The organism is Actinomadura decatromicini (assembly GCF_008121305.1).
GTDB lineage: Bacteria > Actinomycetota > Actinomycetes > Streptosporangiales > Streptosporangiaceae > Spirillospora > Spirillospora syzygii.
Genome location: NZ_VSRQ01000005.1, coordinates 169,582 through 225,600 on the forward strand (window position 1 = coordinate 169,582; position 56,019 = coordinate 225,600).

At 71.6% G+C, this 56,019-nt stretch carries 55 protein-coding genes (2 of these 55 cut by a window edge); 34 read left to right on the top strand and 21 right to left on the bottom strand.

Translation table 11 applies throughout. The annotated features are described in order from the left end of the window. The 4 genes from FXF68_RS23485 to FXF68_RS23500 all read left to right on the top strand — a co-directional run. Positions 1-239, top strand: the 3' end of a protein-coding gene (locus tag FXF68_RS23485; protein WP_148762699.1) for a branched-chain amino acid ABC transporter permease. Its footprint begins 766 nt before the window's first position; only the last 239 of its 1,005 coding nucleotides appear in the window; its start codon lies off the left edge, out of view; it ends in the stop codon at positions 237-239. Beyond that, entirely contained in the window at positions 236-1,015 is a 780-nt protein-coding gene (locus tag FXF68_RS23490; protein ID WP_067892396.1) for an ABC transporter ATP-binding protein, read from the top strand. The genes FXF68_RS23485 and FXF68_RS23490 overlap by 4 nt, the downstream gene beginning before the upstream one ends. 100 nt (positions 1,016-1,115) lie before the next feature. After that, positions 1,116-1,802: an ABC transporter ATP-binding protein gene (locus FXF68_RS23495; RefSeq protein WP_222870053.1), complete on the top strand. Its 687-nt coding sequence runs from the start codon at positions 1,116-1,118 to the stop codon at positions 1,800-1,802. Between the two features lie 31 nt (positions 1,803-1,833). Then, positions 1,834-2,655 carry a FadR/GntR family transcriptional regulator gene (locus FXF68_RS23500; RefSeq protein WP_218010293.1) on the top strand — a complete coding sequence of 274 codons (822 nt, stop codon included), beginning with the start codon at positions 1,834-1,836 and terminating at the stop codon, positions 2,653-2,655. A gap of 40 nt (positions 2,656-2,695) precedes the next feature. Here FXF68_RS23500 and FXF68_RS23505 read toward each other — a convergent pair whose 3' ends face one another. The 3 genes from FXF68_RS23505 to FXF68_RS23515 form a co-directional block, all read right to left on the bottom strand. After that, a complete protein-coding gene (locus FXF68_RS23505; RefSeq protein WP_148762702.1) occupies positions 2,696-3,304 on the bottom strand; it encodes a hypothetical protein in 609 nt (202 codons plus the stop codon). A 2-nt stretch (positions 3,305-3,306) separates the two neighbouring features. After that, entirely contained in the window at positions 3,307-3,879 is a 573-nt protein-coding gene (locus FXF68_RS23510; protein WP_148762704.1) for an RNA polymerase sigma factor, read from the bottom strand. Between the two features lie 688 nt (positions 3,880-4,567). After that, positions 4,568-4,858: a hypothetical protein gene (locus FXF68_RS23515; RefSeq protein WP_148762706.1), complete on the bottom strand. Its 291-nt coding sequence runs from the start codon at positions 4,856-4,858 to the stop codon at positions 4,568-4,570. Between the two features lie 185 nt (positions 4,859-5,043). On the opposite strand from FXF68_RS23515, the gene FXF68_RS23520 reads away from it, so the two are divergent. Together FXF68_RS23520 and FXF68_RS23525 are read left to right on the top strand one after the other, a co-directional pair. Continuing rightward, positions 5,044-5,802, top strand: coding sequence for a helix-turn-helix domain-containing protein (locus tag FXF68_RS23520; RefSeq protein ID WP_187438067.1), 759 nt, complete (start codon positions 5,044-5,046; stop codon positions 5,800-5,802). Positions 5,803-5,815: 13 nt separating this feature from the next. Continuing rightward, complete coding sequence (locus FXF68_RS23525; protein WP_246178939.1) at positions 5,816-5,971, top strand: DUF397 domain-containing protein; 156 nt, start codon at positions 5,816-5,818, stop codon at positions 5,969-5,971. Here FXF68_RS23525 and FXF68_RS23530 read toward each other — a convergent pair. After that, positions 5,946-6,512 (bottom strand): GNAT family N-acetyltransferase, encoded by a 567-nt coding sequence (locus tag FXF68_RS23530; protein WP_148762710.1) that lies wholly within the window; start codon positions 6,510-6,512, stop codon positions 5,946-5,948. The genes FXF68_RS23525 and FXF68_RS23530 overlap by 26 nt on opposite strands. A 198-nt stretch (positions 6,513-6,710) precedes the next feature. Between FXF68_RS23530 and FXF68_RS23535 the strand changes: the two genes are divergently transcribed. Then, positions 6,711-6,917 (top strand): hypothetical protein, encoded by a 207-nt coding sequence (locus FXF68_RS23535; RefSeq protein WP_148762712.1) that lies wholly within the window; start codon positions 6,711-6,713, stop codon positions 6,915-6,917. Between the two features lie 180 nt (positions 6,918-7,097). Beyond that, positions 7,098-9,926 (top strand): ankyrin repeat domain-containing protein, encoded by a 2,829-nt coding sequence (locus FXF68_RS23540; protein ID WP_148762714.1) that lies wholly within the window; start codon positions 7,098-7,100, stop codon positions 9,924-9,926. Between the two features lie 310 nt (positions 9,927-10,236). Here the strand turns inward: FXF68_RS23540 and FXF68_RS23550 are convergent, their stop codons facing one another. Next, positions 10,237-10,734 carry a hypothetical protein gene (locus tag FXF68_RS23550; protein ID WP_148762716.1) on the bottom strand — a complete coding sequence of 166 codons (498 nt, stop codon included), beginning with the start codon at positions 10,732-10,734 and terminating at the stop codon, positions 10,237-10,239. Positions 10,735-11,162: 428 nt separating this feature from the next. Here FXF68_RS23550 and FXF68_RS23555 point away from each other — a divergent pair, with 428 nt between their 5' ends. From FXF68_RS23555 to FXF68_RS44795, 3 genes are read left to right on the top strand one after another with little or no spacing between them, the layout of a single operon-like run. Continuing rightward, positions 11,163-13,679 (top strand): ATP-dependent Clp protease ATP-binding subunit, encoded by a 2,517-nt coding sequence (locus tag FXF68_RS23555; protein ID WP_148762718.1) that lies wholly within the window; start codon positions 11,163-11,165, stop codon positions 13,677-13,679. Positions 13,680-13,718: 39 nt separating this feature from the next. After that, complete coding sequence (locus FXF68_RS23560) at positions 13,719-14,282, top strand: CGNR zinc finger domain-containing protein (RefSeq protein WP_148762720.1); 564 nt, start codon at positions 13,719-13,721, stop codon at positions 14,280-14,282. After that, positions 14,279-14,839 carry a protein-tyrosine phosphatase family protein gene (locus FXF68_RS44795; RefSeq protein WP_148762722.1) on the top strand — a complete coding sequence of 187 codons (561 nt, stop codon included), beginning with the start codon at positions 14,279-14,281 and terminating at the stop codon, positions 14,837-14,839. The genes FXF68_RS23560 and FXF68_RS44795 overlap by 4 nt, the downstream gene beginning before the upstream one ends. Here the strand turns inward: FXF68_RS44795 and FXF68_RS23570 are convergent. The 3 genes from FXF68_RS23570 to FXF68_RS23580 all read right to left on the bottom strand — a co-directional run bounded on the left by FXF68_RS23570 (position 14,836) and on the right by FXF68_RS23580 (position 22,005). Then, entirely contained in the window at positions 14,836-16,470 is a 1,635-nt protein-coding gene (locus tag FXF68_RS23570; protein WP_148762724.1) for a GMC family oxidoreductase, read from the bottom strand. The two genes, FXF68_RS44795 and FXF68_RS23570, sit on opposite strands and share 4 nt — an antisense overlap. Positions 16,471-16,842: 372 nt before the next feature. After that, positions 16,843-18,117: a trypsin-like serine peptidase gene (locus FXF68_RS23575; protein WP_148762726.1), complete on the bottom strand. Its 1,275-nt coding sequence runs from the start codon at positions 18,115-18,117 to the stop codon at positions 16,843-16,845. 189 nt (positions 18,118-18,306) lie between these two features. After that, positions 18,307-22,005: a M28 family peptidase gene (locus FXF68_RS23580; protein ID WP_222870054.1), complete on the bottom strand. Its 3,699-nt coding sequence runs from the start codon at positions 22,003-22,005 to the stop codon at positions 18,307-18,309. A 264-nt stretch (positions 22,006-22,269) separates the two neighbouring features. Between FXF68_RS23580 and FXF68_RS23585 the strand changes: the two genes are divergently transcribed. After that, positions 22,270-23,244 (top strand): LysR family transcriptional regulator, encoded by a 975-nt coding sequence (locus tag FXF68_RS23585; RefSeq protein ID WP_187438068.1) that lies wholly within the window; start codon positions 22,270-22,272, stop codon positions 23,242-23,244. 6 nt (positions 23,245-23,250) lie between these two features. Here the strand turns inward: FXF68_RS23585 and trxB are convergent, their stop codons facing one another. Beyond that, positions 23,251-24,171: a thioredoxin-disulfide reductase gene (gene trxB, locus FXF68_RS23590; protein WP_246178906.1), complete on the bottom strand. Its 921-nt coding sequence runs from the start codon at positions 24,169-24,171 to the stop codon at positions 23,251-23,253. Between the two features lie 269 nt (positions 24,172-24,440). Here trxB and FXF68_RS23595 point away from each other — a divergent pair, with 269 nt between their 5' ends. The 7 genes from FXF68_RS23595 (at position 24,441) to FXF68_RS23625 (ending at position 30,790) form a co-directional block, all read left to right on the top strand. After that, positions 24,441-25,178, top strand: coding sequence for a tRNA-dependent cyclodipeptide synthase (locus tag FXF68_RS23595; RefSeq protein WP_148762732.1), 738 nt, complete (start codon positions 24,441-24,443; stop codon positions 25,176-25,178). 17 nt (positions 25,179-25,195) lie between these two features. Next, positions 25,196-26,596: a purine-cytosine permease family protein gene (locus FXF68_RS23600; RefSeq protein WP_222870055.1), complete on the top strand. Its 1,401-nt coding sequence runs from the start codon at positions 25,196-25,198 to the stop codon at positions 26,594-26,596. A 1-nt stretch (position 26,597) separates the two neighbouring features. Beyond that, positions 26,598-26,966, top strand: coding sequence for a rhodanese-like domain-containing protein (locus tag FXF68_RS23605; RefSeq protein WP_148762736.1), 369 nt, complete (start codon positions 26,598-26,600; stop codon positions 26,964-26,966). A 55-nt stretch (positions 26,967-27,021) separates the two neighbouring features. Next, complete coding sequence (locus tag FXF68_RS23610) at positions 27,022-27,486, top strand: thioredoxin family protein (RefSeq protein ID WP_148762738.1); 465 nt, start codon at positions 27,022-27,024, stop codon at positions 27,484-27,486. A gap of 121 nt (positions 27,487-27,607) precedes the next feature. Further along, positions 27,608-28,807: a S8 family peptidase gene (locus FXF68_RS23615; protein WP_187438070.1), complete on the top strand. Its 1,200-nt coding sequence runs from the start codon at positions 27,608-27,610 to the stop codon at positions 28,805-28,807. Positions 28,808-28,949: 142 nt separating this feature from the next. Beyond that, a complete protein-coding gene (locus tag FXF68_RS23620) occupies positions 28,950-29,873 on the top strand; it encodes a LysR family transcriptional regulator (RefSeq protein WP_148762742.1) in 924 nt (307 codons plus the stop codon). 2 nt (positions 29,874-29,875) lie between these two features. Continuing rightward, entirely contained in the window at positions 29,876-30,790 is a 915-nt protein-coding gene (locus tag FXF68_RS23625) for a LysR family transcriptional regulator (protein WP_246178940.1), read from the top strand. 75 nt (positions 30,791-30,865) lie between these two features. Here the strand turns inward: FXF68_RS23625 and FXF68_RS23630 are convergent, their stop codons facing one another. Then, positions 30,866-31,930 (bottom strand): LacI family DNA-binding transcriptional regulator, encoded by a 1,065-nt coding sequence (locus FXF68_RS23630; RefSeq protein ID WP_148762745.1) that lies wholly within the window; start codon positions 31,928-31,930, stop codon positions 30,866-30,868. A gap of 196 nt (positions 31,931-32,126) precedes the next feature. Here FXF68_RS23630 and FXF68_RS23635 point away from each other — a divergent pair, with 196 nt between their 5' ends. The 14 genes from FXF68_RS23635 to hydA are packed head-to-tail and all read left to right on the top strand — an operon-like array spanning position 32,127 to position 48,126. Continuing rightward, positions 32,127-33,083 carry a dihydrodipicolinate synthase family protein gene (locus FXF68_RS23635; protein ID WP_222870056.1) on the top strand — a complete coding sequence of 319 codons (957 nt, stop codon included), beginning with the start codon at positions 32,127-32,129 and terminating at the stop codon, positions 33,081-33,083. Then, a complete protein-coding gene (locus tag FXF68_RS23640) occupies positions 33,080-33,367 on the top strand; it encodes a (2Fe-2S)-binding protein (protein ID WP_148762747.1) in 288 nt (95 codons plus the stop codon). Before FXF68_RS23635 ends, FXF68_RS23640 begins: the two co-directional genes overlap by 4 nt. Continuing rightward, positions 33,364-34,785, top strand: a complete 1,422-nt coding sequence (locus FXF68_RS23645) for an FAD-dependent oxidoreductase (RefSeq protein ID WP_187438071.1) — start codon at positions 33,364-33,366, stop codon at positions 34,783-34,785. Before FXF68_RS23640 ends, FXF68_RS23645 begins: the two co-directional genes overlap by 4 nt. Further along, a complete protein-coding gene (locus FXF68_RS23650) occupies positions 34,782-35,963 on the top strand; it encodes an NAD(P)/FAD-dependent oxidoreductase (RefSeq protein ID WP_222870057.1) in 1,182 nt (393 codons plus the stop codon). Before FXF68_RS23645 ends, FXF68_RS23650 begins: the two co-directional genes overlap by 4 nt. A gap of 38 nt (positions 35,964-36,001) precedes the next feature. Continuing rightward, on the top strand, positions 36,002-37,291 hold the full coding sequence (locus FXF68_RS23655) for an amidohydrolase family protein (RefSeq protein ID WP_187438072.1): 1,290 nt from the start codon (positions 36,002-36,004) through the stop codon (positions 37,289-37,291). Then, on the top strand, positions 37,288-39,342 hold the full coding sequence (locus FXF68_RS23660) for a hydantoinase/oxoprolinase family protein (protein ID WP_148762753.1): 2,055 nt from the start codon (positions 37,288-37,290) through the stop codon (positions 39,340-39,342). Before FXF68_RS23655 ends, FXF68_RS23660 begins: the two co-directional genes overlap by 4 nt. Before the next feature lie 11 nt (positions 39,343-39,353). Next, positions 39,354-41,099, top strand: coding sequence for a hydantoinase B/oxoprolinase family protein (locus FXF68_RS23665; RefSeq protein WP_148762755.1), 1,746 nt, complete (start codon positions 39,354-39,356; stop codon positions 41,097-41,099). Positions 41,100-41,139: 40 nt separating this feature from the next. Further along, positions 41,140-42,738 carry an ABC transporter substrate-binding protein gene (locus tag FXF68_RS23670; RefSeq protein WP_148762757.1) on the top strand — a complete coding sequence of 533 codons (1,599 nt, stop codon included), beginning with the start codon at positions 41,140-41,142 and terminating at the stop codon, positions 42,736-42,738. Between the two features lie 17 nt (positions 42,739-42,755). Beyond that, positions 42,756-43,835, top strand: a complete 1,080-nt coding sequence (locus tag FXF68_RS23675) for an ABC transporter permease (protein ID WP_148762758.1) — start codon at positions 42,756-42,758, stop codon at positions 43,833-43,835. Further along, the gene (locus FXF68_RS23680) at positions 43,832-44,722 is read left to right on the top strand and encodes an ABC transporter permease (RefSeq protein ID WP_148762760.1); all 891 of its coding nucleotides are present in this window, start codon (positions 43,832-43,834) and stop codon (positions 44,720-44,722) included. Before FXF68_RS23675 ends, FXF68_RS23680 begins: the two co-directional genes overlap by 4 nt. Beyond that, positions 44,719-45,558 (top strand): ABC transporter ATP-binding protein, encoded by an 840-nt coding sequence (locus FXF68_RS44015; protein ID WP_148762762.1) that lies wholly within the window; start codon positions 44,719-44,721, stop codon positions 45,556-45,558. The genes FXF68_RS23680 and FXF68_RS44015 overlap by 4 nt, the downstream gene beginning before the upstream one ends. 29 nt (positions 45,559-45,587) lie before the next feature. Continuing rightward, positions 45,588-46,358 carry an ATP-binding cassette domain-containing protein gene (locus FXF68_RS44020; protein WP_246178907.1) on the top strand — a complete coding sequence of 257 codons (771 nt, stop codon included), beginning with the start codon at positions 45,588-45,590 and terminating at the stop codon, positions 46,356-46,358. 14 nt (positions 46,359-46,372) lie between these two features. Further along, positions 46,373-46,756 carry an allophanate hydrolase-related protein gene (locus FXF68_RS23695; RefSeq protein WP_148347969.1) on the top strand — a complete coding sequence of 128 codons (384 nt, stop codon included), beginning with the start codon at positions 46,373-46,375 and terminating at the stop codon, positions 46,754-46,756. Further along, positions 46,753-48,126, top strand: coding sequence for a dihydropyrimidinase (gene hydA, locus FXF68_RS23700; RefSeq protein WP_148762767.1), 1,374 nt, complete (start codon positions 46,753-46,755; stop codon positions 48,124-48,126). The genes FXF68_RS23695 and hydA overlap by 4 nt, the downstream gene beginning before the upstream one ends. 7 nt (positions 48,127-48,133) lie before the next feature. Here the strand turns inward: hydA and FXF68_RS23705 are convergent, their stop codons facing one another. The 8 genes from FXF68_RS23705 to FXF68_RS42510 form a co-directional block, all read right to left on the bottom strand. Beyond that, positions 48,134-48,979 carry a GntR family transcriptional regulator gene (locus tag FXF68_RS23705; protein ID WP_148762769.1) on the bottom strand — a complete coding sequence of 282 codons (846 nt, stop codon included), beginning with the start codon at positions 48,977-48,979 and terminating at the stop codon, positions 48,134-48,136. 265 nt (positions 48,980-49,244) lie between these two features. Then, the gene (locus tag FXF68_RS23710) at positions 49,245-49,541 is read right to left on the bottom strand and encodes a DivIVA domain-containing protein (RefSeq protein ID WP_148762771.1); all 297 of its coding nucleotides are present in this window, start codon (positions 49,539-49,541) and stop codon (positions 49,245-49,247) included. Between the two features lie 47 nt (positions 49,542-49,588). Further along, the gene (locus tag FXF68_RS23715) at positions 49,589-50,359 is read right to left on the bottom strand and encodes a class I SAM-dependent methyltransferase (RefSeq protein ID WP_148762773.1); all 771 of its coding nucleotides are present in this window, start codon (positions 50,357-50,359) and stop codon (positions 49,589-49,591) included. Positions 50,360-50,430: 71 nt separating this feature from the next. Beyond that, positions 50,431-50,850, bottom strand: coding sequence for a hypothetical protein (locus FXF68_RS23720; protein ID WP_148762775.1), 420 nt, complete (start codon positions 50,848-50,850; stop codon positions 50,431-50,433). 53 nt (positions 50,851-50,903) lie between these two features. Then, positions 50,904-51,230 (bottom strand): hypothetical protein, encoded by a 327-nt coding sequence (locus FXF68_RS23725; RefSeq protein ID WP_148762777.1) that lies wholly within the window; start codon positions 51,228-51,230, stop codon positions 50,904-50,906. A gap of 97 nt (positions 51,231-51,327) precedes the next feature. After that, positions 51,328-51,627: a hypothetical protein gene (locus FXF68_RS23730; RefSeq protein ID WP_148762779.1), complete on the bottom strand. Its 300-nt coding sequence runs from the start codon at positions 51,625-51,627 to the stop codon at positions 51,328-51,330. Then, entirely contained in the window at positions 51,624-52,085 is a 462-nt protein-coding gene (locus FXF68_RS23735) for a hypothetical protein (RefSeq protein WP_148762781.1), read from the bottom strand. The genes FXF68_RS23730 and FXF68_RS23735 overlap by 4 nt, the downstream gene beginning before the upstream one ends. An 87-nt stretch (positions 52,086-52,172) precedes the next feature. Beyond that, the gene (locus FXF68_RS42510) at positions 52,173-52,337 is read right to left on the bottom strand and encodes a hypothetical protein (RefSeq protein ID WP_187438073.1); all 165 of its coding nucleotides are present in this window, start codon (positions 52,335-52,337) and stop codon (positions 52,173-52,175) included. 181 nt (positions 52,338-52,518) lie between these two features. Here FXF68_RS42510 and FXF68_RS23740 point away from each other — a divergent pair, with 181 nt between their 5' ends. After that, complete coding sequence (locus FXF68_RS23740) at positions 52,519-53,910, top strand: NsdA family TPR-like regulatory protein (RefSeq protein ID WP_222870058.1); 1,392 nt, start codon at positions 52,519-52,521, stop codon at positions 53,908-53,910. Here FXF68_RS23740 and FXF68_RS23745 read toward each other — a convergent pair. From FXF68_RS23745 to FXF68_RS23755, 3 genes are all read right to left on the bottom strand, one after another. After that, positions 53,852-54,424 (bottom strand): NUDIX hydrolase, encoded by a 573-nt coding sequence (locus FXF68_RS23745; RefSeq protein ID WP_148762783.1) that lies wholly within the window; start codon positions 54,422-54,424, stop codon positions 53,852-53,854. The genes FXF68_RS23740 and FXF68_RS23745 overlap by 59 nt on opposite strands. 274 nt (positions 54,425-54,698) lie before the next feature. Next, a complete protein-coding gene (locus FXF68_RS23750; RefSeq protein ID WP_148762785.1) occupies positions 54,699-55,124 on the bottom strand; it encodes a nuclear transport factor 2 family protein in 426 nt (141 codons plus the stop codon). Then, positions 55,121-56,019, bottom strand: the 3' portion of a protein-coding gene (locus tag FXF68_RS23755) for a hydroxymethylglutaryl-CoA lyase (protein ID WP_148762787.1). The gene runs 16 nt beyond the window's last position; 899 of the gene's 915 nt are visible here — the last part of the coding sequence; its start codon lies beyond the right edge, outside the window; it ends in the stop codon at positions 55,121-55,123. The genes FXF68_RS23750 and FXF68_RS23755 overlap by 4 nt, the downstream gene beginning before the upstream one ends.

The following is a 56,019-nucleotide window of genomic DNA, read 5'->3' on the forward strand; positions in this document are numbered from 1 at the left end:
CGATCTTCATGCCGCTGCTCGGCGGGCAGGGCTCGGCGTGGGGCGCGGTGCTCGGCGCCGTCCTGGTGGTCGAGCTGACCTTCAACCTGCAGATCTTCGAGCGCTCCGGGTCGCTGATCTTCGGCGTCGCGGTGCTGGCCGTGCTGCTGATCGCGCCCGGCGGCATCCTCGGCTACGCCGGGCAGGGCGCGCGGTGGCTGCGCGGCGCGGCGACCCGCACGAGAGGAGCACGGCGATGACCGTCCTGCTGGAGGGCGAGGGCCTCGGCAAGAGCTACGGCGGCGTCCGCGCGCTGGACGGCGTGTCGCTGCGCCTGTCCGCGGGCGAGGTGCTCGGCCTGATCGGCCCGAACGGCGCCGGGAAGACGACGCTGGTCGACCTGCTCGACGGCGCGCAGCCCGCCGACCGGGGGTCGCTGTCCATCCGGGGCCGGAGGCTGACCGGCCCGCCGTCCCGCCGGGCCCGCGCCGGGCTCGCCCGGACGTTCCAGCACCCGCACCTCGCGCTCGACCTGACGGTGCGGGAGAACGTCCTGCTCGGGGCCGCCGCGCCGAAGCTCGCCGGGATCGGCGGGCTGGTCGCGGGCCTGGTCGCGGGCGCGTTCCGGCCGTCCGGGGCCCGCTTCGACGCGACGCTGCACCGCGTCGCGGACGCGCTCGAACTCGGCGACCTCCGCCGACGCTGCGGCGACCTGACGCTCGGCGAGCAGCGGCTCGTCGAGGTCGCGCGGGCGCTCGCGCAGGAACCGTCCGTCCTCCTGCTGGACGAGCCGTTCGCGGGCGCCGACTCGGGCGGCATCGCGGCGATCTCGGCGGCGATCCGCGCCGTCCGCGCGCAGGGCTGCGGGATCATCCTGGTCGACCACAACGTGGACATCGTCGCGTCCCTCGTCGACCGGATCATGCTGCTGCGCTCCGGCACGGTCGTCTTCGACGGCGACCCCGCCGAATGCCTGGCCAGCCCCGAAATGCAGGACGTCTACTTCGGCACGGGTGGTGAGAACGTTGTCGCATGAGCGAAGCGAACCGGGGGGTGTGGGGGGTCGTCCCCCCACAAAGAAGACGCATGAGCTTGTGTTGAGCGGCGTGTGCGTCCGGTATGGGGAGTCGACGGCAGTGTCGGACGCCTCGCTGACGTTCAGCGGGGGAGCGGTCAGCGCCGTCGTCGGGCCGAACGGGGCCGGGAAGTCGAGCCTGATGCTCGCCGCCTACGGGTCGGTCGCCGCGACCGGCCGGATCACGCTCGACGGCGAGGACATCTCCGGGCTCAGCGCCGCCCGCCGCGCCGGACGCGGGCTGGCGCTCGTCCCGCAGGGCAGGCAGATCTTCCCGCGCCTGACCGTCCGGGAGAACCTCCAGGTCATGGCGGACACGCTCGGCCTCCCGTCCGCCGAGGTGGAGACGGGGCTCGACCGGTTCCCCGTCCTGCGGGAACGCGCCCGCGCGCTCGCCGGGGTGCTGAGCGGCGGCGAGCAGCAGATGCTCGCCGTGTCCCGCGCGCTGATGGGATCGCCGAAGGCGCTGCTGCTGGACGAGATGTCCACCGGCCTCGCCCCGCTGATCGTCGCCGAGCTGATGGACACCGCGCGCCGCCTCGCCGACGAGGGCACCGTCGTGGTCGTCGTCGAACCGTCCATCGGCGCGATCAGGGACCGGCTCGACCGCGGGTACGTCCTGCTGCGCGGCCGGGCGTCCGAGCCGGTGGACGGCGGGCGCGACCTGGACGCCGCTTACCAGCGCGCGATGGGCGTCACCGCGTCCGGCCGACCCGAGGACGCGGTGCCGACCCAAGGTGGAAGATGAGACATCACAAGATCGAGAGGACAGGCACACGGTGGAGGACACGGGGGCCCCGGAGCCGCGCGCGCAGATGCGCCAGCCGCGGGTGGCGGACCTGCTCGCCGACACCCTCCGGGCGCGGATCCTGCGGGGCGAGCTGCCCGACGGGAGCCTGCTGCCCAAGCAGTCCGACCTGCTGGAGGAGTTCGGCGTCAGCAAGCTCGCCGCCCGTGAGGCGCTGCGCATCCTGGAGACGGAGGGGCTGATCACCGTCCGGCGCGGCAACACCGGGGGCTCGGTGGTGCACGCGCCGAAACGGGACAGCGTCGCCTACATGCTCGCGCTCGTCCTGGAGTCGCGGCAGGCCGCGCTGCCGGACGTCGGGTACGCGCTCCAGCAGATAGAGCCGTTCTGCGCGGCGCTCTGCGCGCAGCGTCCCGACCGGCACACCGAGGTCGTGCCCGCGCTGCGCCGCGCGCACGAGAGCCTCGTCGAGGCCGTCGAAACCGGCGACGAGAAGCGCGCGACGCCCGCGTCCCGCGAATTCCACGAGGCGATAGTCCGCCTATGCGGCAACGAAACGCTCTTCGTCGTGGCCGGAGCGCTAGAAACCTTGTGGACCGCGCAGGAACGGAGTTGGTCGGAGCACGCGACCCGCGCGGGCTTCTTCCCCGAGCCCGCCCTCCGCCGCCAGGCATTGGACGAACACGCCGAGGCCCTCGCCCGCATCGAGGAAGGCGACGCCGAAGGCGCGGCCCGTCTCCTCCGCGGCCACCTCCAAACAGCGCAGAAATACCCGATGACAGGCGTAAGCGAAGACCAACGCGTCCAGGCAGCCCTGCTCCGCCCGCTGGTCCAGCCTCCCGAACACCCCTGAACCACCGCGCCTCAGCCAACGCGAATTAGTCGGGGACGGATCAGCCGCCCACGCCGCCGTCCGGGCCTCGGGTCATCTTGGGCGGTGCCGGGACCAGTACGCAGGGACCGACGTGGCCTGTGGCGGTGCCGACGAACATCCAGGCGACCGATTCATCCTCGCTGAAACTGGTGAAACTGACCTCCAGCACCAGTGTCTTCCCGGGCCCCATCCGGTCGGGGTGGAGACGGCTGTAGGAGCCCTGGCTGTCGTCTTGTTCGGGCTCCACCGTCACGAGCGAGCCGTCGTTCGGAGTGATGGCCCCTCGGGGCGTCCGGCAGCGCTTGTCGTTGGGCACGAAATCGACGACCGCCGGCACGCCCAGCCCGCGCAGGCGGGAGGCGATGATCTCCGGATGGCGGTAGTCGCGGATGTAGATCCGGATCGAGCCGTCCGGATCCCGCACGACCGCGTTTGCCTGCGGGGCCTGGTCCCCGGTCAGAACAGGGATGCCGATCGCCAACCCCGCGGCCGTGGCCGCCGCAGCGGTCACCAGTCCCGCCCAGCGCCACCGGACGGACCGGGCGTGCGAGTTCGCCGTCGCCGAGGCGGTCTGGGCGGCGACGACGTCCTTGAGCTCCGCCAGGAGTCGTTCTTCGAACTTCTGCATGATCACTCCTTCGAGTAGGCCAGGGCGGCGGAGTAGGTGGGCAGTGCGGCGCGCACCGCCTTGCGGGCCCGGTGGAGCCGGACGCGGGCGGTGACGGGCCGGATCCCCAGGGCGGCGGCCGCCTCGGTGACCGTGAGCCCGTCCACCGTGATCAGTTCGAGCAGGGCCCGGATGCCCTCCGGAAGCCCGGCGAGCGCCTCGTAGGTATGTCGTCCGGCGCTCTCGGCGTCGATCCGCTCCTCCAGCCGGGCGATGTCCTCGGCGTCCAGCAGCCGCCGCCCGGCGATCCGCCCCACGGCCCGGGACTCTCGCTCCGCCCTACGGTGCTCCGCGGCCACGACGTTGCGCGCGACCCCGTACAGCCAGCCCAACTCGCTGCCCGCGGAGGGACGGTAGGTGTGCGCCGAGTCGATGGCCGCCAGGAACACCTCCGCGGTCAGGTCGGCCGCGGTGTGCGGATCGCGGACGCGGCGGGCGACGAACCGGCCGACCGCCTCGATATGCCGCCGGTAGAACTCTTCTAAGGCGGCGGTATCCGAACTTATGCACGCGAGGCCGCTGTCAGGCTTGGCCATGCTGTCTCCTCTCGCGGTTACACCCCTACTTGGCGCGCCACCGGAAAGGCGTTACCGAGTCGGCCGCAGGGAGCCGTAGGCCGTCACGGGGAACCAAATGTGAACCCTGGCCGGGACCGTGGCCGCTGCGTACGCTGACGGCAGGGGCCGTCCAGCAGAAGAGGTCGTCATGACCGAGACCGACCTGTCCGCCGCCCGCTGGCGCAAGAGCAGCCGCAGCCACAACAACTCCCAGTCCAGCCGTCCGAACACTCCTGAAACACGTGCCCTAATCGAGCTCAGTCCTGGACGGTCAGCGCCGCAGTGTTTTCGGTCAGGCCCAAGCACCTTCTTACCTGCATAGGGAAGTCAGGGTAGGCGAAGAGGCCCCTGGAAGAATGTCGTCGTCCGCCCAGGGGCCTCTTGCTGCACGGGTCACGCCACTAGGGCTAGAGGCATGAATCACCTTCCCTTCTTTACCGCCAGGTCTTGGCCCCGCCTGTACCGGACGTACAGGCGGGGAGTCATGGAATCGAGAGCGGGGACGAACGCCGCGTGGTGGACGCGCGTGGGGTCGCGCCGCGGCGGTGTGCGCCTCTGCGGTGAATCCATGGCCAAAGCAGCCAGGTGACGCCGAGTCCGAACAGGAAACAGGTCACTCCGTAGAGCAGTAGCCAGAGCAGAATGGGCCCGGAGTCGAGGGACATGGTCACTTCTCCCGCGTCCAGGTCGGGGCGGCGTACGGGCGGGTGGCGAGCTTTTCCGCAATGTCGTCCTGGCGAATCGCGGCGGCCCGCAAGGCGTCCAGGGTCGAGGCGCTGAGCGTGTCGACGAGCCCGGCGTCGAGCTGCCTGCGCGTGAGCGGGCGGCGCACGTGCACCGTCCACAGACCGCTTTTCTGGGCCAGATAAGGAACCGCCCAACGCCCGTCCGGCGGCTCCCCGACTGCGGGCAGCGGCTCGAATGGGTCGATCTTGTTTCGATGCGGGGACGGGCTCATTCGGATTCTCTCCGGTACGTCTCGTGGATTCTTGCCGACCAGCTTGACCCACTTGACTAATCGTGGCTACATATCCGAGTGATACTTCCCGTGATATCACTCGCGGAGGAATAGAAATGCCCCCATCTGTCCCGATTGACCCCCGGCACAGCATGAGGGCGCAGCTCGCCTACACGCTGCGCCTCATGCGGGAGCTGCGCGGTCTGAGCCAGAGCACACTGGCGAAGGAGCTCTACGCGACCCGAGAGACGGTCGCGGCCTACGAAAGCCAGCGAAACCGCCCTGACAAGGACTTCTGCAAGAAGCTGGACGAGTTCTTCCAAACCGGCGAGATGTTCCAGGGCCTCTGGCACCACGCCCAGCGAGAACACCTCAACGAGTGGTGGTTCGAGGCGTACATCCCTCATGAGAGCGAGGCGACAGAGATCCGCGCCTTCCAGCCGCTCTACATACCTGGCCTGCTCCAGACCGAGGACTACATGCGGGAAGTCGCCACCAAGGGACGAGTGAACGAGGACTTCATAGCCCAACGTCTAGCACGGCAGGAGATCCTCAACCGGGACGCGAACCCGCCTGAACTCTTCGTGGTTATCGACCAGGCTGCGATCCTCCGACGTGGGCATGACGGGCGCATCATGCATGGACAACTCCAGTACCTCCTTGATGTGGGAGAACTGCCTCACATACACATCCAGGCAGTGCGGCTCATCGACGGCCCTTACCAGGGGCTGGACGGCCCGATGGTCGTTCTGACCAAGGCGGACGGGAGTCGCGTCGGGTATGCAGAAGCCCATCTGGGTGGAAGGATGATCGAAGAACCGGCTGAGGTCACCCGCCTTGGGATTCGGTTCTCTGAGATCAGATGTCATGCACTGTCCGAAAAGGACACTCGGGCTCTGATCAGAAGGACAATGGAGGGTGATGCGGATGATCCATTGGCGTAAGAGCAGTCACAGCATGGGTGATCACGGCGAGTGCGTCGAGGTCTCGACCAACACCCGAACGCTTTTCGTGCGTGACTCCAAGGCTCCTGAAGGGGCGCGGCTTGCGCTGGGGTCGGAAGCCTGGGTTGACCTTGTTCGGCGGGTCAAGAGCGGGGCTCTTGATCTGTAGTTCGCTGGCGGGTTTTGATCCAGATCATTCGGCGGCCGGTTTCGGCGGGGGCTTCCGGCTTCTCTGAGTCGGTGCGGGCCAGGTGGTAGCCGAGGCGTTGCGGGATGGCCGCGCTGGCGGTGTTGGCCTCGTCGCAGTGGATCTCGACCCGCTCGATTCCGGGTAGGGCGAACGCGGCCTCGGTGAGGGCTTCGGCCGCCCTGGTCGCGAGGCCCTTGCCGGTGTGGTCGGCGTGCAGCCAGTAGCCGAGCTCCAGGCCGCCCGGCTCGCCTTGGTCGCGGAGGCCGATGGTGCCGAGCAACCGGCCGTCGTCGGTGGCGAAGATGCCGTAGTTGTACGCCTCGTCGGCGTCCCACTGGCTGATGGCGGTGCCCACGAAGGTCCGCTGCTCGACGGGGTCCGGACGCTGCGCGGCCCAGGGCATCCAGGGGCGCAGGAGCTCGAAGGATTCGATGACCGCCGCGTGCAGGGGCGAGGCGTCCGCCCTCGTCCAGCGGCGAAGCAGGATGTCGCCGAGTGCGATGCGCTCCGGTGGCCTCATGTCCTGAGCATGGAAGCAGACGTCGAGGGTGCGCAAACAATTTTGGCGGCCTAAACGGAGTCACTTGCCCGTCCATGCCTCTCTTCCTCCAGGGATAGATCTTCCGAGGGATCTGCAGACGGTGCGTAGCTTTATGATTACGCAGGGTAATATTGGCGATGTCGCTACGGCATCGACAAACTTCCTGGAGGAACTCAGATGAATCGCACGATCCTGGCCAAGTCCGTGGCCCGCGTCATCGCCATGATGGCGGCCGTCCTCGCCGCCGGATGGATGGTCGCCGGGGTGGCCGCGCCCGCGAGCGCCGCCACCAGCACGGACACCATCGCGCACGTCAACGGCCACGCCAAGCCGGACCTCTGCCCCGACATCCTCGACGAACTGTGCAGGAGTTCCCACGCCTGACCCGCGGAAAACGCGGCGGCGCGGCCCCACCGCGCCGCCGTGGCTTCACCCGGGCTTCGATTACTCCTTTTCTCGGTCGTCCTGGGCCGCCCTGTTGATCAGCTCGGTCAGCGCTTTCACCATTTTCGGTGTTCTATTACCGGGTACATCGTCGGCGAATGGGCTGTTACCGTCTGGCGCGTGAAGGCGTTACGGGGCAAGCGGCGGGAAGTGCTGGAGATGTACCGGCGGACGCGTCCGCCGGACGTCCCGGCGAAGATGGTCGAGGCCGCGACCGCGCGGCGGCTGGCCGGCGACCCGGCTGGGGCCTGCGCCGCCGCCCGCGTCGATCTGGACGTCGACATCCCCATGATCACGCGGGTGTACGGCCGTGAGCTGGCCGAGAAGATCGTCGACGACCTTCACCACGTCGTGCCGGACCTGCTGCGCTGGAACATCCCCCGGGGCCTGGACGGGCCCGGCGCGCCCATCGGTTTCGGGCTGTTACGCCGGTACCGGGAAGGCGGCGGCGCGAACCTCCTGGTCAGGACCGGCAACCATCGGCGGGGACGGCGGGGGCGGTTGGAGCTGTGGGTGAGATGCCGGTCGGAAGGGGAGGCGGACCTGCCGGACCGCGTTCCGGGGCTGTACCACCTGCCGCGCGCGTACTGGGATGCCCGGTACACCGGCGAGCTGCGCGCCCTCTGCGGCGGCGGGCCCGATCGGATCCCGTTCCACGGCGGAGACGGCCGCCTCTTGGACGTCCTTCCCACCGGGCCGCACCCGGACGATCCGGTCGCCATGACCGAGTGGCTGACCCTGCTCTGGGACGAGGGCCGAACCGGCGAGGCCCTCGAAGCGTGCGGCATCGAGCTCGCCGACGGGCAGCGGCGCACCTGGCCGCAGCGCCCGTGGATCGCGGTCGAGCGGCTGGTGGACGACGCCCGGACGATGCTCGCCGAAGGCGTCTTCGATCCCGGCCTGTCGGAGCGGCCGCGGCGTCCCGCCCGGACGATCTGGGTCGAGTGCCGCGACGAGGGCCAGGCGGGCACGGACATCGAGCTGACGTTCGGCGACGGTGACGGCGGCCGCGTCACGGCGCGCCGCCGCGGTGCCGGGCTCGGCGAGTCCCGCCTGCTCACCGCACCCGAGTACCGCCACCCGATCGACCTCGACCTCCTGCGCTTCGGCCTCGCGGGACCGGACGACCTGCATCCGGCGGTCACCAGAGCCCTGTTCCACCCGCGCGGCACCACCGCACCGCCGGAGGTCCGAAGGCCGTCAGTGACCGGGGCGGAGCTGATGGAGCGGGCGTTTCACCGCGACACCGCGGGCGTGCGCGCGCTCCTGGACGCCGGTGCCGATCCGCTGGTGCGCGACCGGTCCGGCCTCACGCTGCTGCACCTGCTGCCCTACCTCGACCACGAGTTGCTCCTGGCCCGGCTGCTCGCCGCCGGTGTGGACGTCAACGCCGTCGACGTCCAGGGGCACACGGCGTTGCACGCGGCCGCCGTCCGCAGGCTCGAACTGGAGCACGCCGGGTCGATCGCCCGCGAACCGGTCGAGGACCTCATCGGACGGCTGCTCAACGCGGGAGCCGTCGACGTGTGCCGCGAACGGGGCGCGCCATGCCGGGCGGGCGCACCGTCCGAGCGCCGCGCCCGGCCCGGCGGCGAGGACGTCGGGCGGCTGCGGAGCCGGGCGTCCCGCACGGACTACCGGTCGATGGCGCGGCTGGCGTCGGCGCTGTACTCGACCGGGAAGGACCGGCGCCAAGTGCTCGCCGAATGCTACGGCGCCCCTTTCCCGGACGAGTTCTTCGCGCTCGCCGACCAAAGGCCGCTGCCCGGACACCCTCCCGAGGACCTGCGGTGCCATGTGTGGCGGCTCGTCCTGCCGCCCGACCGCGGCGGCCCGGTTCCGGTGGGCCAGTCCAGCCTCGACGACTACGACGACCGGGCCGTGCTCGAACGCGACCGGCGGCTCGTCCCGGTGCTGAGGCTGCGCGACCACCGCACCGAGTACGGCGGCCTCGTGCTGTGCTACCGGCTCACCGAACTCGCCCGCGGCGAGCCGACGGTGTTCGGCACCGATCCCCTGGGCGACGACGGGCGGATCGAACGGCTCGGGCCCTCGCTGGCGGCGGTGCTGCGCGACTACCACGCGATCGTCGTCGACCGGCTGGAAATGCTGCGGAGGCTCGATCCGGACCATCCCGACGTCGGCGCGCTCCCGACGCATCGCGCCGCGTTGCGGCTGGCCGGGACGCTGCTACCGGCCGGAGCGCCGGTCGTGGACCGCGCCGAGCCGTCCGCGCCGTTCACCGCGCCGGTGCCCGAAGGGACGCTGATCCGGCTGCGGGCCCAGGCGTCCCGCGACGACTACCGGTCGATGGCGCGGTTGGCATGGGCGCTTTACTCGACCGGGACGAACGTCCGCGACGTGCTGCGCGAGTGCTACGGAGTGGCGTTCCCGGAGGAGTTCTTCGTCCTCGCGGAGGCACTGTCGCGCGGCTCGGTGTCCGGGCAGGAGACCTCGCTGCCGTGGGGATTGGCCGTCCCGCTCGAACGAGGCGGTCCGCCGCTGCGGCACTGGCCGACGCTGTGGCCGGCCGAGCGGCGGATCTTCGACTGGGACTCCGACCTCGTCCCGCTCCTCGCCCTGTACGGCGACGAGCGGTGGGACCGCGGTGAGCACGAGTGGCGCGTGGCGCCCCACGGCCGCCTGATCCACTGCTACCGCCTGAGCGAACTCGCCGCCGGGCGGAACGGCGTGGTCGGCGTCCCGTGGCGGCGGGCGGAGGAGGGCGGCGAACTGTCCGCCGACTCGTCCGGCGACTCCCTCCTCGCGGTCCTGCACGAGTACGCCGCCGCCCGGTACCACCTGGACGAATGGGAGAGCCGGCAGCCGTGGAGCTGGGGCGCCGACACCATCGACGACCAGGAGGTGGAGGCGTCCCGCCGGTGCGTGGCGAAGATCGAGGCACTCCAGCGCCTCGTGGACGACCGTCCGAGCCGACTCCCGCCCTGACGCGGTCGGGTCAGCCGCGACCGCGGCGGCGTAGGCGGCGTGACAAGCCGAGCGGCTGGCTGGGGCACACGAGGTGGAACATCCTGCGGTGCCTCGCCGGTGTCGAGGCGAGCACCGGCCCTGACCTCGCGCTGTCGCAGGAGTCCGCGCGGGACGGGGTGCGGCGGCCTGCCCGACCTGTGCGGCCGACTTCCGGAGCTTGAGGCGCTGCTCCTGTGACGGTGACCTCGGGCGCGGGCGCTGGGTGGGAATGCGGGAGGCCCCGGTGGCGTGGCGTGGGGGAGTGCGCCGCCGGGGCCTGGTCAGAGGGTCAGCAGGCGGCGGCGGTCAGGCGGATCCGCCAGATCGGGTTCCAGTCGATCCCGTTGCGGGCTATTCCGGCGGGGACGCAGCCGACCTGGTTGCCGTTGGCGTCGTCGTAGCGGGCCGCGGCGCCGTCCGTCTGGTTGTTGACGAAGGCGCCGTTGCCGTGCCAGTAGCTCAGCGAATAGCCGCCGTAACGGTAGAAGTTGAAGACGTACGCGCCGTTGGAATAGGGGACGACGGCGCATGCGTAGCTGCGGGCGCAGGTGAAGGAGCCGCCGTCGGCGACGAAGCGGTGGTCGACGGACGGCGACGTGGACGGCGCGGCCAGCGCCGCGGCGCCGGACGCCCGCGTGACGTGCACGGTGTACGCGCCGTGCGCGCCGGGCCGGACGGTCACCGCGCCGGGAGCGGCGGCCGCGTGCGCGGGCGTCATGGCGACGGCGGAGGTGAGCCCGACCGCGGCCAGGCCGAGGGTCGCGGCGGTCTTGCGGGAGCCTTTCATGAATGCTTTTCCTCCTCCGCGGGGTGTGGTATCCGGAATTCCGGATTGGATACTTCCACCATTGACCATTCCTGTAAATGTGAGTGAAGGCGATGCGTATGGTGGTCGGGCGGCTGCGTATGGTAGGCCGTGACGGTGCGTCCACCGGAATGGCCTGCACGGAGTCGTCGGCCACTGTGCGTGATCGCGACGGTAGGGGGTTTCCCTGAATTGTTCGGGGCGGGCTATCGGGGGAATCCGCGCATCGGCCTCCGGTGACGTCCGCAACAGGACAGCGGAACGGGACCTTCCTTCGCGTCTTGGCCGCGCGGCGGCCCCGGTTCTGGTGGAGTGGCGGGGGCCGGGCCCCTGGTTTTCGGGGGCCGGGCACGGGCACGTGACTGAGCGTTGCTATGACCTGTCCTTCCACGTGCAGGGGGTTAAGGACGATGACGTCGGGATGGCAAGGATCCGGGGGCATGGACCCGTTCGAGGAGATGCTCGCCCGGTTCTTCGGGTCGCGGGCGCAGCGGCGTCCGATGGAGCGGATGAGCATCGCGCGGCTGATGAGCGAGCCCGCGCGGGAGATGGTCCGGGACGCGGCCGCGCAGGCGGCGCAGTGGGGCAGCGTCGACCTCGACACCGACCACCTGCTGTGGGCGGCGACCCGCCAGCAGGGCACCCGGCACTGGATGGAACGTGCCGGGGCCGACCCCGACCGGATCCAGAGCGAGATCGAGGAGCACGCGCGGCGCGGCACGCCCCGCGACGTCCCTCCGGAGCTGACCCCGTCGGCGAAGCGGGCTCTGCTCGACTCGCACCAGGTTTCGCGGGCGCTCGGATCGTCCTACATAGGCCCTGAGCACCTGCTTTTCGCGTTGGCGCTGGACCGGGGGTCGAGCGCCGGACGCATCCTGGACGCCGCGCACGTCACGCCCGACACGTTGCAGTCGGCGGCGGCCGGGGGCGGCGGCGGGCAGCCGCCCGGCGGCTCGGGGCAGCAGCCGTCCGGGACGCCGACGCTGGACGAGTTCGGCCGCGACCTCACCGCGCTCGCCCGGGAGGGCCGGATCGACCCGGTGATCGGCCGTGAGAGCGAGATCGAGGAGACCGTCGAGGTCCTGTCCCGGCGCACCAAGAACAACCCGGTGCTGATCGGCGACCCGGGCGTCGGGAAGACCGCGATCGCGGAAGGGCTCGCGCAGCGGATCGTGGACGACGACGTCCCGGAGACGCTGCGCGGGAAGCGGATCGTCCAGGTCGACCTGGGCGGCGTCGTCGCGGGCACGCGCTACCGGGGCGACTTCGAGGAGCGGCTGAAGAAGCTCGTGGACGAGATCCGCGACCACGGCGACGAACTGGTCGTGTTCATCGACGAGATCCACACGATCGTGGGCGCGGGCGGCGCGGAGGGCGCCATGTCGGCGGGCAACATGCTGAAGCCGCCGCTGGCGCGCGGCGAGCTGCACGTCGTCGGCGCGACGACGATCGACGAGTACCGCCGCAACATCGAGAAGGACGCCGCGCTGGAGCGCCGGTTCCAGCCCATCCTGATCTCCGAGCCGACGCCCGAGGACAGCATCGAGATCCTGCGCGGGCTCCGCGACCGGTACGAGGCGCACCATTCGGTGCGGTTCACCGACGAGGCCCTCATCGCGGCCGTCGACCTGTCGAGCCGGTACCTGACCGACCGGTTCCTGCCGGACAAGGCGATCGACCTGATCGACCAGGCGGGCGCGCGGGTGCGGCTGCGCTCCGGGACCCGCGACGGCGGCCGCCGCGAGCTGGAGCAGCGCCTCGAACGGCGGCGGCGGGAGAAGGACCAGGCCGTCGCGGACGAGGACTACGAGAAGGCGTCCGAGCTGCGCGACGAGATCGCGCGGCTGGAACGGCAACTGGAGGACGCCCGCGACGAGGGCAGCGGCGCGTCGATCGTCCCCGAGGTGACGACGGAGGACGTCGCGGAGGTCGTGTCGCGGATCTCCGGCGTCCCGGTCACGCAGCTCACCCAGGCCGAGCGGGAGCGGCTGACCCGGCTTGAGGAGCACCTCCACCAGCGGGTGATCGGGCAGGAGGACGCGGTCGCGGCGGTGGCGCGGGCCGTCCGGCGGTCCCGCGCGGGGATGGGCGACCCGGACCGTCCGACCGGCTCGTTCCTGTTCCTCGGCCCGACCGGGGTCGGCAAGACGGAGCTGGCGAAGGCGCTGGCCGAGGCGCTGTTCGGCAGCCGCGACCGGCTGATCCGGTTCGACATGAGCGAGTTCCAGGAGCGGCACACGGTCAGCCGCCTGATGGGCGCGCCGCCCGGATACGTCGGATACGAGGAGGCGGGGCAGCTCACCGACGCGGTGCGCCGCCAGCCGTACTCGGTGATCCTGCTGGACGAGATCGAGAAGGCGCACCAGGACGTGTTCAACGTCCTGCTCCAACTCCTGGACGACGGCCGCCTCACCGACGCGCAGGGCCGCACCGTCGACTTCCGCAACACCGTCGTGATCATGACGAGCAACCTCGGCTCGGAGCTGATCACCGGGCGCGGCGAGATCGGCTTCGGCGGGACCGGCGACGGCCCGGACGCCGCGCTCAGCGACCGGATCATGCGGCGGCTGCGCGAGTCGTTCCGGCCCGAGTTCCTCAACCGGATCGACGAGATCATCGTGTTCCAGCGGCTGGAGGAGGGGCAGCTCCGGCAGATCACCGACCTGCTGCTGGACGAGACGCGCCGCCGCCTCCGCGCGCAGGACGTCGACGTCTCGTTCAGCACGCAGGCCGTCGACTGGATCGCCGAGCGCGGCTACCAGCCGGAGTTCGGGGCGCGTCCGCTGCGCCGCACGATCCAGCGCGAGGTGGACGACCAGCTCTCCGACCTGCTGCTCGCGGGCGACCTCCGGCACGGCAGCCATGTGGACGTGTCCGCGGCGAACGGCGGCCTGCAATTCCGGGTCAGCACGGAAGAGACGGTGTAATGGGTATAGTCCTCCTGTAGCCATTACAGGAGGACGCTTGTGGACATAGCGCTCGCCGACTACGCGGCGGCGGCCGACCTTGCGAACGACCTGGTCAGGACGTCGCCGACCGTCCACGGGACGGAGGATCTCCCCGACCGCGCCGCCCTCGGTGCCTTCCTCGCCGAGTACGGGTACGACCTGCGGACGCCCGCCGACGACGACGTCCGCGAAGTTCATTTCCTGCGCCGGGAGGTGCGGGGGATCATCGAGACGGAGACCGCCGAGCAGGCCGTCGCGGGTGCGGCCGTGCTGCTCGGGCGGGCCGGACGCGCACCCGTCCTCCGCCCAGCCGACGGAGACGGGCGCTGGCGGTGGCACGTTCCGACCGCGCCGGACGCGCCGCTCGCCGCCGAACTGGCCGCCGTCACCGCGGTCGGGATCGCCGGGACCGTCCGGGCGCTCGGCCACGACCGGTTCCGCGCCTGCGCCGCCCCTGGCTGCCGGGGCGTGTTCGCCGACGTGAGCCGGGCCGGACGCCGCCGCTACTGCACGCCCGAACTGTGCGGCAACCGCCTCAACGTCGCCAACCACCGCGCCCGCACCCGAACGGCCACGCCATGACCGCCACCCCACCGAACAGCCCTCCGCCGGACGGCGCCCTGCCGAACAGCCCTCCGCCGAACAGCCCTACGCCGAACAGGGCCCCACCGAATGCCACCCCGACAAATGACACCTCGCCGAACGGCGCGCCGCTGACCGGTGCCATCGAGCTGCCGGACGGGACGCGCGTCCGGGGCCGTGGCCTGCGCAACCCGATGCCGGACGGGCCGGTCCCCGACTTCGGGCTCTACCTCGGCTCCGGGCGGCTGCGTCGCCGCCACGGGTCCGCGCTGACCTGGCCGTCCGCGTGGATCGACTGGCCCGACTTCCTGCTGCCGCGCGACCGCGACGACGCCGTCCGGGAGATCCGCGCGCTGCACGCGCGGGCGAGGGTCGGGGAGTCGGTCGAGGTCGCGTGCGGCGGCGGCGTCGGACGCACCGGCACGGTGATCGCCTGCCTCGCCGTCCTGTCCGGCGTCGCCCCGGCGGACGCCGTCGCCTGGACCCGCGAACACCACCACCCCCGCGCCGTGGAAACCCCCTGGCAACGCCGCTGGGTGGCCAGTTTCCCGGGTTAGGCGCCGAGGATGAGGGTGGCGGCGTGTTCGCCGATCATCATGCTGGCGGCGTTGGTGTTGCCACCGACGATGGTCGGCATGATCGAGGCGTCCGCGACGCGGAGGCCCTCGATGCCTCGGACGCGCAGGGCCGGGTCGACGACGGCGCGCTCGTCCGAGCCCATCCGGCACGTGCCGACCGGGTGGTAGACGGTCGTCGCCCGGTTCGGCAGTTCCTTCGCGAGGGCCGCGCGGTCGGGGAAGCCGGAGCCGGGTGACAGCTCCGCCTTCACGTCGCCCGCGATGGCCTTGTTGGCCATGACCGCGCGGACGAGTTCGACGCCGTCCAGCAGCAGCCGCGAGTCGTCCGGGTCGGTGAGGTAGCCGGGGTCGATCAGCGGCGCGGCGGACGGGTCCGCCGACGCGAGCCGCAGCGTCCCCCGGCTCTTCGGGTAGATCAGCGTCGGCATGACGGTGAGCGCCGAGCGCTTGTCGACCTTGTGCCGGACGGGCGCGTCCTGGTTCGGGAACGGGTACGACCACGGCAGCGCGTGGAGTTGCAGGTCGGGCACGTCGCCCGCCTGCCCGGTGCGGACGAACCCGACCGCCTCGAACACGCTGCGCGCGACCCACGTCCCGCCCCTCGTCCACTCCCGGACGACGCCCGACGCGAAGTAGGGCGCGGTGCCGCGGTGCCGGGCCGAGTCCATGACGTAGGTCATCGGGACGAACATGTGGTCGTGCAGGTTGTCCCCGACGGGCAGGTCGGCGTGCGCGTCGATGCCGTGTTCGCGCAGGTGGGCGGCCGGTCCGACGCCGGACAGCAGGAGCAGGTGCGGCGACCCGAACGCGCCCGCCGCGAGGACGACCTCCCGCGACGCCCGCACCGTCGAGCGACGCCCCTTCTTCGTGACGACCGCGACGCCCGTGGCGCGTCCCTTCTCCACGACCACCCGCTCGACCAGCACGTTCGTCAGGACGGTCAGGTTCGGCAGGCCGTGGTCGTCCAGGTATCCGACGGACGAGCTGTACCGCAGGCCCTTGTCGACGCTCTGCTGGAAGATGCCCGCGCCGTCCTGCGTCTCGCCGTTGTAGTCGTCGTTGCGCTTCACTCCGGCCGTGTCGGCGAGCGCCTCGATGAACGCCTCCGACGCGGGGGTGAGGTCGCGCTGCCGCGTCACCTGGATCGGACCGCCCGCGCCGCGCAGCTCGGTCGCGCCGTCCTCCCAGTTCTCCAGGCGCTTGAAGCTGGGCAGGACGTCGGCGTACGACCATCCGTCGCAGCCGTCCGCGGCCCAGTCGTCGTAGTTCTTCCGGTTGCCGCGCACGAACAGCATCCCGTTGATCGACCCGGACCCGCCGAGCACCCGCCCGCGCACCTGCGGGATCTTCCGGTCGAGCGCGCTCTTCTGCGGGACGCTGTAGAACCCCCAGTCCAGCCGCTTCTTCAACTGCGGGACGTTGTGGAATACGGCGATCAGGCCCGGCTTGCGGACGAGCGGCGTCCGGTCCGGCCCGCCAGCCTCCACGAGGACGACGTCCGCCCCCGACTCGGCGAGGCGCCTCGCCAGCACGCATCCCGCGCTGCCCGCCCCCACGACGACGTAGTCGGCGGTGGTCGCGGCACCCGGCACGGCGGCGGTCACGTCCATGAGTTCCTCCAGCGGACGCCGGGCCGGGACACCGGCCGGGCGGCCGCGCTCAGAGGGCCCGCGCCTGGCCCGTCGGGGCGCCGCCGGTTCGAGGGGCGACGTGAATGGGTGCCGCGATCGTAAGAGGGGCCGGGTCGCCAGGCCAAGACGGGTCCCGATGACCGGAACCCGGAACCCGGAAGCCGGAACGCGGAGAGCGCCGCCGCGGTGTGCGGTACCGCGCCGGCGCGAGGGCCAGGTCACGGCCGGCGCGGTACCGGCGAGCGTCCGGCCGGTCTCTCCCCGCCGAGAGACCGGCCGGACGCGGGGCCCGTCCAGGACCCGAGGGGAGATTCGTCCTGGACGGGAGGTCGTGCTCCTACAACTCGTCTCCTACAGGCCCGGGGCCCGCGTGAGGGGCGCGGCCGGGTCGTTGTCGATCAGGCCGGAGATCTCCTTGTAGACGAGGCTGATCCGGGTTCCCCAGTTCGGGCAGCCGCCGAGGTGGTGCAGCGCGATCACCTTGTGCGAGGACCCGGCGAGCACCGGCGACCCGGAGTTCCCGCCGGAGCTGTCGCACAGGTAGCCGGTGTTCACGCCGGACGCGACCGTCCCGATCTTGCAGTAGGCGCCGCCGTCGGCGTCCTCGTAGAGGGAGAGGCGCTTCGGCTTCACGTCGCCGTGGCCGGGGATGTAGATGCGCTCGTTCGCGGACGGTTCGCGGGTCTCCAGGTAGAGCGTCCCGAACGGTTGGATCTTCGCGAAGTCGGTGACGGAGAACAGCGCGTAGTCGAGGGCGCTGAGCGGGCTGAGCTTGAGCAGCTCCGCGCCGCTGACCTTGACGCCCGGCTTGGGGTTGTTGCCGCCGCACGTCGCGCACTCGTACTCGAACTGGAACTCGCTGGCCTTGAGGTCGGCCGCGCTCTCCATGCAGTGCTGGTTGGTGAGCATGCGGTTCGTGTCGCCGACCCGCCAGGCCGTGCAGGAGCCGAGCCCGTTGACGAGCTGCCGGGCCACGGCGCGCGAGCGGGCGTACTCGGTCGGGTGGCTGTCCTTGTAGCAGGCGACGTCGCGCCGTCCGTCCGCGCCGCACACGCTGAACGGGCGCGGATTCGCGGCCGCGAACTCGGCCTCGGAGTAGCCGCGGTAATAGGAGTCGATCCGGACGCCGTACCCGCGCCTGGCGAGGTCGGCGGCGTCGGTGCGCCGCGCGGCGGACCGCAGGGTGACGACGGCCGTGTCGCCGTCGACGGACAGCGCGGCGAAGCCCGTCCGCCCGTGGACGGTGAACGGCGAGTCGCCGCGGGTCCGGCCCTTCGTCGGGTCGCCGTGGTAGGTGTGCACCTCGCGGCCGGACGGGGCGGCGACCGTGATCCGGTCGCCGGGGAGCAGCCGCACCGACGCGAAGTGCACCTTGATGTAGGAGGAGCCCGGATCGCTGATGGTGACCTGCGTGGAGCGGGCGCCGGACGCGTACCGCAGCACGGCGTCCTTCGCCTTCATCTCACCGGCGGCGTCGGGCTTGGGAGCGGGTTCGGCCGGCGCCGGCCGCGCGGCGGCGTCGGCGCGGGGAAAGGAGAAGGCCGGCGCGAGGGCGGCCGGCAGGAGCAGCGTCGCGGCGACCGCGATCGCCGTCGACAGGGCGCGTGTGCGTGGTTGGCGGGACATGCGACGCACTTCCTCTTTTGAGCGGGGGAGCGAGAAGAGGAGCGGATGGGGAGAGGGAGCGGTGGGAGAGGGGGCGGGGAGAGAGGGGGCGGGGAGAGAGGGACGTGCCCGGCCCGGCCCCGGCGTCCGCCCCCCGGAAGGGGAGGGAGGCCGGGCCGGACACGTCCGGTGGCTAGCGGGTCACCCTCGTCAGAGGGTCACGCTCCAGCCGTTGAGCGTTCCGGTGTCACCTGGGCCGTAGTCGTAGAAGTACAACTGCCAGGTGCCGGACGCCTGGGAACTGACGCCCGGGACGTAGAACGTCTTCGGGCCGTTCCACGGCGTGCACTCGTACTGACCGGTGCCCTGCTTCTTGACCTGGTAGGTCTGACCGGCCGGGGAGACCAGCCAGACGCCGAGGTCCTCCATGCAGGTGTGGTCGACGTCGATCGACAGCGTCACCTGGTAGGCCGCCTGACCGGACACGTTCGCCTGGATCGGGCTGACCGTCCAGGTGTAGTCGTCGAGCGGGTACTGGGTGTCGCTGCTGGCGGTCCGGTCGTTGGTCGGCTTCGTCACCGAGAGGGTGAACGTCGCCGTCCGCGTGACCGAGCCCTTGCCCGTGACCGTCACCGTGTAGCTGCCCTCGGGCGTGCTGCTGGTGGTGGCCACGTTCAGCGTCGCCGTGCCGCCGGTCTGCACCGAGCCCGGGTCGACGGTGGCCGTCGGCCCGCCGGGGGACACGGTCGCCGACAGCGCGACCTGCTGCGCCGAACCACCGGTCAGGGTGGTGCGGACGGTCGCCGTCGCCGGCTTCCCTGCCTCCACGGTGCTGGTGGACGGGTCCACCGAGACCGAGAAGTCGTCCGTTCCCGCGCCCTTCACCGACAGGGTGAAGGAGACGGTGTGCGAAGCGGACTTCCCGGCGCCGGTGACCGTCACGTTGTAGTCGCCCGCCGGGGTGTCCGACGTGGTGGCGACCGTCATCGTGGACCTGCCGCCGGCCTGGATCGAGGCCGGGTTGAAGGTCACCTTCGGCCCGCCCGGCGACACCGTCGCCGACAGGTCGATCGGCTGGGCGGCGCCCGCGGTCACCGCCGTGCTGACGGTGGCCGTGGCCGACTGCCCCGGTTGGACGCTCGCGGACGACGGATCCGCGGTGAGCGAGAAGTCGTCCGTGGGCGTGCTGTTCACCGACGTCTTCCACAGCGCCCACGCGATGGCGTCGGTGCTCCGGTCGAGCGCGGTCGTGTTGATGTTGCTCGGGTAGGTGTCGCAGGACTGGTGGTAGCACCGGTCGTACGCCTGCCCGGCGGTGCCGCCCCACTTCTGCGCCTGCGTGGTGGTCTTCACCGCGGAGGCGCCGGTGGACAGGAACGACGTCTGGATTCCGGCGTTGCGGAACGGGCCGTCGTCGCTGCAGCACTCGGACATCTCGTCCGGCACGATGTTGATCGAGTCGAAGTAGCCCTTCAGGTTGGCCGACAGCGACGAGGTGAGGCCGTCGATGAAGTAGCCCGGGTTCGGGCTGCCGACCATGTCGAAGTTGAAGTAGCCCTTGATCTTCGACCGCTCGGTGCTCGGGAGCTGGTTGACGTAGTAGGTCGAGCCCTTGAGGCCCTGCTCCTCGTCCGTCCACCAGCCGAACCGGACGTGGTTCAGCATCGACGGCTTCGACTGCGCCAGGGTCAGCGCGGTCTCCAGCAGCGCGGCCGAGCCGCTGCCGTTGTCGTTCAGGCCGGGCCCGGCCCGGACGCTGTCCAGGTGGGCGCCGAACATGTAGACGCTGCCCGCGTTGCCGCCCGGCCAGTCGGCGATCAGGTTCGGGCCCGCGCCCGCCGTGCAGCCGGACGCGCAGGTCTGCCGCGCCACGGTGAACCCGGCCGCCTGCAGCTTCTGCTCGATGTAGGACACCGACGCCGTGTAACCGCCGCTGGCGGCGTAACGGGTGCCGCCGTTCTGCGTGGCGATGTTCTGCAACTGCTGCAGGTGCGCCTTCACGTTCTCCACGTTGACGTCCGGCGGGTTGCCCGTGCCCGGGTTTCCGCCGCCCTCGACGGTGAGGTTGTACGTCGCGGTGTGCGTGTTGGTGCGTCCCTTACCGGTCACGGTGACCGTGAACGGCCCGGTCTTGGCCGCGTCGGTCGCCGCGATGGTGAGCGCGGACGTGCTGCCCGAGTTCACCGTCGACGGGCTGAACGTCGCGGTCAGGCCGCTGTTCGCCGGGGACACGGTGGCGGTCAGGTCGACCGGCTCCGAGGCGCCGCTCGCGACCGTCGTGTTGACCGTGGCCTGCACCGACGCGCCCGGCTTCACCGAGCCGGAGCTCGGCGACACCGAGAGCGAGAAGTCGTTCCCGGACGGCGTGCAGGTCGGCTCGCCGGACTGCGCGCCGAGGGTGACGGCGTTCCAGGCGTCCTTGACCTTGTTGTACCAGTTGCAGGACGGGTCGAGGTTCTTCGCCGCGGTCAGCGTCAGGACCCGGTACCGGCCGTAGTTGGTGCCGGAGGTCTTCATCGCCATCGCGTTGTAGAAGATCTTCGCGGCGTTCATGATGCCGATGCCGGTCACCGAGGAGGGACCGCCCGAGCAGATCGGGCTGGTCGGCTTCCCGCCGCCCGGGTTGTTGCCCTCGGCGAGCAGGTAGAACCAGTGGTTGCCCGGTCCCGCCGCCTTGTGCACCTCCATGTTCGGGACGGAGCTGGAGTAGCAGTTCGGGTCGTTGTTGACCAGCGACGGCTGGTACATGTTCCGGATCGGTCCCGACCCGGTCAGGTTGATCATCTCGCCGACGGTGTAGTCGGGCTTGTCCGTCGGGTTGTTGAGGAACGCCTCGGTGGCCGCGCCCCACACGTCGCCGACGAACTCCTGGGTCCCGCCGCCGGAGATGCCGCCGGGGGTGAAGTTGTCCAGGCCGTGTCCGAACTCGTGCGCCACCACGTCGGTCGCGGTGATCCACTGGCCGGAGTTGTTGTGGCCGAAGCGGGCGTTGGAGCCGTTCCAGTAGGCGTTGACCTCGTCGAGCCCGACGAGCGCCGGGTACCACTGGCCGCTGCCGTTCAGGCCGTTGCGCCCGAAGGACTTCAGCAGGTCCCATTCACCGGCGGACGCGTACATGACGTCGACGCAGCCGGCCTCCTTGCTCGTCTTGGACGTGCTGCCCCAGACGTCGTCCGGGCCGGAGAAGATCTGGTTCGTGCTGAGGTCGGCGCAGGTGATGCCGGACCGCTGCGGGTCCCGCATCGTGTACTGGCTGCCGGATTGGGTCGTTCCGATGTTGAGGTTGGAACCTTCCCAGATGCCGGTGCCGGTGCCCGCGTAGATCAGCTCCTGCTCGGCGAACCTCTTGCCGGTCAGCGCGTCGACGTACACCTTCTTCATGCTGGGCTGCTTGCCGTCCCGGCCGGAGACCGTGGTCTCCCAGGCGAGGCGCGGCTTGGCCAGCGCGTGCACGACCAGGCGCGGCTGGAGCGCCTTCTTGTCCGGCTTGGTCAGCGCCGCGCGCGAGGTGCGCAGGGCGGCCGCCTTGCCGACCTTGGGGGTGACGCTGCGAAGGTCGAGCGCGCGCTTCTGCGCGACCGACAGGTTCCGCACCTGGCCCTTGTCATCGGTCGCGACCACGAAGTCGCCGCCGACCACGGGGAGCCCGCGGTACGTCCGCTCGTACGCGACGTAGTTCAGGCCCCAGGGGGTTCCGGTGACCTGCGTCCGGACGTAGCCGTCGAACTTGCTCGGGTGAAGTTCGGCGACCCGTCCGGCAACGACGCGCTCGGCGGACGCCACGGCGGCCGTCTTCGGATCGGGCGTCGCGCCCTTCGCGTTCGGGAGCGCTCTCAGGGCCACCGGCACCAGGCCGGCCAGCACGAGAGCGGCGGCCACAAGGACCGCCAGAATCGGTTTGCGTTTCACTGCCGCATGCCTCCATCGACACGGGGGAGGCCGCTCCGCGGGGGGACGGGGCGGCCGCAGGCGCGACCACCGCCACCGGCGGACGGGAACCCGCGGTCACACGGGCCGGACGAGAGCGAGCCGGCTCCCGAATTGGGAGGTGAAATGCGGATAAACGGGGGGCGGGCACCGGGGCGGGCGGACGGTTTGTCGCGTCTTGCGAAGATGAGAGTGACATCTGCGAATCGGTTGCGGCCCCTTCCACTTCGGCATAGCTTCACCGCTATGCAGGTTGAACTGCGGCATTTACGAGTTCTCACCCAGTTGGCCGAGATGGGCAGCATCACCCGCGCGGCGGCCAGCCTGGGCGTGTCACAGCCGACGCTGAGCAACCAGTTGCGGCGGATCGAGAAGGCGTTCGGCGGGCCCCTGTTCGTGCGCGGAGCTGGCGGAATTACGCCAACTCCGCTGGGTCGGCATGTTCTCGCAAGGGCGCGCGGCCTCCTCGCCGATATGGACGATCTGCTGGCGACGCTGCCGGGCGGCGGGTCCCGGTCGGGCATCCGGCTCGGCACCCATCCGCACATTCTTCTCGGGGAATGGCTGCGCAGCCTGGAGACCGAACTGCCGCACCGCGAGGTGACGACGAGCCTCGACTATTCCGGCGCCGTGCTGACGCAGTTGCTCGCCAATGACCTGGTCGACGTCGTGTTCATGGGACGCGTCGCCGACCACCACGCGCCGCCGTGCCCGCCGGGCACGACGGAACGGGTGATCACGGTCGAGCCGTGCGGGATAGCGCTCGCGTCGTCGCACCGGCTGGCCCGCCGCGGCCGGGTGTCGCTGACCGACCTCGCCGAGGAGACCTGGATCCCGCCGCAGGGCGGCGACGACGGCGGCACCGCCATGCTCCGCGCCGCCTGCGAGGCCGCCGGGTTCACCCCGCGCTTCCGGTACGCCGACACCGACTTCACCAGCATGGTCGGGTTCGTCGCGGCCGGGTTCGCGATCACGCTCGCGTCCCCGACCTGGCTGCCCGGCGACGGGATCACGATCGTCGCGCTGGAGGGGCATGCCACCGACGCATACCGCGTGCTGCGCTGGCGGACGTCGAACGTCCCGACCAGCGAGATCGACATCCTGCACCGGACGTACCACGAGCTGTACCGGCCGGTGGTGCAGCGCAACGGGATGACGCTGCCCTGGCTCGCCGACAACCCGGACTCCCGACCGCGGCTCCTCGACGTCCCCTGCGACTGACGTTTCTCAGACGCCCAGGTCGGCCAGGTGGCGTTCGGCGTCGAGGGCGGCGACGCAGCCCGTTCCGGCGGCGGTGACGGCCTGGCGGTAGGTGCGGTCGACCAGGTCGCCGCAGGCGAAGACGCCGGGGAGGTTCGTCCGGCTGCTCGGGGCCTGCGTGCGGACGTAGCCCTGCGCGTCCACGTCCACCTGGCCCGCGAACAGCTCGCTGCGCGGGTCGTGGCCGATGGCGATGAACAGGCCGGTGACGTCGAGCGTGCCGGTCGCCTCGGTGCGCGCGTCCCGGACGGACACGGCGGTGACCCGGTCGGCGCCCTCCACGCCCGTCACGACCGTGTTCCAGCGCACCGCGATCTTCGGGTCGGCGAGCGCCCGCTCCGCCATGATCCGGCTCGCGCGGAACTCGTCCCGCCGGTGGACGATCGTGACGCTCTCCGCGTACCGGGTCAGGAACGTCGCCTCCTCCATCGCGGAGTCGCCGCCGCCGACCACCGCGACGTGCTGCCCCTTGAAGAAGAAGCCGTCGCAGGTCGCGCAGGACGAGACGCCGCGGCCGAGGAGCCGCTGCTCGCCGGGGACGCCGAGCGGCCGCCACGCCGAGCCGGTCGCGAGGATCACCGCGCGGGCCCGGTACTCGACGTCGCCCGCGCACACCCGCTTCACGGCGCCGCCCAGCTCGGCGTGGACGGCGTCGTCGCACAGCAGGTCCGCGCCGAACCGCGCGGCCTGCTTGCGCATCGCGTCCATGAGGTCGGGGCCGAGGACGCCGACCGGGAAGCCCGGGAAGTTCTCCACCTCGGTCGTGGTCATCAGCGCGCCGCCGAACGCGGCGCCCTCGATCACGAGCGGGGCCAGGTCCGCGCGGGCCGCGTACACCGCCGCCGTGTACCCGGCCGGGCCGGACCCGATGATGATCAGATTTCGCACGTCGCGATCCGTTCGCACGCTGTACCTCGTCTCGGGAGCGGTGGAGAGAAGCCTCAAGCAGGGTTTATTTAGTGAAGCTATTGGCGGGGGCTATGCGGGGGCTATTAGGCGGCGCGGTCGCCGTTCCGGTGCCCGGCCGCCGCCAGCGTACGGATCGGCTCCCGTTCTTCCCGGGGTTATGCAGGCGCGGTATACCCCGATGGCATTGGCGGCCGGATGTGCCGCCGCCCACACTCCCTTCCGAACCGCGATAACGAACGGAGGGTGTCATGGCGGCGTATGAGATCGAACCGCTGTCCGGCGAATGCGCGAACGTGCTGCGGCATAACGATCACGTGTGCATCGGGGTCAGCCCCTTTAACAGCTATTTCAGCGCGGAACGGCTGGCGAGCCTCGCCCGGTGGGCGTCGGCCGGGTTCGCCGATTTCCACTTCTTCGTCCCGGACGAGATCACCGCGTACACGTTCGAGGCGCTCGGGTACCCGCCGTCGCGGGCCCGGCAGAAGGCGCACCGGCAGGCCCGGTACACGCACAACAAGATCCGGTCCGCGCTGGTGGCGCTGTCGGTCCCGGATCCGGACGACCACGTGCTGAGCATGGTGCGGCTCAACGCGAACCCGCGCTACCAGGCGCTTCTGGACCAGGCGAACATTCTCTTCCTGGGCAACCGGGAGTTCCGGGACGCATGCCTGGAGGCGACCCGCTGGGTCCTGGACGGCAAGCTCCCGGACGGGCGTCCCGCCACGTCCGAGGAACTCCGGCTCGGCGTCCGCTATTTCCTGGCCGAGCTCCCGCTGTTCGCCGGATCGGGACACATCGTCGGCGCGGCCAACTCGGTGTTCGCCTACCACCAGCGGGTGCGGTTTCTCGAAAGGTTCTTCAACCGGGAACTGGAGTGGAAGCCACGGGACGGGCAGGGATTCCTCGTCGTCCGCGAGGCGCGTCCCGAGCCTGGCGCCGAGCGGCGGGACGAGAGAGCGCTTTTCCGGCTCGGGAATGTCGGCTAGGGGCCGGGTGAAAGATCGTGAACTCCCACCCCGTGCTTGATCCCGCGTCCGGTGCCCGGACGGTCGGGCACGACGACTACTCGCTCGTCCGCGTTCCGGAATCCGCGCGCCGTTCGTGGATTTCCGTCGCGGTGCAGCGATTCGGCCAGGTCTCGTCATTCCAGCAGTTCATGGTCGGCGCGATTCTCGGCTACGGCATGACGTTCTGGGACGCCGTCCTCGCCATCACGGTCGGCTCCGTCCTGCTGGAGACGATCACGATCCTGCTCGGTGTCGCGGGCGTGCGGGAGGGGCTGTCGACGTCCGTCCTCGCGCGCTGGGCCGGGTTCGGACGGCGCGGCTCCGCGCTCGTCGGGATGCTCGTCGCGATCAGCCTGGCGGGCTGGTTCGGCGTCCAGAACGGCGTGTTCGCGCAGGGCATGCACGACCTCGCCCCGTGGTCGTCCGAATGGCAGTGGGCGCTGCTCGGCGGCGCGGCCATCACCGCCGTCACCACCTACGGGTTCCGGACGATGGCGTGGGTCGGGTGCCTGACCGTCCCGGCGTTCCTGGCGCTCGCGCTCGTCTCCATCGTGGACGCGCTGCGCAGCCACCCGCTGTCCGAGCTGGTCGCGGCGGAGCCGCCGGGGCCGCCGCTGTCGCTCGGCGCGGGCGTCACGCTCGTGTCCGGCGCGTTCGTGCTCGGCGCGATCATGACGCCGGACATGACCCGGTTCAACCGGCGGGCCTCCGACGTCGTGAAGCAGACGCTGCTGTCGGTGACGCTCGGCGAGTACGCGATCGGGCTGATCGGCGTGCTGCTCGCGCACGCCGCCCGCACCGACGACGTCGTCGGGATCGTCACCTCGTCGTCCGGGGTGCTCGGCACGCTGGTCCTCGCCACCGCGATCCTGAAGATCAACGACTGGAACCTGTACTCGTCCTCGCTCGGCCTGGTCAACGCGGTCCACGTGCTCACCGGGCGGCGGGTCGGCCGCGTCCCGGTGACGGTCGCGCTCGGCGCGCTCGGGACGCTGCTGTCCGCGGCCGGCATCGTGCACGCCTTCGCCGGGTTCCTCACCGCGGTCGGGATGCTCGCCCCGCCCGTCGCCGGGATCGTCATCGCCGAATACCACCTCGTACGCGCGTGCCGGCCGGTGCTCCAGGACGCCCGCCGCGCCGGCACGCCGCCCCCCGACCCGGCCGACTGGGCGCCGCGCGCCCTGGTCAGCTGGGCGGCGGGCACGGCCGCCGCCGTCGCCGGACTCGGCAGCGCCGCCCTCACCTCGCTCGCCGTCGCGTTCACCGTCCAGACCGTCCTCGGCCGTGTCCGTGTCGCGCGCCTCCGCGCCGGGCGGCTCCGTTTCGGGCGGTTCGGGCGCGGTGGCGGCGCGGAGGCGTCCGCCCACGTCACCGCCGCGACCCCGAAGGGAACCTGACGTGCTGCCCCTGATCACCCGAGAGCGCCTCGCCGCCGAGATGGACGCCGGGACGGTCGTCGTCGTCGACACGATGCCGTCCGCCTACTACGAGAAGGAGCACCTTCCCGGCGCGCGCAACATCCCCGGCTTCCCCTACGAGCGGGCCGCCGAGTCCACCGACGAGCACGCGCCCCGCGTGCTGCCCGACAAGTCCGTGCCGGTCGTCGTGTACTGCGCGAACGTCCCGTGCCGCAACAGCGGGCTGGTCGGCGCGCGGCTGCTCGAACTCGGCTACCGGGACGTCCGCAAGTACCGCGAGGGGATCGAGGACTGGGTCGCCGCCGGGCTTCCGACCGAGTCGTCCGCCGGTCGACCGTCCGCCCCCTGATCGTCCGGGCCGCCCCGGGCCCGGATCGCCCGCACCCATGGAAGGAAGTACCACCGTGAAACGCACGATCGCCCTCCTCACCGGGACGCTGTCCCTGGCCGGTGCGCTCGCCACCGGCCTCGCGGCGCCCGCCGTCGCCGCCCCCGCCACCCGCGCCGCGTCGGCCTCGTTCGCGGACGAGACGGTCGTCGACGTCACGTCGGCGAACTACCAGCAGGTCATGGAGATGTCCAACACGAAGCCCGTCGTGCTGGACTTCACCGCCACCTGGTGCCACTGGTGCCAGGTGCAGAAGCCGTACCTGCAGAAGTACCACGACGCGGACAACGGAGCCTGGGTCTGGGCCCGCGTGGACGTCGACCAGAACAAGGCCCTGACCGGCAAGTACGGCGTCAGGGGGATTCCGGCGCTGGTGAGCGTCCGGAAGACCGCCGAGTACGGCAGCCGGTTCGTCGGCTTCGACCCGTCGTCGCCGGAGGCGCTGCGCGCCTGGCTGACGAACGTCGTCCGCACGTACTGATCCGGGACTCCCGGCGGGCCCCGCCTACGCCGGGCACCCGATGGCTCCCACCCCCACCCCGTGCCGGGGCTCGGCGCCCCACGAGCCCCGGCACTCTCCGCAAGCTCCCAAGGAGAACGCCATGAACCTCATGAAGGCCATGAACGGAAAGCGCTGGAGGACGGCCGCGTTCCTCGCCGTCTCGCTGGCCCTCCCGCTCGTCCAGGCGGGTGCGGCGGCGGCGTCCCCGTCCGCCGTCCGGCAGGACGACACCAAGGTCTACATCGTCTGGTTGCGCGGCGTCCCCGCCGATCCGGCCCAGGTGACCGCTACCGCGAAGGAGATGACCGGCAAGTACGGCGGGCGGCTGCGACGCACGTACTACTCCGCCATCCAGGGGTTCTCCGCCGACCTCACCATGGACGAGTACATGGCGTACCTGTCCGACAACCGCATCGAGTCCATCACCGCGGACAAGACGTTCCGCGTGGCGGGGACGCAGACCAACCCGCCGTCGTGGGGGCTCGACCGCATCGACCAGCCCGATCTGCCGCTCGACCGCGTCTACCGGTACCCGGGCGACGCAGCGAACGTGCGCGTGTACGTCCTGGACACGGGGGTCAGGACGAGCCACCGCGAGTTCGCCGGACGCGCCCGCGCCGCCTTCGACGCCCTCGACCCCGCGAACTCCCCAGGCCGGAGCGGGACGGACTGCAACGGGCACGGCACGCAGGTCGCCGCCACGATCGGCGGACGGCTCACGGGCGTGGCCAAGGGCGTCCGGATCGAGTCGGTGCGCGCGCTCGGCTGCGACGGCACCGGAACGGGCGAGCAGATCATGACGGCCGTCGACTGGGTGGACGCGCACGCGCGGCGTCCGGCGCTGCTCAACCTCAGCTTCTCTGGGCCGTCCGAGTCGGTGCTCGACCTGGCCCTCTACGGGATGACGGAGAAGGGCCTCGCCTACACGGCGGCGGCCGGGAACGACGGCGCGGACGGCTGCATGACCACTCCCGGACGGCAGACGACCGCGATCACCGCGTCCGCCGCCGACCGCTCCGACCGGCGGCTCCCGACCGCGAACCACGGGACGTGCGTCCACCTGTTCGCGCCCGGCGACGGCATCGTCACCGCGAGCGCGACCCGCGACGTCTCCTACACGAAGGCGAGCGGCACGTCGATGGCGGCGGCGCACGCCGCGGGCGTCGCCGCGATGTACCTGTCCGCGCACCCGGACACGAAGCCCGAGGAACTCGACAAGGCGCTCAGGGAGAAGGCGGCGGAGGAGAAGGTCCAGGACGCGGGCGAGGGCACGCCGAACCTGCTCCTCCAGGCCGGTTGAGGCCGCTTCGTCCCGTTACCGCGCCGGGGATCTGTGCCAAAATGCTCGCGACCAAGCGACCGGTGGGGCCGGAGAGCGAGCCCCGAGCCGGACCCGCGCCGTGCTCCCCTGCGCCCGTCCCGATCCCCCCTTGGGAGCGGACATGCAGTTGGAACTGCATCACCTCAGAACCCTGCGCGCCGTGTCCGCGGCGGGCAGCCTGAACCGGGCGGCCGAACAGCTCCAGTTGCCGCAGCCCGCGCTGAGCCGCCAGCTGCGGCGGCTGGAGGACCTGTTCGGCGGCTCGCTGTTCGACCGGCACCCGGGCGGCGTCCGCCCGACCGCGCTCGGCCGCGTCGTCCTGCACCACGCCGCCGCGATCCTCGACGACTGCGCCGCCATCCACGACGACCTCGCCCGGCACCGGGACCGGCAGACCGGCACGATCCGGCTCGGCTGGACGGCGAGCTGCCTCGCCGACCTGCTCCTGGACGAGCTGCGCCGCCGCTTCCCCGGCACCGCGATCGAGGTCACCGTCGGCGACTCGATTCGCCAGGTGACGGACTGGCTGCTCGCCGGCGAGATCGACGTGGCGCTGGTGAACGAGCAGACCGTCATGCCGGGCTGCCGTCCGGGCGGGCTCGCCGTCCAGCACGTCATCGACGAGCGGCCGCACATCCTGCTGCGCGGTGACCATCCGCTGGCCAGGCGGCCCGCCGTCACCGTCCCCGAGTTACGGGACGAGCGGTGGATCGCGATCTCCGGGTCGGACGGGTGCATCGCCTTCCTGCACCGCGTGTGCCGCCCGTTCGGGTTCACGCCGGAGATCGTCCATCATCTGCCGCTGCACGGGCCGCACGAGGACGTCGTCCGGCATGACGGGAGCGTGCTGCTGACGCAGGGGTGGCGGCCGTCCGCGCCGGGCACGGTCCGCCGCCCGATCGCGGGGCTGCCGTGGGTGTCGCGGCACTGCCTCATGTACCGGCCGGACGGGCTCTGGGCACGGCAGGTCCCGCATTTCGCCCGCGCGCTGCGGGAGGCGCACAAGGCCAGGATCGACGCTGGTCCGCGCGCGGCGAGCGGGTGACGATGGACATCGAACTCCAGCAACTGCGCATCCTGCACCGGGTCGCCGAGACGGGCAGCATCAACCGCGCGGCCGAGGAACTGGGGATGAGCCAAAGCGGGGTCAGCCGTGCGCTGCAACGGCTGGAGCGCGCGGTCGGGTTGCCGGTGCTGCACCGGCGGCCGTCCGGGATCACGCTCACCACGGCCGGGTCGATCCTGCTCGAACACGCCGACACGGTCCTGCCCGCCGTGAGCCGCATGTTCACCGACGTCCGCCGCTGCCTCGCCGCGGACGGCGGGCGGTCGCCGGTCCGGCTCGGCGCCGTGCCCGCGCCGACGCTGACGTCGTTCGTCCGTTGCGTGGAGGACCTCGGCATCGCGCCCATGTCGCTGCTGGTGGACGAGTCCGGGCAGCGGCTCGTCCAGCTCATCGGCAACGGCGAGATCGACGTCGCGCTGTTCCGCCACTTCCTCGAACTGGACCCGGACCCGCCGGAGCCGGTGCGGCACGAGGAGATCGCCGCGCAACACCCGTACCTGTGCGTGCCGGACACGCACCGGCTCGCGGACCGTCCGGCGGCCGGGCTCGCGGACCTCGGCGACGAGCACGTCGTCCTCGCCTACCCCGAGTGCCAGCCGCTGACCGGGCACTTCCACACCGCGTGCGCGGCGGCGGGGATCCGGCCGCGGGTGAGCTACGCGAACAGCGCGTCCGCCGCGGTCGCGCTCGGGCACGCGCTCGGCGCGGTCACGTTCACCTACTGGCCGACCGTGAAGGAGGCGCGGATGGCGCACGTCCCGCTCCGGGACACGCCGCTGAACGCCGTCCTGCTGCTGGCCTGGCTGCCGGACGGGCCGCTCGGCGACGAGCCGGGGGCGCGGCTGGTGTCGTCCGTCCGGACGCTGCACGCCGCCTCGGTCGAGACCGGCGCCTAGGCGTCAGCCCGTCTGGACGGGCTCCGGCCGCTCGTCCGTCCGGACGTTGCACGCCGCGTTCGTGGAGACCGGCGCTTAGGCGTCGGCCGTCTGGGCGGGCTCCGGCCGTCCGTCCCGGTCGCGGGGCGGCGCGCACGAGTCGCGCTGGAGGAGCTGCGCGCCGACGCGGTAGGTGCGGCCCGTCCGCGCGCCCGGCACGCCGCGCCGGCCGCGTTCGAGCTGCTGGAGCAGCAGGTCCATGGCGAGTTCGCCCAGCTCGCGGGCGCCGTTGTCGACGACGGTGACGGGCGGGTGCCACCAGCGGAGCCAGCTGATGTCCTCGTAGCAGACGAGCGAGATGTCGTCCGGGACGCGGACGCCCGCCGCGACGAGCGCGGGCAGCACACCGAACACGGCCTCGTGGTTGGCGGCGAACAGCGCGGTGATCTCCGGCGCGCGGCGCAGCAGCCGCTCGGCCGCGTCGGACCCGAAGGACGGCTCGAACGGGCCGCGCTCGACGAGCCGCTCGTCCACCGGCAGGCCGCGCTCGCGCAGCGCCAGCTCGTACCCCGCGAAGCGCTCCTGCCCGGAGTTCGTGTCGGCGGGGCCGCCGATGTAGCCGATGTGCCGGTGCCCGAGGCCGAGCAGGTAGCGGGTGGCCTCCTGCGCGCCGTCCCGGTCGGACGCGAGGACGGTCGGCGCCGCGCTCTCCGCCGCGCCCCGGATGAGGTTGACGACCGCCGTCCCGGAGCCGAGCAGCGCGTTGGACGCGGCGGCGTTCGAGCCGGTGCCGATGAGGATCACGCCGTCCACGCCGTGCTCGCCGAGCGTGCGGAGGATGTTCTCCTCGCGGCGCGGGTCGGCGTCGGTGATGGACAGCATCATCTGGTAGTCCTCGGCGGCGGCGCGGCGCTGCACGACCTCGGCGATCGTGTGGAACGACGCGTTCACGAGGTTGCCGACGACGAGCCCGATCAGGTGCGACTGCCGGGACCGGAGCGCGCTCGCGGCGCGGTTCGGCTGGTAGCCGAGCCGGCGCGCGGCGTCCTCGACGAGGGCGCGGGTCTCGGGCGCGATCAGGGACGACCCGCTCAGCGCCCGGGAGGCGGTGCTGCGGGACACGCCGGCCGCGGCCGCCACGTCCTTCAGGGTGACGCTCATCGTGCTCCGATTCTGCAATCGATCCCAATGTCGGGGCAATCATGCCATACCCAATCGGCGGGCGGTGAGTGCTCAGCGCAACGAGTTCCCGCGTCGTCCCACGTAGAAATGGCGAAGTGACCCTTGACACTCGCCTACGCTGTGCCGCAACCTTGTGCAACCGATCCCAGCGGGATGAGCACTACGAACTCGGGGAATGATCTTGGATCGCGACGACGTCCCATGGCGCGGCTACTGGCCCGCGGCGCCCACGCCGTTCACCGCGGACGGCGCCCTCGACGAGGACGCCTGGGCCGAACTGCTCCGGCTGTACCTGCGGCAGGGCGTGCACGGCGTGCTGGTCAACGGCAGCACCGGCGAGTGGTTCAGCCAGACCCCGGCCGAGCGCCGCCGCGTCGCCGAGATCGCCGTCGAGGTCGCCGGGCGCATCCCGGTCGTCGTCGGCGTCACCGCCTACACCCAGGACGAGGCGATCGGGCTGGCGGAGCACGCGGCCGCCACGGGGGCCGGTGGCGTGCTCGCCACCCCGCCGCCGTACGTCCATCCCGGGCCGGACGAGATCCTCGCGTTCTACGAGCGGGTCAGCTCCGCCACCGACCTGCCGTTCATGGTCTACAACTGGCCGCGCGGCGTCGCCGTCGACCTCGGCGACCACCCCGGCCTGGTCGAGCGGCTCGCCGACCTGCCGAACGTCGCCGCGATCAAGGACAGCACCGGCGACTGGCTGAAGATGCTCGCCACCGTCGAGGCGGTCGCGGACCGCGTCCGCGTGTTCGGCAGCTTCCTGCACCGCCGCGGGCTCGCCGTTCTCCTCGGGCTCGGCGGCGACGGCAACATCGACGGCGGCGGGCTCGGCGCGCCGTTCGCCGTCCCCTTCTACGAGGCCGTGGCGCGCCGCGACGAGGAGGCCGCCCGCGCCTTCGTCGACCGCTACGCCGCGCTGTCGTCCCGGCTCATCAGGCCCGACTACAGCGGCGTGTTCGCCTCGCCGATCCCGCAGCTCAAGGCCGCGATGGCGGAGCTCGGGCAGCCGGGCGGGCACGTCCGCCCGCCGCTGCTGCCGGCGACCGGCGCGGCGCTCGACGGCATCCGCGCCGCGCTGGAGGAGTCCGGCCTGCGCGCCGCGCTGGAGCCCGCCGGGGCGTCGTCGTGAGCGTCACCCGGATCACCGTCGACGGGGAGCCGGTAGACGCGACCGCCGGTTCCTCCCTCACCGCCGCGTTCGTCGCCGCCCGCCGCTGGCGGCTGCGCGACAACCCGGTGAGCGGCGAGCCGCGCGGCCCGTTCTGCGGCATGGGCGTGTGCTTCGAATGCGAGGTCACGGTCGACGGACGGCCGGGCGTGCGGGCCTGCCTGACCCGCGTCGTCCCCGGCATGACGGTCGAGACCGGCGCGCCGGTGGAGACCGGTCCTTCTTCTTCGGGGACGCGGCCATGACCGTGTCCCGTGATGTGGTGTCCCGTGACGTGCTGGTCGTCGGCGGCGGTCCGGCCGGGCTGTCGGCCGCGGTCCGGCTGGCCGCCGCCGGGCTCACCGTGGCGATCGCCGACGAGCAGCCCGAACTGGGCGGGCAGTACTTCCGCCGTCCGTCGCCCGCGGTGCTGCGCGCGCACGGCGACCACCGTCCGGAGGGCGGGCGGCTCATCGCCCGCGTCCGGGAACTCGGCGTCGACTGCCTGACCGGGCACCTCGTCTGGGGCGTCGCCGACGACGGCCGCACCCTGTTCGCCACCGCGCCGGACGGCGCCGCGGTCCGGCTCCGCGCCCGCCACGTCATCGTGGCGACCGGCGCGTACGAGCGGACGCACCCGTTCCCCGGCTGGCAGCTCCCCGGCGTCACGACGCCCGGATTCGCCCAGCACCTCGCCGCCGCCGACGGAACGCCGGTCGGGCGGCGCGTGCTGGTCGCCGGGTCTGGACCGTTCCTTCTTCCCGTCGCGTGCTCCCTGCTGGACGCGGGCGCCGAGGTCGTCGGCGTCGCCGAGGCCGGGCGCCCCTACACGCCGTCGCTCCGCGCGACCGCCGCGCTCCGGCACCCGGCGCGGCTCCGCGAGCTGGCCGGATACATGGCGCGGCTCGCGCGGGCGCGCGTCCCGATCTGGCAGGGACGGGTGGTCACCGGCGCGTCCGGCGACGGCCGCGTCTCGGCCGTCACGCTCGCCGCGACCGCCGACCCGTCGCGCCCGGTCGGCACGTTCGCCGTGGACGCGGTGTGCGTCGGCTACGGGTTCCGCCCGCAGACGGAGCTGGCCCGGCTGCTCGGCTGCGAGATCCGCGCGGACGCCGCGACCGGCGACGCCGCGCCCGTCACCGACCCCTTCGGCCGGACGAGCCGTCCCGGCGTGTACGTCGTGGGCGAGGCGGCCGGGATCGGCGGCGTCCACCTGGCGCGGGCGCGCGGACGGCTGACCGCCGCGCACATCCTCGCGGCGCGCGGCGGCGGCGACCGGCGGGAGATCGTCCGGCTCGCCGCGCGGACCCGCGCGCTCGGCCGCTTCACCGCGCTCAGCGAGGCGCTCTACCCGAGCCCCGCCGCGTTGCAGGACGCTCTCGTCAGCGCCCTGCCGGACGAGACCGTCGTGTGCCGCTGCGAGGCCGTGACCGCGTCCGACGTGCGCGCCGCCGCCGTCGACCGGGCGGGCGGCGACCTGAACGCCACCAAGTCCTGGTCGCGCGCCGGGATGGGGCCCTGCCAAGGACGTTTCTGCGGTTTCGCGGTCGCCGGCCTCGTCCGCGCGGCGCGCGACGGGGAGCGGGGCGAGCCGGTGTTCCCGGCGCGGCAGCCCGTCCGTCCCGTGCCGGTGGAGACGCTGCTCGCGCTCGGCGAGCAGGAGCCCGAGGGGGACGCCGCGTGAGCGCGCGCACCGCGGACGCCGTGGTGATCGGCGCGGGCGTGCTCGGCGCGTCGGCGGCGTTCCACCTCGCCAGGGCCGGACACCGGGTGATCGTCCTCGACCGGGGCGCGCCCGGCCGCGAGGGATCCGGGACGACGGCGGGCAACCTGCACGTCCAGGCCGTCCACACGCGGCGGCCCGGCCAGGAGGTCCCGCTGGACAGCGCCCGGTTCCTGCCGTTGCAGCGCGCCGCGAGCGACCGCTGGGAGAAGGTCGAGGCGGAACTGGACGCCTCGGTCGAGCTGCGCCGCAGCGGCGGCTTCACCATCGCCGAAACACCCGAACAGCGCGCCGAGCTGATCGCCAAGCACGCCTGGGAGGAGCGGGCCGGGATCGCCACCGAGGTGCTCGACGGCGACGGCGCCCGCGCGGCGCTGCCGCTGCTCGGCCCGACCGTCACGGCCGCGACCTGGTGCCCGCTCGACGGGTACGCGAACCCGCTGCTGACCACGCCCGCCTACCTCGCCGCGGCCGTCCGGCACGGCGCCGAGGTGCGGCCGTTCTCCCCGGTGCGGGCGGTGGAACGTTCCGGCTCCGGCTGGCGCGTCACCGCCGGGACCGACGCGCCGATCGAGACGCCCCGCGTGCTGGACGTCGCCGGTCCCTGGCTCGGCGAGATCGCCGCGCTGGCCGGGATCCGGCTGGCGATGACGCCCGTCGCGATCCAGATGCACGTGACCGTCCGGCTGCCGGAGACGCTGCGGCACCTCGTCCAGCACATCGGCGAGGGCCTGTCGGTCAAGCAGGTCACGGCCGGGAACCTCCTGGTCGGCGGAGGCTGGCCCGCGCGGCGCTTCGACCCGGACGGGCGCAGCCCGATCAGCGCGGCGAGCGTCCTCGGCAACATGGCGCAGGCCGCGCGGGTGCTGCCGTTCGTCCGCGAGTTGCGGCTGTTGCGCGCCTGGGCGGGCCCGCTCGCCGCCACCCCGGACGAGATGCCGGTGATCGGGGAGGTGCCGGGCGCGCCCGGCTTCCTCGTCGCGGGCGGGACCTACGCCTTCACGTTCGCCCCGCTGTGGGGCGAGACCCTGCGCTGCCTCGCCGAGGGGACGGCGCCCCCGGTGGACGTCCACGACCTCGGCCCCGACCGGCTGATCACCCCGGTTCCGTATGAGCAGGCCCAGGAGCAGGCCCGATGACCGGAGCGGAAGCGAGCTTGATGAGAGAGGAGAGTTCGGTGTCGACATCGACGAGCGGGCGGCGGCCCGTGGCGGAGGACGGGACGGTCTGGCTGACCGGCGGGCACGTCGTGGACGTCCTGCGCGGCACGGTCCGCCGGAACGCGAACGTCGCGGTGTCCGGCGGCCGGATCGAGGAGATCACGACGGCCGCGCCGGAGCCCGGCGCCCGCCGGATCGACCTCGGCGGCCGGTACCTGCTGCCCGGCCTGATCTCGGTGCACACGCACCTGTCGGTGACGTACCCGTTCTCCGCGACCGACGAGGGCGAGAACCCGGGGCTGACCGCGCTGCGGGCGCTGTCGCGGGCGCAGGACGCGCTGCACGCGGGCGTCACGACGATCCGCTGCGTCCACGAGCAGAACCGCGCGGACCTCCTCATCAAGGAGAGCGTCGCGCAGGGCTGGGTGGACGCGCCGCGCATCATCGGCGCGGGCCGCGCGGTCTCCACGACCGGCGGCCACGGCCACGGCTCCGCCTGCTCCTACGCCGACGGCCACGACGGCTTCCTGCGCGCGGCCCGCGAGGAGCTGGCCGCCGGAGCCGACCTGATCAAGGTGTTCATCACGGGCGGCATCGCGCACGAGGGCGAGTCGTTCACCGGCTCGCAGATGACCCTGGACGAGATGCGCGCCGTCGTCCGCGCCGCGCAGGAGCACGGCACGTACGTGACGGCGCACGCCGGGTCCGGGTCGGCGATCCGGGAGGCGCTCGCCGCCGGGGTCCGCGGCTACGAGCACGCCTACGAGCTGGACGAGGCGACCGCGAAGGAGATGGCGGACCGCCGCGTCTTCCTCACCCCGACGCTGTGCGTCACCCGCTGCCCCGACTGGATGGCCGGGCACTCGTTCAGCGAGTGGCAGATCGAGCGCGCGACGCAGGTCGGGCCCGGCCACCTCGCGAGCATCCGCCGCGCGGTCGCCGCCGGGATCGCCGACCCGCTCGACCCGGAGCGGCCCGGCATCACGATGCTCGCCGGGACCGACTACCCGCCGGGCGAGCCCATCGAGGACACCGTCGTCGCCGTCCGCGAGATGGAGTTCCTCACCGACGCGGGGCTCGACCCCGCGCAGGCGCTGCGCGCGGGCACCAGCGACGCGGCCCGGCTCGTCGGACTCGGCGGCGAGGCGGGCGCGGTCGAGGAGGGCCTGCTCGCGGACCTGGTCGTGACCGACCGGGACCCGCTGTCGGACCTGTCCGCGCTGCGCCGCATCCCGTTCGTCATGCAGGCCGGGCGGGTCGTCCGGAACGACCTGCCCGTCCCCGGCACCCTGGGAGGAACCCCGTGAGCCCCTCGTCCCGCACCCGGCTGGCGGTCGACATCGGCGGCACGTTCGTCGACGCGATCGCCTACGACGAGGCCACCGGCGAGCTGCGCCTGCACAAGGCCCCGACCACCCCGGACGCCCCGGCGCGCGGCGTGCTCGACGCGGTCGGCGGCCTCGCGGACCGGCTGGACGGCGTCGAGGCGTTCGTGCACGGCACCACGCTCGGCCTGAACGCGATCCTCCAGCGGCGCGGCGCGGACGTCGGGATCATCACCAACGCCGGGTTCCGCGACCTGCTGGAGATCGCCCGCGCGAACGTCCCCGGCCAGTACATGTACGACTTCGCGTACGCGCCGCCGCCGCCGCTCGTCCCGCGCCGCCACCGGACGGGCGTGCCCGGCCGGATCGACGCGCAGGGCTACGAGGTCGAGCCGCTCGACGAGGACGCCGTCCGCGAGGCGGGCCGCCTGCTCGTCGAGGAGCAGGGGCTGCGCTCGCTCGCGATCTGCTTCCTGCACTCCTACGCCGAGCCCGCGCACGAGCGGCGCGCCGCGCAGATCCTGCGGGACGCCTACCCGGACGTGTCGATCTCGACGTCCACCGACATCAGCCGCGAGTACCGCGAGTACGAGCGGACCAGCACCGTCACGCTGGACGCCTACATCCGGCCGGTGCTCAGCGACTACATCGGCGCGCTGGAGGGACGCCTCTCCGCCGCCGGGCTGACCCGCCCGCTGCACATCATGCGGTCGGGCGGCGGCGCGATGACCGCCGACCTGGCCCGCCGCGCCCCGCTGATGACCGTGCTGTCCGGCCCGGCGGGCGGCGTGGTCGGCGCCTCGTTCCTGGCCCGCGAGCTGGGCCGGGACAAGCTGATCTCGTTCGACGTCGGCGGCACCAGCGTGGACTGCTGCGTGATCGAGGACGGCTCGCCCGGCGAGGTGCACGAGGCCGGGATCGACGGCTTCCCGCTGCTCATCCCGATCTTCGACATCCGGACGGTCGGCGCGGGCGGCGGCTCCATCGCCTGGGTGGACGAGGGCCTGCTCAAGGTCGGCCCGCGCAGCGCGGGCGCCGTCCCGGGCCCGGTCGCCTACGGCGCGGGCGGCACCGAGCCGACCGTGACGGACGCGGCGCTCGTCCTCGGCTACCTCGACCCGGCCGCGTTCCTCGGCGGCGACATGACCATCGACGCGGACGCGGCCCGCGCCGCCGTCGAGGAGAAGCTCGGCGGCCCGCTCGGCGTCGACGCGACGCACGCGGCGGCGAGCGTGTTCCGCGTCCTGCTGGCCCGGACGGTCGGCGCGCTCCGCGAGATCACCGTCGAGCGGGCGCTCGACCCGCGCGAGTTCGCGCTGCTCGCGTTCGGCGGGGCCGGGCCGCTGCTCGGCCCGATGCTGGCCCGCGAGATGGGCGTGACGGAGACGGTCGTCCCGCAGGTCCCGGCCGCGTTCTCCGCGTTCGGCATGCTCATGTCGGACCTGGAGTACGAGTTCGCGACGACCGTCCTCAAGCCGCTCAGCGACGCGACGCTCGCCGAGTTGGAGCCGTCGTTCGCCGACTTGGAGTCGCAGGGCGAGGAGGTGCTGTCCGTCCAGGGCGTGAAGCCCGAGGACCGGACGCTCATCCGCCGTCTCGACGTCCGCTACCACGGCCAGGAGCACACGCTCGGCATAGACCTCCGGGACGGCGACGACGCGGCCGCGATCCTGGAGCGGTTCCACGAGCAGCACCGCGCCCGGTACGGGCACGCGATGCCGGACGGCGGCCAGATCCTCACCCTGCGGGTGCGGGCGGTCGGCGTCCTGCCGAAGCCGGGCCTGCGCCGTCTCGACGGCACCGGGGAGGGGACGCCGGAGCCGGTCGGCTCGCGTCCCGCGTTCGACTTCGCCGCCGGGGAGACCGTGCCGTTCCCGGTGTACGAGCGGTCGACGCTCGCGCCCGGCCACACGCTGCCGGGCCCCGCGATCGTCGAGGAGGGCACCTCCACGACGGTGATCTTCAGTGACCAGCGCCTCGCCGTGGACGTCCACGGCCACCTGCTGGTGAGCAGCCCGGAGGCGGACCAGTGACAGGAGACCGAATGCCCGCCGAACTGGACGGCGCGACCGTCGAGGTGATCCGCAACTACCTGGTGTCGGTCGGGGAGCAGATGCGCCGGACGCTCGTCCGCGCCGCGTTCAACCCGGTGATCTACGAGGTGCTGGACTTCGGCATCTCGATCTACGACGGCGACCTCGAACTGATGGCGGAGGCCGCCGGGATCACCTCGTTCCTCGGCGCGAACGACCACGCGATCGTCAAGGGCGTCGAGTACGTGGGCAAGGAGAACCTCGCGCCGGGCGACGTCTACCTGCTCAACTACCCGTACTGGTCCGGCGCGCACTCCTACGACGCGATGCTGTTCGCCCCGGTGTTCCGGGACGGCGGCGACGCCCCGTCCGCGTACCTGGCCGTCCGGGCGCACTGGATGGACCTCGGCGCGAAGGCGCCCGGATACGTCCTCGACTCGACCGACATGCACCAGGAAGGGCTGATCTTCCCGGGCACGCGGATCGTCCACAAGGGCGAGGTCGTCCGGGACATCGTCGAGCTGATCCGCTTCAACTCGCGCCTGCCCGACCTGACGATCGGCGACTTCCACGCGCAGCTCGCCGCGCTCCGCACCGGGGAGAACCGGCTCGCGCAGGTGTGGGAGAAGTTCGGCGGCGAGACCGTCGACCAGGCCGTCAAGCAGATCATCGAGCACGGCGAGCGCGTCGCCCGCAAGGCCGTCGCCGCCCTCCCGGACGGCACCTGGACGGCCGCCGACTACTGCGACGACGACGGCATCACCGACGACCTGATCCGCATGGAGGTCAAGGTCACGATCGACGGCGACCGGATGGAGGTCGACTTCAACGGCTCCGACGGCGCCGTCCTCGGCCCGGTGAACCTGCCGATCGGCGCGACGGAGAGCCTCGCCAAGTCGACGTTCAAGGAGCTGACGACGCCGGACGAGCCGTCCAACGCGGGCCACTACCGGGCCCTCACCGTGACGGCCGACCCGGGCAACTTCTTCCACGCGCAGTACCCGGTGGCGACGTTCACGCAGTGGAGCGGCATCGTCGCGTTCGAGCTGATCCACAAGGCGCTCGCCGGGGTGCTCGACTCGATCCCGGCGTCGTCCGGCGGCGACGAGCCCGGCTTCATGGCGCTCGGCCACGACCCGCGCACCGGCGAGGACTTCGTCATCAGCAACAACGAGGGCATCGGCTGGGGCGCGCGGCGCGACCGGGACGGCGCGAACGCGCAGCAGCACCCGTCGCAGAGCGTCGTCCGGAACACGCCGATCGAGGTGCTGGAGCACAAGTCGACCGTGTTCCACGAGCGCCTCGAACTGATCCCGGACTCCGGCGGGGCCGGGACGTTCCGCGGCGGCGTCGGCGTCCTGCGCGAGGTCCGCTACCTCGCGGACGGCGAGGTCCTGTCGATGAAGAAGAAGAGCAAGACCAGGCCGTGGGCGCTGGAGGGCGGCCACGAGCCCGAGCCCAGCGGCATGACGCTGTGGCCCGGCACCGACCGCGAGAAGCGCGTCGGCATGTACCGGGCCGCGATGCGGGCGGGCGACCGGTTCGTCAACCGCACCGCCGGCGGCGGCGGCTTCGGCGACCCGCTGGACCGCGACCCGGCCGCCGTCGTCGCCGACGTCCTCGACGGCTACGTCACCGCCGCGGCCGCCGAACGCGACTACGGCCTGGTCGTCGCCCCCGACGGCTCCCACACCGAGACCCCCGCCAGGGCCGAGCGCCGCCGCGTCCGCGACGGCGCCGAACGGCACGACACCTGACCCGTCCGCCCCCGGACACGTCCACGATTAGGAGACGACCGTGCTCCACGACACATCGGCCAAGAGGACCAGGTGGTTCCCCGGCCCACGGCCGGCCCGGCTGACCGCCGTGCTCGCGGCGGCGGCGATCGCCGCCGCGGCCTGCGGCGGATCGAGCGGCGGAGGCTCCGGCGAGCGCGCGCAGACGCTCATCGTCGCCGAGAACGAGCCGCCCGCGACCTTCGACCCGGCCCAGGCCGACAACTCCACGGTGGACGAGGTCGTCCGCCCCGCCTACGACACGCTCGTCAAGTACGGCGCGGGCAACAAGATCGAGCCCAGCGTCGCGACGGAGTGGAAGGTGGCCGCCGACGGCAAGTCCATCGACCTGACGCTGCGCGGCGACGTCACCTTCCACGACGGCGCGAAGCTCACCGCCGCGGACGTCCAGTACAGCCTGGACCGGATCAAGAAGCTGAAGGTGGGCGTCGCGTCCCTCATCAGCACCTACGAGTCGTCGAAGGTGCTCGACGATACGCACCTCACGATCACGATGAGCCGGTCCTACGCGCCGATGGTCGCCGCGCTGACCCGCGTCTACATCCTGAACTCGAAGCTGGTCGAGTCGCACAAGGGCAGCGACGACGGGCAGAAGTGGCTCGCCACGGCGGACGCGGGCTCCGGCCCGTACAAGCTGACCGGATACACGGCCAACCAGGAGGCGAAGTACGCGCAGTACGGCAAGTACTGGGGCGGCTTCAACGGGCAGGCGAAGAACGTCGTCTTCCGGTACCTGCCGCAGGCCGCGACGCAGAAGAGCGCCCTGCTCGCCGGTGACATCGACATCGCGATGGACATCGACCCCAACGACTGGGCGTCCTTCGAGGGCAACGGCGGCTACAAGGTCGACAAGGCGGACACGAACGTCCAGCTCTACGTGTTCTTCAAGATGAAGGGCTCGCAGGTCGAGAACAAGGCGCTGCGCGAGGCGATCGCGTCCGCGTACCAGTACGACCAGCACATCTCGTCCATCCTCAAGGGGGCCGGGAAGAAGGCGGTCGGCGTGGTGCCGTCCACCATGCAGTGCTTCGACGCCGCGACGCCGCAGCCCGGCTACGACGTGGCGAAGGCGAAGAGCGCGCTCCAGTCGGCGGGCCTGTCGAACGTCTCGCTGACGATGACGTACCTGAAGGCGACGGCCGAGATGGAGCAGGCGGCGACGCTGTTCCAGTCCGACCTGGCGAAGATCGGCGTGAAGCTGAAGCTGGAGGCCATCACCTACCCCGAGTACGTGCAGCGGCTGAAGACGAACAAGACCACGCCGGACCTCGGCATGATCTACGCCTTCCCGCCGAACCCCGACCCGGACTCGGTGCTGTACCAGCTGTTCGACTCCCGGTTCATCAACAACGGGCAGAACAACGGCGGCTACGACAACCCGAAGGTCGACGAGCTGGTCGAGAAGGCCCAGACGGTCACCGACGAGAACGAGCGGTGCGGCCTGTACAAGCAGGCGCAGACGCTCATCGCCGGTGACGTCGCGTCGGTCAACATGTCCAACCCGCAGTACGTGACCGTCCTGCGCAAGGGCGTGGAGGGCTACGCCTACCAGCCGTCCCACCACCAGACCGTCGACGTCTACGGCGTCAAGGTCGGCTGACGAGGGGAGGCACGGCAATGGCGCGTTTCCTGCTCAGACGGCTCGTCACCAGCGTCGTCGTGCTGTTCGGCCTGGGCGTCGTCACGTTCCTGATGTCCCAGGTGCTGCCCGGGGACCCGGCGCGGGCCGCGGCGGGACGCAACGCGACCGCCGAGCAGGTCGCCGCGGTCTCCGCGCGGCTCGGCCTCGACAAGCCCGTGTGGGAGCAGTTCCCGGCGTACCTCGGGAACCTCCTGCACGGCGACCTCGGCACATCGGTGTTCACCCAGCGTCCGGTGCTGAGCGACATCGGCGACGCGCTGCCGTCGTCGCTGGAGCTGGTGCTCGCCGCGATGTTGATCAACGTGGCGGTCGCGGTGCCGCTCGGCGTGTACGCCGCCTACCGGCGGGGGCGCGCCGCCGACGTCGCCGCGCGGCTGATCGTGCTGTTCGGCGCGGGTGTCCCGGTGTTCTGGCTGGGGCTGATGCTCCAGCTCGTGTTCGCCGACCGGCTCGGCGCGCTGCCGCTCACCGGGCAGCTCGGGTTCGGCCGGGAGGTGCCGTCCATCACCGGCATGACCTCGGTGGACGCCCTGCTCAGCGGCGACCCGGCGGCGTTCTCGGACGCCGTGTCGCACCTGGTCCTGCCCGCGGTGACGCTCGCGGCGGCGTTCGTCGCGGTCGTCGCCCGGACGGTCCGGTCGTCGATGATCAGCGTGCTGGACTCGGACTACATCACGCTCGCCCGCGCGACCGGGGCGTCGGAGTGGCGGGTGGTGATCAGGCACGGGCTGCGGAACGCGCTCGTCCCGGTCAGCACCATCCTCGGCATGCAGCTCGGCTGGATGCTCGGCTCCACCGTCCTGGTCGAGTCGGTGTTCGGACGGCGGGGGATCGGGGCGTACGCGGTCAACGCCGTCCTGCAGAACGACCTGTACGCGGTGATCGGCACCGTCCTCGTGATCGGAGTGGTGTTCGTGCTGGCCAACATCGTCGTGGACGTCGTCCAGCTCTGGCTCAACCCGAGGCTCCGGCAGCCCGGCGGGTCGCGCGCGTCGGCCGCCGTCCCGGCGGCGGAGCCCGTCGAGCCGGGCGTCGTGGAAGGGGCGGCGACATGAAGACCGCCGTCGCGGACACCGTGGAACGCGGCCCGGCCGTGCTTCGTCGCCGACGGTTCGCGCCCGCCGGGCGGGCCTCGATCGTCGATCGGGTCGCCTTGGCGATCGCGGGTCTGATGGTGCTGATCGCGCTGGTCGGCCCGCTGCTCGCGCCGCACGACCCGTACTCGGTGAACCTCGGGCAGGCGCTGCACGCGCCGTCCGCCGACCACTGGTTCGGGACGGACGCGAACGGCCGCGACATCTTCAGCCGCGTCCTGTACGGGGCGCGGGTGTCGCTGCTCGCGACCGTCATCGTGATCGCCGTCGCGACCCTGATCGGCACGATCGTCGGGACGCTCGCCGCGCTCGGCGGCCGCGTCGCCGACGAGGTCCTGATGCGGATCTGCGACATCGGCCTGTCGCTGCCCGCGATCATCCTGGCGCTCGGCCTCGCCGCCGCGCTCGGCCCCGGGCTGCGCTCGGCGGTGATCGCGCTGTGCCTCACCTGGTGGCCGGGGTACGCGCGGCTCGTCCGGACGCTCGTCCGCGACGTCAGGGACGCCGAGTACGTCGAGGCCGCCCGCACGCTCGGGGTGTCCACGCCGCGCCTGGTGTTCCGGCACGTGCTGCCGAACTCGCTCGACACCCTCTACGTGCAGACGACGCTGGACGTGTCGGCGGTCATGCTCGTGATCTCCGGGCTGTCGTTCGTCGGGGTCGGCGCGCAGGTGCCGTCCGCCGAATGGGGCGCGATGATCGCGGGCGCGGCCGGGAACCTGACGAACGGCTGGTGGGCCGTCGTCTTCCCGGGCCTCGCGATCATGCTCACCGCGGTCTCGTTCAACCTCGTGGGGGACTGGCTGCGCGTCCGCAACGACCCGACGCTGCGAGGGAGGCGGTCATGACCCCGCTGCTGGAGCTGGACGACCTGCACGCCTCCTTCCCCGGACCGGACGGCCCGGTGGAGGTGCTGGGCGGGGTGACCATGTCGGTCGCGGCCGGGGAGAAGGTCGCACTGGTCGGCGAGTCGGGATCGGGCAAGTCGGTGACGGCGCGGGCGGTGCTGCGGCTTGACCGCGACGCCTCGCTGTCGGGTCGGGTTCTTCTGGACGGCAAGGACCTGCTCGGGCTTTCCGAGCGGGCGATGCGGGACGTCCGCGGCGCCCGGATCGGGCTCGTCTTCCAGGACCCGCTCGCCTCCCTCAACCCGGTGATGACGATCGGCTGGCAGATCATGCAGCCGCTCCTCATCCGCGGCGTGAAGAAGAAGGAGGCGCGGCGGCGCGGCGTCGACCTGCTCGGCCGCCTCGGCGTCCGCGACGCCGACCGGCGCTTCGACGACTACCCGCACCAGTTCTCGGGCGGGATGCGGCAGCGCGTCGTCATCGCCATCGCGGTGATCGCCGAGCCCGCGCTGCTGATCGCGGACGAGCCGACCACGGCTCTGGACGTCCGCGTCCAGGCCCAGGTGCTCACGCTGCTGCGCGAACTGGCGGCGGAACGGTCGATGTCGGTGCTGCTGATCACCCACGACCTGGGGATCGTGGCGGGCTTCGCCGACCGCGTCGTCGTCATGCGCCACGGCGCGCCCGTCGAACAGGGCGTGGTGGACGACATCTACGCCCGTCCGCAACATCCGTACACGCGCGGCCTCCTCGCCTCGGTGCCCCGAATAGACGATGACCCGTCCCGCCGCCTGAGCACCGTCGACGAGGCGGCACTGGAAGGGGAGACCCTATGACTGCTGTCTCTGGGGTTAGCGCTTTGAGCGTGCGGAATCTCGTGAAGAGTTTCGGCGGACGGCCCGTCGTGAAGGGCGTCTCGTTCGACCTGGCGCCCGGCGAGGTGCTCGGGCTGGTCGGCGAGTCGGGCTCCGGGAAGTCGACGGTCGCGCGCTGCGTCGCCCGGCTGACCAAGCCCGACTCCGGCGAGATCAAGCTCGGCGGACGGGACGTCCTCGGCGCGTCGCGGCGCGAGCTGCGCACCCTCCGCCGCGACATGCAGATGGTCTTCCAGGACCCGTACTCGTCGCTGAACCCGCGGATGACGGCGGGCGCGCTGATCGAGGAGGGCCTGCTCGTCCACGGCATCGAGCCGGACCGCCGCAAGCGCCGCGACCGTGCCGCCGCCCTGCTGGAGACGGTCGGGCTGTCGGCCGCCGACGCGGACCGGCACCCGCGCTCGTTCTCCGGCGGCCAGCGGCAGCGCATCGCCATCGCCCGCGCCCTCGCCGTCGAGCCGAAGGTGCTGATCTGCGACGAGGTGGTGTCGTCGCTGGACGTGTCCGTCCAGGCGCAGGTGCTCAACCTCTTCCGCGACCTGCGCGAACGGCTCGACCTGTCCATCCTGTTCATCGCGCACGACCTCGCCGTCGTGCACTACCTGTGCGACCGGGTCGCGGTGCTCGACCAGGGCTCGCTGGTCGAGATCGGTCCTTGCGGAGAGATCTACCGGCGGCCCACCCACCCCTACACGCGCTCGCTGCTGGACGCCGTCCCGGTCCCCGACCCGGCGGCCGAACGCGCCCGGCAAGCGGTCTGACGAGGAAAGGCACCATGGAGAACCTGCGGATGTTCGTGAACGGGCAGGCCATGTCCGGCGGCTCGCTGAACGGGGCGCTGAGCGGCGCCGAGTTCCTCGGCCCGGCGGAGACGGCGCCCCGGTACCGGTTCTACTCCGTCCGGGACGAGTTCCCGGGCCTGCACCCGGTGCCGTCCGGCGGACGGTCCGTGCCCGGCGAGCTGTACGCCGTCACCTACGAGATCCTCCGCGACCACCTGCTGCCCGGCGAGCCGCCCGAGCTGGAGCTCGGCGTGATCGAACTCGCGGACGGCTCCGGCACCCTCTGCATGCGGATGCGCGCCGAGTCGCTCACCCTGCCCGGCGTCACGGACATCAGCGACGCGGGCGGCTGGCGCGCCCACCTGGCGGCCCGGTGACCGCCGACGTCGTCGTCCGAGGCGGGACGGTCGTCGAAGCCGGCTGGTCGGGCCCCGCCGACGTGGTGATTTCGGACGGCCGCGTCACCGCGCTTGCCGCCCCCGGCACGGCCCCCGCCGCCGATACCGTCATCGACGCGACCGGCCGCCTGGTCATGCCGGGCGGAGTCGACCCGCACTGCCACGTCGGCTTCACGTCCGGCGAGTTCACCTCGCTGGACGACTACCGCCAGTGCACCACCGCCGCCGTCTTCGGCGGCACGACCACCATCGTGGACTTCGCGATCCCGCGTCCCGGCGAGAACCCGGCCGACGTCGCCTACGCGCAACGCGCGAAAGCCACCCAGGGCCTCTGCGACAGCGCCCTGCACGCCTGCGTGGTCGAATGGGACGACACCGTCCCCGACCAACTCGCCGCCCTGGTCAACGACGGAATTTCCACCGTCAAGATGTTCACCACCTACCGCGGCGAGACGATGGCCGACGAGGACACCGTCCTCCGTACCATGACCGAACTGGCCCGCCTCGGCGGCATGGTCGTCATCCACTGCGAGGCCGACCACATAGTCGGCGACGCCCAACGCCGCTGCGCGGCCACCGACCACATCGGCGCGGCGAACATGGCCGCAACCCGTCCTGACCTAGCTGAAACAGCCTCCGTAGCCGAAATCCTGGCCATCGCAGAAGCAGTAGATGCCCCGGTGTACTTCGTCCACCAATCCACAGCCGAAGCCGTGGAACTGGTAGCCGCCGCCCGCCGCCGAGGCGTCCGCGCCTACAGCGAAACAGTGGCGCACCACCTGGTCCTGGACGACTCCGCCTACAACGGCGCTCACCCAGAACGCTACGTCTGCTGCCCGCCCCTACGCTCATCTACCCAGGTCAAAGCACTAGGCCGCCACCTGTTCACCGGCGAGGTAACAACAATTGGCAGCGACCACTGCTGCTACGACACGGCCCAAAAGGAATCCCGCGCCACCGACGTCCGCGCGATGCCGAACGGCCTCCCCGGCGTAGAAACCCGCCTCCCGGTCATCTTCTCCGAATACGTCGTGGGCCAGGGCCTCCCCGCAACCCGCTTCGTAGAACTGACGTCCACCAACCCGGCCCGCACAAACGGCCTCTACCCCCGCAAGGGCACCCTCCTCCCCGGCGCCGACGCGGACATAGCCATCTGGAACCCCACAACAGAATGGCAAATTACGTCTACGGACCTGCACATGGCCACCGACTACACCCCCTACGAGGGAATGCAGATAACCGGCCGCCCAGAAACCGTCCTAGTACGCGGCCGAGCAGTAGTCGACAACAACACCCTCCAAGACCCAACCCCCCAAGGCCGTCACCTAAAAGCCGGACCCGTCGTTTGAGACCGCGCTAATCGGCGGGCGCGACCCGTGGCCCGTCCGGCCCGCTGGCTCGATGGGGCCACTTCGCGGAGTCGTCACGACGCAGCCGCGAGACCTCTTCCATGCGGTCACCTGGGATGATGACCTGCGTGACGTCCACGGCCTTCTCGTCCTTGGCGCTGTAGCTGATGCGGACGACCTCCCAAACGGGCAGCTCGGCCGGGATGAGCAACAGCTTGGCCTCATCGAGGGTCGGCATCCGCACACGCCGCCGCTCAAGCCATTCCAACGGCCCATGACCCTTGCCTTCAATCGCGTCGATCCAGGCTCCCGGCCCCGTCCCATAAGGCTCTTTGACTTCTGGGACCTCATCGGAGATTCGCGGATGTATCCACGAGGTCGAGATCTGAAAGGCCGGTTCACCCTCCGGGCCGGTCACCCGCAGCCGTCTCATGACCATCTCCCCGACCGGCACGTTCAGCAGATGGGCAAGCCGAGCGTCATTAATGGGGGCTTTGCGGACGTCGGGCTTCCCGTGGTGAGTCCAAATCTCGTTGCCCATGGCGGCGGGGAAGCTGTAGCCGCCCGCGAACTCCTCCCCGTCCCGCCGGTGCCTGGTGTTCCGCTTCACGAGATCGGTGCGCATGATGGTCTTGCGATGCTTGGGGCGGACGACCGTCCCACGCCGGGGCACTGAGACCAGGCGGCCTTGCTTCGCCAGCTTTCCGACCGCGCGAGCGACCGCGTTGCGGCTGGCGCCGTAGTGCTCGGCAAGCTTCTCCATCGGCGGCAGAGTGTCGCCCGACTGCCACTCACCCGCGTCAATACGCCGCAGCAGGTCGTCGGCGATCTCGTTGTACCGCGCTGACCCCACGCGCTCATCTCCTCTTGCCGGGCCGATTTGTTGAAGTAATCGACTCGGAAGCTCCCGCTTGCCGACCTTGGAGGCGTACCCGCCATGTCAGATATGACCCTTGTGCCCGCCTTCGGGCAGAGTCGTGCGAGTGCGAGCTGCGCCACCATGGCCGGTCGTGACGCTCGCGTCGAACGGCACCCACATCGTCAGGCCCGGATGAGCAACCCGTGCGGCAGCGGAGAGCCCCCGCCCCCGCATGAGGGCGGGGGCTCTTGGCTGCGGGCTATCGGAGCGCGTCCCGTTCCCGGCGGGCCTCGTCGCGCTCGAAGGTGAGCATGGTGATCTCCTCGGCGACGCGGTCGAGGAAGGCGTCGACCTGTTCCAGGCTGTACCCGGTCGCCAGCCGGGTGGTGGCGAAGCCAGCCTTCATGACGTCGGCGGCGGTGAGCCGGTTGACGTCGGGCACGGCCGCGTGGCGGGCCTTGGCTGGGTCGCCCGTCGCGCCGAGTGTTTCGGCGATCATCGTCACCTTGTCGGTCAGGGCGTCCAGCCTGGCGAGGACGTCTGCGTCGTGGGTCATGCCACCCGTCCTAGCACCCGAGCCCTGCGGCCGGGACGAGTTCGACGTCACCGGCTGCACGTCATCTCGGCCAGGTAGAAGCCGGTGCCGGGCGAGCGCGTGGCCGTCTGAAGAGTCCACGCGGTGCCGCTGAGCAGGTGGCGCAGTTCGTCGGGGCTGAGCAGCAGCCGGTCGAACCACTCCGACGTCCAGGTCTTGTAGCGGACTCGCATCCGGACCTGGCCGGGCAACCGGCCGTGCTCCCGGTTGCGCTGGTGGTAGGTGCGGTGCTCGGGGGCGGCGGTGTGCGGGTCGTGCCCGATCGCCAGCAGCCGTGCGCCCTGCCGGGCCAGCCGGGTCAGGCTGTCCAGGACGTCGGGCGCCTGCTCGCGGCTGCCCAGTAAGCCGAGGTTGCCGCCGAGCATGAGCAGCGTGTCGAAGGTGCCGACGTCGCCGGGCTGGGTCACGGTTCCGATGCGGACGTCCAGGCCCTGCTCGCGGGCGACCGCGACCGCACCGGGCGAGGGATCGATCCCGACGGTCTCGTGGTCGCCGGTCAGGGCGAGCATGTGGCGGCCCGCCGCGCAGCCGATGTCCAGCACGCGGCCGGTCGCGAGCGCGACGGCTTGGCGCTCGACGGGGAGCCACTCGTCCGGGCGGGTGAAGTACCGGTAGGCGTCTTCGATGCTGACGAAGCCGTCGTCGCGTTCGATAATCTGCAGGTGGGTGCCGCGCCGGGGACCGGCGGCGTGCGCGTCGCGCAGCAGCGCGCCGTACCCGTCGTCGGGGGTCGCGTCGTGCGGTGGCTTGCCGGTCGGCGTGCATGCGGTCTCGTTCATGGGCTCCTCCAGCGCGCAAGGTGGGGACCGCGGCCCGGGTGCGCGCCTGTTGCCCCCCGGGCCGCGGGCTTCTAGGGCCGCGCGGTGACGGCCGGGATCAGGGCGGCGAGCATCTCGGCGGCGCGGCGGGCGGCGTCCTCGGGGGCGGCGGGGAGGATCGCGCCGTAGCCGTCGTCGGGCGTCCAGCGGCGGTAGGTCTGGCCGTCCCAGCCGAGGATCAGCGGTCCCCGGTTGCGGTAGGTGACGTGCACGCGGGTCAGTCCGTCGTCCTTGTCGCGGACGGCGGAGACTGAGACCTGCGGGGCGATGCGGCGGACGGCCGCGTCGAGCCGTTCGGCGGGACCGAACATCTCGTTCATGCCTCCGGCGGCGGCGAGTCGGGCGAGGTGTTCGCCGTCGCAGCAGCACACGGTGGGGCAGGTGCAGTCGCAGCCTGCGGGGCAGCCGCAGAACTGCTCGTCGTAGGGCGGGGTGTTGTTGCAGCAGTCCACAGAACTGCCTTTCTGGTCGGTGGGTGAGCGCGTCTACCGGTGGCGTGGACGGTTCACTCGGCGGTCGGGGCGGGGTCGAGCGGCGCGCCGAGCGTCCGGGCGATGCGGGCGGCGGCCTCACTCGGGTCGCTGCCGAGGCGGGCGCCGATGCCCGGGCCGCTGTCCCAGCGGTAGGTTTCGAGGCTGGCGTCCCAGATGATGCGGCGGGGGCCGCTCGACCCGTAGCTGACGCGCATGTACCGCGTCGGCTCGGCGCTCTCCACCCCGCCCTGGCCCTTCGCCGCCGAGAGGGGGCCGGGGTGGACGCGGGCCGCCTCCACCTGCGGCGCGCGGGCCCGAACGGCCTCATAGAGCGAATCGACCTGCCCGTAGAGCTGCATCGGTCTTCCTCTTCTCGTTTGATCTTCGGATGTGCTGGGTGGGAAGGGTGGCGCGGCCGGGACAGGGGGCGTTGTCGACCGGCCGCGCCGCCCTGGCTCAGCGGCGCGAGTCCCGCGCCGTGTCGTGCGGTGGGACGTCGACCTTCATCCCGGGGTCGTTGCGCCAAGCGCGGCCCGGCTCGGCCATCCGCCGGGCCAGTTCCTCACCCGCCACGCGCAACTCCTCGGCGATCCGGGACGAGATGCACGTCCAGGCCAGCTCGCCCCACTGCTCGTGCTCGACCACCCAGCCGCCGTCCCGCTGGGAGACCGCGCGCCACGAGCCGTCCGGCAGCTCGTACACCTCGAACCCGGCGATCGCGCGCTCGGCCTCACGCGCGCGGCGTGGGCCGGTCACCGCTCAGCCTCCTCGCCGACCCCGACCCCGGCCTCGAACCCCGGCAGCCGCAACAGCAGCAGCGCCAACTCCTTCGGGTCGTTGCCGTACACCTCACCGACCGCAGCGGGCCGATCGAGGTAGTCGACGTAGTTGCGCTGCGCGTGCCACATCGGCTGGGACTCGCGCACCTCGAACGCCCACTCGGGGAACCACTTGCGCAGGTCGGTCAACTGCTCGATGCGCTCGACGTAAGGCAGCGCGTGCTTGGTGGACGCGAGCGACGCCAAGTCGATGGCCTGAGCCATGAGGCGGCGCAGGTGTCCGGGGAGCTTGGCCTCGGCGACCGAGTGCCCACCGGTCCACTTGTCCGACGGCTCGCGGATGGCCAGCCACGGGACCGGCCGGGTCTGGTCGTGCTCGATCTGCCAGCCCGGGTTCTCCGCGCGGAGCCGGGCCACCTTCTCCGATATCGTCATCGTCAGCCGGACCTCCATTGTCCGGTCAGGCCCCGGAGTTCCTGGCGCGCGAACGCCAGCCGGGGCCGTCCTGTAGGGCATGGTGCGTCATGACCGCTCGACCTGCCCGGCGTCGAGCTGGCTCTCGAACCGCCCTTCGCACGCCACGGTGGCCTCCGCCGCATCCCGCTCGGCGGCGTCAGCGATCCGGTGGGCATCCTGAGCCGCCTGGCGGAACTGGGCCACTACCCGCTGGCACTCGGTCCTGGTCATAGGTCCGCAGCGAACCGCAAGACCGCGCGCCGCTGTAAGGCGTGGGGCAGGGGCAGGTGCGCGCACAGGGGGGGTCTGGGCGTGAACGGGGGGCGTGCGACGCTTGCGAAGACTCGGACACACACAGTTAGTCATGTCACACTGAAAGTCATCGCCGGATGCAGAGCGCAGGCAGGACTCAATGGGCAGACAGCCGCACGCCAATCACCAGTTCGCCACGCTGCTCGATGAGGCTGGATTCTCCCGGAAGGGCATGGCCGATCGCGTCGTCCGGCTCGCAAGGCTGCGCGGCGTCCGGGATCTGCACTACAACCACAGCAGCGTGGCCCGGTGGCTTCGTGGCGAACAGCCCCGCCATCCCGTCCCAGAACTCATCGCCGAGATCTTCACGATCGAACTGGGGCGCCGGGTCACGGTGGTCGACCTCGGCATGAAGGCCCTCAAGCTTCCGCCCCGTCTCGGCTTGGATCTTCCCACGAGCCAGAGCGGCAGTGTGCAGGCCGTCGCCACACTGTGGCGGGCGGACATCGAGCAGCAGCGCACCCTGGTCTCATCCGATTTCGACCATGGCGCCTTCTCCGTCGCCGCGCTGCGCTGGTTCACCGGTCCGTGGGACCCGGCGCCGCCCCCGGCGACCGGTCGCCGAATCGGCTTCGCCGACATTGAGGAGATCCGACAGGTCACCAGCGCGTTCCGCATCTTGGACAACCGGCTCGGTGGCGGCCACGTCCGCTCGCCGGTGGTCGAGTACCTGCACACCCATGTCGGTCCGCTGCTGCGGGACGGGCGCGCCACCCAGCAGGTCCGTCAGGAGTTATTCGCCGCCGCGGCCGACCTGACCAAGCTGGCGGCATGGCTCTACCACGACCTGGACCGGCAGGGTATCGCCCAGCGATACCTGATTCAGGCCCTGGCCATGGCCCGCCATGCCGACGACCACGGCCTCGGCGCCGAGATCCTCGCCGCCATGAGCCAACAGGCGCACTATGTCGCCCAGGCAGGCCAGGCCGTAGACATGGCCCGCACCGCCCAGGCCGCCGCGCGCCGCGCAGGGCTGCCGGTCCTGATGACCGAGTGCGAGGTGATGGAGGCGCACGGGTACGCCGCGCAGGAGGGAGGCGCGCGGGCGTGCGCGCGGGCGCTGACACGCGCCGAGGCCGGCTACGACCGCGCCACCACCGCGGAGCGGCCGCCGTGGTTGGACTACTTCGACGAAGCGTATTTCGCGGCCAAGATTGCGCACTGCTTCCGCGACCTCGGCCGACCCGTCGAGGTCGAGGAGTACGCGCGCAAGTCGCTGCGAATGGACCCGACCTACCGGCGCGGCAAGACGTTCAACATCGCGATCTTGGCGATGTCCCTGGCCGAGCAGGGGCGCCTGGAAGAGGCGGTCGAGGAGGGGCGCACGGCAGTGGATATGGCCGCTGGGCTCACCTCGGCGCGGGTCTACCGCTACATCCGCGATGTGCTGGGAGCACTGGGTCCCCACGCCGGCGAGCGGGACGTGGCAGAGTTCATGGACTACGCCGAGGAGCGGCTTCCCGCACTGCGCGTGCGTGCAGCACGGCCATGATGGTCGCTCCCCCGACGATCTCGCCGCGCTCGATGAGCCGCTGAGCCTCGTCCAGCGGCACCCACCGGACGGCCTCGGCCTCGTCCACGTGCGGCCGTCCGACCAGGTCGGCGCCGTAGGCCACGTAGAGATCCTGGGGCGCGTCAGCCGATCCGACCATCGGCTGGAAGGTGAACAGATGCTTCACGCTGCGGGGCCGCCAGCCGGTCTCCTCCTCAGCCTCCCGGACGGCGGTGGCGGCCGGGTCCTCTCCGGGATCGGCGTACCCGCCGGGAACCTCCCAGTCCCACCGGTCGATGATGAACCTGTGCCGCCAGATCAGCAGGATCTTCTCGCCAGCCTCATCCAGGACGGCGGTCATCACGCAACGGGGAAGGCGAACGACGTACTGATCGAACTCGACGCCGTTGGGCAGTTCGACGCTGGCCACCGACAGGCGGATGTGCGGATTCTCGTCGACCACCCGTTCACCGTGGATGATCCACTTGGTGTGCTCGGCAGGAGTACGGGTCACGGCCTTGACCGTATCGCTCGCAACCGCCCCCAGGCCCCCGTCCTCGTAGCGGAGCGGACGCCATCACACGAGATGGCAGGGGGACTAGCGGGAGCGCATCCCCAAGAGTTCCCGAAGCCTTCCCGGCCGGGCACATCCAGGACGCGGCTGGTTGCTGTCGTCATGCCGCGACGCCGAGGCGGCGGCCGACCGGTTGGACCAAATGTTGAAGTACCGGATGTATCCCAACACCGAATGGACCTGACCGCGTCGCCGCCGCTCCGTTCTGTGGCGCCTAGTTGAGGACGTTGGCGCCGTCGCTCATGTAGACGTAGACGCGGCTGAACTTGCCGTTTTCCAGGTAGAAGAAGTTCGCGTTCGTGAGGGTGATCTCGTTGCCGTCGTTGTCGGTCAGTTCGACGGTGAACTGGCTGGCTACGCGGTTGTTGTCCGGGTCGGCGACGTGGCGGAAATGGATGTGGCGCATGTGTCGCCTGTAGTTCTCGAACAGTTCCACGTACATCTGGCGGATGCCCTCGTCGCGGCCGGTGTGGACGGCGTGGGCGGACTGGATGGTGAATACGGCGTCCTCGTTGAAGAGGGAGAGCACGCCGTCCATGTCGTAGTCGTCGACGGCGTTGAAGTAGCGCTCGACCATGTCGACGAGGTAGCCGTAGGTGATGGTGCCGTTGTGGGTGCTCGGTGCCAGGAAGCTGCTCATTCGGTTTCCTCCTTGCGCGGGGCGGGGAAGGGGCCGGCGCGGCCTAGTAGGGCTTGGAGCGGGCTGTTCAGGCGGTCGGCTAGCCAGGTTGCTGTTTCTGTGAGGGGGGCCATTTCGATGCCGGTTTTGATGCCGGTTCGGTCTAGGGCGTAGACGAGGTCTTCGGTGGCTATGTTGCCGGTGGCGGCGGGGGCGAAGGGGCAGCCGCCGAAGCCGCCGGTGCTCGCGTCCAGGGCGGAGACGCCGTGGTCCAGGGCGGTCAGGGCGTTCGCGTAGCCGGTGTTGCGGGTGTTGTGGAAGTGGCAGCGGAGCGGGATGCCGGGGGCTATTTCGGCGGCTCCGTCCAGGAGTGCTTTGACCTGGGCTGGGACGCCTACGCCGATCGTGTCGGCTATAGCTATTTCGTCTGGGGCGCTTTCCGCTACCCGGCGGATCAGGTCCAGGACGTGGGCGGTGGGTACTTCGCCCTCGAAGGGGCAGCCGAAGGCGGCGGCTATGGTGACCGTTCGGTAGAGGCCGGCGGCGCGTGCGTCTTCTGCTATTTGGGCCCAGTTTTGGAGGCCCTCTTCCACTGAGCAGCCCTGGTTGCGTTGGCTGAATTCGTCGGTTGCGACTACTACTACGTTGACCTCGTCGACGGAGGTGGCCAGGGCGCGGTCCAGGCCGCGTGGGTTCAGGACCAGGCCCGCGTATTTCACGCCGGACGGCCGGGGGACGCGTTCCATCACCGCTTCGGCGTCCGCCATCTGCGGGACGCGTTTCGGGTGGACGAAGCTCACCGCCTCGATCCTCCGCAGCCCGGCCGCGATGCTCCGCTCGATCAGCCGCACCTTGTCGGCGGTCGGGAGGATCGCGGACTCGTTCTGCAGCCCGTCCCGGGGCCCGACCTCGATGA

Excerpts from the sequence above, each read along its gene's own strand:
- FXF68_RS23490 (WP_067892396.1), top strand. The coding sequence starts at position 236 with ATGACCGTCCTGCTGGAGGGCGAGGGCCTCGGCAAGAGCTACGGCGGC.
- FXF68_RS23505 (WP_148762702.1), bottom strand. The coding sequence starts at position 3,304 with ATGCAGAAGTTCGAAGAACGACTCCTGGCGGAGCTCAAGGACGTCGTC.
- FXF68_RS23510 (WP_148762704.1), bottom strand. The coding sequence starts at position 3,879 with ATGGCCAAGCCTGACAGCGGCCTCGCGTGCATAAGTTCGGATACCGCC.
- FXF68_RS23515 (WP_148762706.1), bottom strand. The coding sequence starts at position 4,858 with ATGAGCCCGTCCCCGCATCGAAACAAGATCGACCCATTCGAGCCGCTG.
- FXF68_RS23520 (WP_187438067.1), top strand. The coding sequence starts at position 5,044 with ATGCGGGAGCTGCGCGGTCTGAGCCAGAGCACACTGGCGAAGGAGCTC.
- FXF68_RS23525 (WP_246178939.1), top strand. The coding sequence starts at position 5,816 with ATGGGTGATCACGGCGAGTGCGTCGAGGTCTCGACCAACACCCGAACG.
- FXF68_RS23530 (WP_148762710.1), bottom strand. The coding sequence starts at position 6,512 with ATGAGGCCACCGGAGCGCATCGCACTCGGCGACATCCTGCTTCGCCGC.
- FXF68_RS23535 (WP_148762712.1), top strand. The coding sequence starts at position 6,711 with ATGAATCGCACGATCCTGGCCAAGTCCGTGGCCCGCGTCATCGCCATG.
- FXF68_RS23550 (WP_148762716.1), bottom strand. The coding sequence starts at position 10,734 with ATGAAAGGCTCCCGCAAGACCGCCGCGACCCTCGGCCTGGCCGCGGTC.
- FXF68_RS23555 (WP_148762718.1), top strand. The coding sequence starts at position 11,163 with ATGACGTCGGGATGGCAAGGATCCGGGGGCATGGACCCGTTCGAGGAG.
- FXF68_RS44795 (WP_148762722.1), top strand. The coding sequence starts at position 14,279 with ATGACCGCCACCCCACCGAACAGCCCTCCGCCGGACGGCGCCCTGCCG.
- FXF68_RS23570 (WP_148762724.1), bottom strand. The coding sequence starts at position 16,470 with ATGGACGTGACCGCCGCCGTGCCGGGTGCCGCGACCACCGCCGACTAC.
- FXF68_RS23575 (WP_148762726.1), bottom strand. The coding sequence starts at position 18,117 with ATGTCCCGCCAACCACGCACACGCGCCCTGTCGACGGCGATCGCGGTC.
- FXF68_RS23585 (WP_187438068.1), top strand. The coding sequence starts at position 22,270 with ATGCAGGTTGAACTGCGGCATTTACGAGTTCTCACCCAGTTGGCCGAG.
- FXF68_RS23595 (WP_148762732.1), top strand. The coding sequence starts at position 24,441 with ATGGCGGCGTATGAGATCGAACCGCTGTCCGGCGAATGCGCGAACGTG.
- FXF68_RS23615 (WP_187438070.1), top strand. The coding sequence starts at position 27,608 with ATGAACCTCATGAAGGCCATGAACGGAAAGCGCTGGAGGACGGCCGCG.
- FXF68_RS23620 (WP_148762742.1), top strand. The coding sequence starts at position 28,950 with ATGCAGTTGGAACTGCATCACCTCAGAACCCTGCGCGCCGTGTCCGCG.
- FXF68_RS23625 (WP_246178940.1), top strand. The coding sequence starts at position 29,876 with ATGGACATCGAACTCCAGCAACTGCGCATCCTGCACCGGGTCGCCGAG.
- FXF68_RS23630 (WP_148762745.1), bottom strand. The coding sequence starts at position 31,930 with ATGAGCGTCACCCTGAAGGACGTGGCGGCCGCGGCCGGCGTGTCCCGC.
- FXF68_RS23635 (WP_222870056.1), top strand. The coding sequence starts at position 32,127 with ATGATCTTGGATCGCGACGACGTCCCATGGCGCGGCTACTGGCCCGCG.
- FXF68_RS23645 (WP_187438071.1), top strand. The coding sequence starts at position 33,364 with ATGACCGTGTCCCGTGATGTGGTGTCCCGTGACGTGCTGGTCGTCGGC.
- FXF68_RS23665 (WP_148762755.1), top strand. The coding sequence starts at position 39,354 with ATGCCCGCCGAACTGGACGGCGCGACCGTCGAGGTGATCCGCAACTAC.
- FXF68_RS23675 (WP_148762758.1), top strand. The coding sequence starts at position 42,756 with ATGGCGCGTTTCCTGCTCAGACGGCTCGTCACCAGCGTCGTCGTGCTG.
- FXF68_RS23680 (WP_148762760.1), top strand. The coding sequence starts at position 43,832 with ATGAAGACCGCCGTCGCGGACACCGTGGAACGCGGCCCGGCCGTGCTT.
- FXF68_RS44015 (WP_148762762.1), top strand. The coding sequence starts at position 44,719 with ATGACCCCGCTGCTGGAGCTGGACGACCTGCACGCCTCCTTCCCCGGA.
- FXF68_RS23695 (WP_148347969.1), top strand. The coding sequence starts at position 46,373 with ATGGAGAACCTGCGGATGTTCGTGAACGGGCAGGCCATGTCCGGCGGC.
- FXF68_RS23710 (WP_148762771.1), bottom strand. The coding sequence starts at position 49,541 with ATGACCCACGACGCAGACGTCCTCGCCAGGCTGGACGCCCTGACCGAC.
- FXF68_RS23715 (WP_148762773.1), bottom strand. The coding sequence starts at position 50,359 with ATGAACGAGACCGCATGCACGCCGACCGGCAAGCCACCGCACGACGCG.
- FXF68_RS23725 (WP_148762777.1), bottom strand. The coding sequence starts at position 51,230 with ATGCAGCTCTACGGGCAGGTCGATTCGCTCTATGAGGCCGTTCGGGCC.
- FXF68_RS23735 (WP_148762781.1), bottom strand. The coding sequence starts at position 52,085 with ATGACGATATCGGAGAAGGTGGCCCGGCTCCGCGCGGAGAACCCGGGC.
- FXF68_RS42510 (WP_187438073.1), bottom strand. The coding sequence starts at position 52,337 with ATGACCAGGACCGAGTGCCAGCGGGTAGTGGCCCAGTTCCGCCAGGCG.
- FXF68_RS23740 (WP_222870058.1), top strand. The coding sequence starts at position 52,519 with ATGGGCAGACAGCCGCACGCCAATCACCAGTTCGCCACGCTGCTCGAT.
- FXF68_RS23750 (WP_148762785.1), bottom strand. The coding sequence starts at position 55,124 with ATGAGCAGCTTCCTGGCACCGAGCACCCACAACGGCACCATCACCTAC.